This window comes from Stecheria intestinalis (assembly GCF_009696165.1).
Lineage (GTDB): Bacteria > Bacillota_I > Bacilli_A > Erysipelotrichales > Erysipelotrichaceae > Bulleidia > Bulleidia intestinalis.
In genome coordinates this window covers 1-54,025 of the sequence record NZ_VUMN01000020.1, presented here as the reverse complement: position 1 = coordinate 54,025, position 54,025 = coordinate 1, and the positions used below count along the sequence as shown (strand labels likewise).

Genomic DNA, 54,025 nt, shown 5'->3' with positions numbered 1-54,025 from the left:
TCATTACAGGAACTATCTTCGACAGTCACAAGATTTCTATTACCGAATGGATAGAATACTGGCGTAATCTGCTCCAATATCTCAGCTTAAGCGCGGACTCCTGGAACAACAAAAATGCTTTTACTACGGCAAAATACTGGTTTGCAAAGACGTGTCTTCTGCTGGAAGAAATTCAGGATTCTATCCTGCTTGAAGGCGATGTTTATTGCGATGAGACATTTATTCCAGTTCGCAGCGAAGATATCATTCGCAAAGAAAATTACCAGAAGCTGCGCGGCCATTCTATTAATCAGATGTGCATTGCGACAATCACAGATGGTAAAACCGTGTTTGTAAAGTACATTGGCTTGGGCGAGCCAGCCGGCAGACAAGTATATGAAGCTTTAAAGGATCATATCAAGCAAGGATCAAGATTGATCACTGATGAAGATCCATGCCATAACATGCTTGTCAGGAAGCTGGAACTGAAAAATATCCAGTATGATTCTAAGAAAATGAAAGGTTTGCCCGACAATAAGAATCCGATGAATCCCATCAACCAGGTTCATAATAGGCTGCAGAAGTTTTTAAGAGCACACAGCGGCTTTAGAAGAGATGAACTTCCTGGTTATCTGAACCTATTTGCATTCAGCTTCAATGCTCCGCACGATCTTTATGAGAAATTAGACCGGCTGCTGAATTTGAGTTTTGAAAACCCGAAAACACTTCGCTACAGAGAGCTGTATCGCAAGAGTAAGCCAGATTTGTAAGATCCTCAGCCCCCTTGTGCAAATACGGCTTTTAAAGAAAAACACCGATCCCTTTTCAGTACCGGTGTTCTTCGGATTCTGGCTGCAATAATCTCAGTGCTTTGCGCGGGTCAGGATTTCCACTTTCTCAGCGATGACGCTGAGATTGTAGAACGTCTTCTCATTGCGCTCGACGGCGTCGCCGCTGAGTCTTCCGCGTACAGCGACGAGATTGCCAGGCTTGCAGGCAGCTGATACTTCTTCTGCAATTCCTTTCCACAGCATGACGTTGAAGATGTCCTGGCTGACGGAGCCGTCATCATTATGGAAGTTGCGGTCGGCTTCGATCAGCAGCCAGCTGATCGGGTTTCCTTTGGCCGTGGTGGTAATGACGGGCTGTTCCTTGATTCTGCCTACGATCGTGATTGAATTCATTGTTCTTTTTCCTCGCTTTCTGAACCTCAGGCATCGGCATTATCCGGGATTCAGAAACGGATGGCAAATCACGGAATCAGAGATCTCATGGCCAGAAAAGGCAGATACGATATATCGTACCTGCCCTTGGGTTTCATGGAATGCTTATCTGTGCAGGGGCTTCAGAATCGTGAGAACGGATCTGGAGAGGTCGATCTTCTGCGTCAGACCCTGGCATCTCTCCGGGGTCATGGTTTCCACAAGTCTGAATTCTTCAAACAGAGAGACACGGTTCATCTCGCCATGCAGAACGCTGATTGCTAAGTCGAGCGGGCTGTCGAAGAGATGCAGGAAGGCGCCAAGCGTGCGTTTCTTCATCTCGGAGAGAGATTCTTCCGGAAGCTCTGCCTGAAGACAATCTTCAAGCTGCTTCGTGATGAAGTCTGAGAATGCATCGGGATCGAGGCCTTCATCGCTGAAGAGGATCATAGCCTGATCGCGGCTGATCTCGGAGTCATAGCTGAAATACGGAGTGATCTTCTTCTCATCGATCCAGGTCTGATAGGCAGCGTGCTGGGGAGAGAACCAGGCGTCCATCTTCATCTTGAGGGCCCATTCCGTTTCCAGCCTGAGGCGGTCATCTGCGATGTCCGGATTCAGGCGGAAGCCTTTCATGATACGGGAATCGCTGAGGTCCATCGCGGTTTCGCTGCGGGCGCGGAATACGGTTTCCGGTTCTTTCTGGAGAGCCCGTTTCAGGAAGACCGGCGCGCTGAAGGTCCTGGATGCCTGGTTCTTGCGGATCAGGTCCATGACTGCTTCGGGATCGCATGGCGTCACGAGGATCAGATTCATGCGGGAAGGATGGTAGTTCAGCCGATAGGCCTGTTCGAGATCAGCGAGGGTCATCGCCTGAATGGAGGCTTCCGTTCCGACGATATCTTCCCTCAGGGGATGATACTGGTACATCGAGCGCATCGTCTCGAGGAACAGCCTGGAATCGCCATCCTGCAGATACATGCTGCGCTCCTGCTGGATGATTCCCTTCTCTTTCTGGACGGATGCTTCGGTCACCGCAAAGTTCTGCACGAAGTCGAGCAGCAGCGATAAAGGTTTTTCAATATCGGGATCCGGAGTAGTGAAGTAGTAAACTGTCTCTTCATAGGACGTATAGGCGTTCACGTTGGCGCCGAGCCTGGAAAAGTCTGCCATGACATCGCCATGATCGCTTTCAAACAGCTTATGTTCCAGAAAGTGAGCAGTGCCTGACGGGAAGTTCAGAATAGTGCCGTCTTCGGTTTCTTCCCGGCAGTCCAGACTTCCGTATGGGGCTGCCAGCAGGCAGGAAGTAGTCGTGAACAGGGGTTTATGGAACAGGATCACATGCAGACCGTCTGCCATGGTCTCCTCATACCAGACTTCCTGGAATTTCGTTTCTTCATGACGGATCATCTGCGTCTTCCTCCAGAATCAGAACTTCGGCCAGTTTCAGGCCGGCATAGGCGTTCATGATATCTTCTCTGGTCACGGTCTCAAAGCGATGGATCATGCGGGGAATGGAGTCTTCCGTATGAAGCAGCACGCTGCGGCAGTCATCCCAGATCAGGCTCGGGCCATGGTCCATGGAACCGCGCCAGGAATTGATATACATCGAGCGGGCAGTTTCCAGCTGATCATCAGAAAACTCCCCTTTCTGCATCCTGCTGATCTGCTGAGCAATCAGGGTTCCTGCTTCAAGAAGATCCCTGCGGTTCATGCCGGCGGTGATTCTCAGCATTCCGTCATAGATCAGATTCTCGGAACCGATGCTGTAGCAGAGGCTGCGGGCTTCCCGCACTTCCTGGAATAAGAGCGAAGTCGGAAGTGCTCCGAGAATGCCGTTGCCCAGCATGAAGGCAGGCATCAGCGGATCCTGATAGCGTAGTCCGTCTTCATAGAGCTGAACGAGGAATGACTGGCTGATCGGCTTCTTCAGGATCGTTTCCGAATATGGTCTTGTCTCAGGGTCTGCCTGAAGCGATACCATCGTATTCCGGTCAGAAAAGGAAAAAAGGGAGCGGGCTGCTTCCAGGCATTCATCGGCATCGACGTTGCCGAGCACGAAGAGATGGATCTCCGCCTGATCAATCAGTTCTTTCCAGGCAGCGGTGCATGCTTCATTTGTCACGCAGCAAAGTTCGCTTTCTGAGGGAAGGCATCGCTTCTTCATGGCACCGCCATATCGGAGAGAGGCTTCCTCGACAGCTGCAGCTGAAGGGTCATCGAGGGTCATGCGGACGGCAGTGATGGCTTTCTGAACGCATTCCTCAAAGAGATGCGATTCAAATAATCCGTTTTCAAGATACGGCCTGCAGGCATAATCCCTCAGCACTTCCATCTGCCTGTAAAGCAGGGAATCAGAAACATAATGGGAATCCGCAGTGCTGCAGGAGAATTCGAGCAAGTCAAGATTGCCGCGCGGATCTGAAGTCACGGATAAGGAAGCACCATAGAGATCATCAAGGCGCTTCTGCGTTTCCAGTTTCGTGCGGGAGGTATCGCATACTTCAGCAAGCAGGAACGAAAGCAGAAAATGTGCCGGACGCATCGTGCTTTCAAGCGGCAGGAAGAAATCAAGGTTCATGGTCACATCCTTGAATTTCTCTGTCGGGTGGATATGCAAGCTGCAGTTTTCTGAAAGTCTGAATGTCTGCATAAAAAAAGAGACCTCCACAGTCTCTTATTATAGCCATTCAGAGGGATTTGCGGAGTTCGTGCTGCTTCTCGCGCTCAATGTCCCGCTTTGCCTTCTGCAGGTCCTTGCTCCAGTGGCAGCTTCCGCCGCACGTGCCGCAGTCGCCGGCGCACTTGATGAAGCCTCCTTTTCTGCGGATATAGCGGATATCAGCGATCACCAGTGCGACCACGACAGCCAGCACCAGGAATGTACTCAGATTCATGGATTTCACCTCCATCTGCCCCTACTATGACCGAAGGAAGTCCGAAAGTCAATTAGATTGCACTAACTATTTTCAACAGAATCAACGATCTGTCTCTGCAGGGCGAAAAAAGGCCTGCCTGCCGGAAAGGCAGACAGACCAGGAACAGCCGCAGCTCAGATTGCACCGTATTTCTTCAGGAATTTCTCGATCTCCGTGCCATGGATCTTCTTCAGGAGCTTATCAACGACCATCTTCTCCTTGAAATCCATCGGACGGTCGGTCAGCTTCTTTCCGTCGCCGAGAATGACGGATGCCCTGACAAGGTCCCGGATGTCATATACGGATCCCCAGACTTCCGGAACGCCGCGATCGACGTGGCAGAGCGTGTAGACAGCTTCCATACCGGTGCGGATGGAGTACTCCGTCGTGAACACCGTATCACGCGGGGTCTCTGCAAACTGACCGAGGAAGGCCAGGTTCACGCTGCCCTCCGGCACGACCAGCGGACGGTCTCCGTATCTGCGCGGCTCAAAGAAGGAAGTGACATACGGCATCATGCATGGCGTCGTATTGCAGGAATTGGCTGCCAGATCCATGATGTCATGTTCCGGGATGCCGATGTGATACAGCCACTCTGCGCAGAGTTCCATGCCCGTGCACTTGTACATCGGCTTCTTGATGTAATCTCCTTCTTCCTTCCAGCAGTTCAGTCCATAAACCCAGATCAGGCAATGGTCTTTCGGCTGCTCGACGAACTGGCCCTGGCGGTTGATGGTCCAGCTGATCAGCCAGGAAGAGTCCTTGGCAGTGACGATGCCGCCGGTGACGACTTTGCCGGAGAGCGGATCGCGGTGGCAGATCTTCTCGATGGCTTCAAGGATGCGGGGATCAGCGGTATCGACGGTCCAGGATTCCCAGCTGGTCTCCTGGATGGACGGGAAGAACTTATCCGGGTTGCCGAACGCCTTGTCCTGAGCAGCGAGCTTCTTCCAGAGCTCGATCGAAGGCCCTTCGCCATTCCTGCAGGTGACGACCGGAGCGTGGTTCTGGTCTCCGTAGGCAGAGTTGTCGCCCTGGCAGCCGTTGGTCACGAAGACGAGATCATTCTCCGTGAGACTGATGGTCTTCTCTTCGCCGCCCTGCGTATAGACGATCTTCTGAGCAACCTTCTTCTCCGGGGTGCAGTTGACGCGGATGTCGGTGACAGTCGTGTCGTATTCGATCTTCACGCCGTGGTCAGTGAGGTATTTCACCATCGGCTTGATCATGGATTCATACTGGTTGTAGCGTGTGAATCTCAGCGCAGAGAGATCCGGCAGACCATCGATATGATGGATGTAGCGCTGCAGATACAGCTTCATCTCAAGAGCACTGTGCCATTTCTCGAAGGCAAACATCGTCTGCCAGTAGATCCAGAAATTCGTCTTGTAGAAGTCTTCATCGAAGACGTCATCAATCGTCTTGTCAGCCAGTTCTTCATCCGTCATCATGAACAGATGGAGCAGTTCTTTCTCTGCTTTCGGGTTCATGCCGTATTTCTTGTCGGTATGGGCATCCTGACCCTGCTTTTCGGTAACCCTGCAGAGCGAATAGTTCGGATCCTGCTTGTTGAGACGGTAGTATTCAGAGAAAATCGTTTCACCCGGATTGTCAATAGACGGAATGGAACGGAACAGATCCCACATGCATTCGAAGTGGTTGTCCATCTCTCTGCCGCCGCGCATGATGAAGCCGCGCTGCTTGTCATAGAAGCCATCGCAGGAGCCTCCGGCAATCGGGAGATGCTCGAAGAGCGTGATGTTCTCGCCTGGCATCTGCGCATCTCTGACCAGGAAGCAGGCCGCGGAAAGGCCGCCCAGACCGGTGCCGACGATGTAAGCGTGCTTCTGCTCGATTCCTTCCGGCTTATCCGGTACTGCAAATGCTTCATAGTTTCCGCTGGAATAATACATATTCTGTTTTTCCTCCTGAATTTGATCCGTACCCCTTTGCATCACTGGAGTACTTCGGATAGTTTCATCATAGATTTTTTCGACCACCGGTCAATTTACGCAAACCGTTTTCTGTCTGTTTTTCTGACAGACCGGCCGATCTGTCAGATCACCGGAAAAAGAAAAAGCGGCTGAAGTGCTTTCAGCCGCACGTGTTTCTCAGTCGTTATCGTGAGAGGTCTGATTGTCTTTCTTGATGAATACTTCTCTTGGCTTGGATCCCTGGGCAGGACCGATAATGCCCTTTGCCTCCAGGAGATCGATCATGCGGGCAGCCCGGTTGTAGCCAATGCCGAAGCGCCGCTGCAGAAGCGAGGTCGAAGCTTTCTGAACATCGATGACGTAATCTTTGACTTCTTCATAGAGCGGATCTGCATCTTCGCCTGGCTTGCCGGTGAAGCTCTCTCCTTCGCCATCAACCTGATCGAGCAGGACGAAGGCGTCGTCATACATCGGCACTGCTTCCGAAGAGACATATTCGGTGATGCGGCGGACTTCGTCATCGGTGACGAAGACCCCCTGAACACGCGTTGCATTGGCAGCGCCGATCGGCATGTACAGCATGTCGCCGTTGCCGAGCAGACGTTCTGCGCCGACATGGTCCAGAATCGTGCGCGAATCAATCCCCGAGGAGACCGCAAAGGCGATACGGCTCGGAATATTGGCCTTGATGATGCCGGTGATGACATCAGTAGACGGGCGCTGGGTCGCGATGATCAGATGGATGCCGGCAGCCCGGGCCAGCTGCGTGATACGCTGGATCGAGGTCTCGACTTCCTTGCCTGCCACCGCCATAAGGTCGGCCATCTCATCGATGATGACGACGATATACGGCATTTTCTTCGGTTTCGGAGATCCGTCTTCCGGAGCCGGGCTGTTTTCGACCATCGTATTGAAACCCTGGATGTTGCGTACGCCTGCTTTCGAGAACATGTCATAGCGTTCGTCCATGATCCGGACGATGACCTTGAGGGCGTTATTTGCCTTCATCGGATCATTGATGACCGGACCGATCAGGTGCGGTACTTTCTGGTATGGAGTGAATTCAACTTTCTTCGGGTCGACAAGCAGCAGCTTGACTTCATCCGGCTTCGTCCTTAACAGGAAGGACGTGATGATTGCATTCATGCATACAGATTTTCCGGAACCGGTAGCACCCGCAATCAGGAGATGCGGCATCTTGTCGAGGCGGCAGGTGACGCAGTTTCCGAGCAGGTCCTTGCCGAGAATGAAGACGAGCGGCTGGCTCTGTTCCTTTTCCGGAATCTTCTGAATCAGCTCTTTCATCTTGACCGGGGTCGCGGTGACGTTCGGAATCTCGACGCCGACGGCATTATGGCCAGGGATCGGTGCTTCGATGCGGATATCGCGGACGGCCAGCTGCATCTTCAGGTCTTCCGTCAGATTCAGAATCCGGGATACTTTGACATTGGCTTCCGGACGGACTTCGAATTTCGTGACGGCAGGTCCGATATGGGTATCCATGAGCCTTGCTTCAATATCGAAGTTGCGCAGCACCTGGATCAGAAGCTCGCCTTTCTCGCGGGCTGCTTCGACATTCGGATCATCTTTGGGTCTCGGCGGAATCGGATCGAGAAGACTCAGCTTCGGCAGCCGGTACGGCTTCTTCGGCTTCGAACCTTCCGGGGTCTCCGGCACCTGCACGTCCGGATCTTCCGGATGGCGGACGGCCGGGGAGGCTTCCGGAATTTCTGCAGGAACCGGTTCCGGCTCAGGGTCGGGTTCAGGTTCAGGTTCTGGCACAGGCTCCGGCTCAGTGACCGGTTCTTCTGGTTTTTCTTCTTCCGGCTGTTCCTGATGATCGACGAGCTCATCGACGGTCATGAAGATGGAACGAGGTGTTTCTTCTTCCTGCGGTTCCGGATGATCTTCCGGTTCGCCTTCATCGGCACGGATACCGAACGCGGAAGGCTCCGGCTGCTGGTTTCTCAGATTCTGGAATGGCAGCGTATAGGGATCCGGTTCCGGCTCGGGTTCTTTTTCCTGAATCGGGCGGACCGGTTCCCGGACTGGCTCTTCCGGTTCTTCGGCAGGATCTGCTGACAGCATCTTCACGGATGGCTGAGAAGAGCTTAGCGAAGCAGGACGGGGTTCGGAAGGAGCTTCGATGGGTTCTCTCTCCTCTTCTTCGTCTTCCGGTTCTTCTTCATTGTTTCCGTCATCCTGAGGAGTCCTGAAATAGTCGGCAATCGTTGCGAATGCCTGCTTGTATACTTCCAGATTCACAAGCAGCAGCGCTGCGATGATAAACAGCACGACGATGATCAGAACGGTTCCGGACCGATCGACAAGCAGTGTCGTGATGCTTAGCAGCAGTGCACCGAAGATGCCGCCTCCGGCTTCAATCGCCGGATCGCTCGAAAAGAACGACTGCACGTTCAGGGCATACTGCTTCAGAATCTCAAAACCGCGCAGGTCTGCTTCTGTGTCCGCATATGAACACCATAAAAGCAGTGCGCATACGATCAGCAGCACCGCAGCCGGATTGCGGCTGGAGGTATTGCCGCTGCGGCGGTTGATCATCGTGATCAGAATCTGCACGACGACCACCCCCATCATGATGAAATAGAACCGGCCGAACAGAAAACGGCAAAGCCTGCTCAGAAAGACGCCGACCACGCCCATCTGCATGTAGGCAATGATGGCAATCGCTCCGAGCAGGACGATTTCAATCCATTCTTTGAGTTCCTGATCTTTCGCTTCTTCGGCTTTTGTCTTGCGTCTGCTGGCTGATTTAACTGTCTTCTTTCCGGATTTCTTCTTATTTGATGACACGTTAATCCCCCTTGATCAGATGACTGTCAGTCCTTGGTGTTGATCTCCACGATCGCCGGCAGGATCATCGGCTTCTTGCCGGTTTCCTTCATGACATAGCGGGCGATCTTCTCGCGGGCTGCAGCACGGCACTCCAGATTGTCATAAGTTCCGTCCTTGGCTGCCTGATTGATCACGCTTTCCATGATATTCCCGATCTCCTTGATGATGTAATCAGCATCTTTCAGGTAGATGACGCCGCGGCTCTGCACATCCGGACCGCCGATGATTTCCTTCGTGGTGTGATTGACGACGACGCCGACGATGATCGCACCGTCGGTGCTGAGCGTCTCGCGATCTTTCAGCACCATGCCGCTGGCATCGAGATTCTCGGTGCCATCGACGAGCACGTCAGCGCTTTCGACTTCATCGAAGCGCTTGCTGAGCTGACCGTTCTCGATCGTTGCCGCCTGGCCGTTGCCGAGCACGATGATGTTGTTGGCCGGGTAGCCCATATCCAGCGCGATATTCGCATTGGAGATGAGCTGGCGGTATTCGCCTTTGACCGGAATGTAATACTGCGGGTTGAGCAGATAGATCATCATCTTCAGATCTTCGATGGACGCATGCATGGAATACGTGCGCTTGGAATCAATCGCATGCACATTGGCAGTCTCCTTGTAGAGATCGTCTTCCATCGAGGATTCCTCGCGCTCCGTGCCTGGAACGGCAGGAGAAGCGATGATGACGGTATCGGTCGGGCGCAGCTGGACAAGTTCGTCTTCACGGCTGGCGATCTTATGAACCTTGCGGAAGATCGTGCTGCCGGTGCCGCCGCAGATGATCACGACATTGTCCATGTCGTTGGAGAAGTTCTGCGGAGCGATATCGAGGCCGGCCGGAATGCGGTAGTAGTCCAGAGCCGCCATATCCTTCATCAGATTGCGCAGTTCATCATCATAGATCATGATCTTGCGGTTGAACTTGTAGGCCATCTCGATGACTTCGATGACCCGGTACAGGTTCTGGCTGTAGGTCGTGACGATGATTCTGCCCTTGGCATCTTCGAAATACGGCTCGATCAGATTCGTGATCCGATGATGCGGGCTGCTGTGGCCTTCTCTGGTGGAGCCGACGGATTCTGCCATCAGGGCAAGAATACCCTTCTGGCCCAGTTCCGTGACATCCATCATGTCGAACTTGAAGGCATCGTTCTTCACATCGTAGTCCACGATGAATTCAGAGGTATAGACGACATAGCCGTCTTCCGTGCGGATCGCCACGCCGAATCCGTCAGCGATGGACTGCGTGGTTCCGAAGGTGCGGATTTCGGTGCTGCCGATCTTGAATGTCGAATTGCGGCGGACCCGGTGGACCTGAACATCCTTGATGCCTTCTCTGCGGGCCATGCGCTCGAACATGCGGGCAGTCAGCGGTGCCATGTAGATCGGGGCCTTTACCTGCTTGCACAGATCCGGCAGAGCACCCATCACATCATCATGGCCATGGGTGATGAAGATGCCCTTGATCCGCTTCTGATTCTTCACGAGATAATTGAAATCCGGGATGATCATCTCGACTCCCAGATTCTCATCATTCGGGTATCTCAGCCCGCATTCAATCACGAAAATATCGTCGTTGTTTTCAACGACATACATGTTCTTGCCGTCTTCGTCAAGACCTCCGAGGGCAAAAATACGTACTTTACTCATAATTAATGATCCTCCTGACTATGATTCTCTCTGCTTTATTATACGCGGAAATTCCCGGCTGGCTCAATGCGTGATTTCAGAGTGCCTCGCCATACAGGCTGAAGCTGCGTGCTTCCGTGATCTTCACGTCGCAGATCTCGCCTGCCTGGATTCCGTTTCCGGTGAAGTTGACCAGACGGTTTTCTTCGCTGTAGCCGCAGAGCACGTTCTCATTTTTCTTCGAAGGGCCGTCGCACAGCACCTTCAGAGTCTTCCCGACAGCTGCTTCGTTATTCTCTCTGGCGTATTTTCCGATCCGCTCATTCAGAATCTGCAGGCGTTCCTTCTTCACGGAAAGCGGGACATTGTCTTCCATGGCGGCTGCCGGAGTGCCTTCTCTTGGACTGTAGACGAACGTGAACGCACTGTCGAAATGACAATAGTCGACAAGGTCCAGCGTCTCCTGGAACTGTTCATCGGTTTCGCCCGGGAAGCCGACGATCAGGTCCGTCGTGAACGTGAGATCCGGAATCCGTGCTTTCATGTCATCGAAGAGTTTCCGGAAATGCTCTGCCGTGTAGCCGCGGTTCATGCGCTTCAGAATCTCGTCACAACCGCTCTGCACCGGCAGATGAAGAGCCGGCATGATATTCGGGCAGTCGCGCATCGCATCGATCGTCGTCACCGAATAGTCGCGCGGGTGGCTCGAATAGAAGCGGATCCGGTCGATGCCGGTCTCGCTGACCTTACGCAATAGATGCGTGAAGCCATCTTCCATGCCGAGATCTTTTCCGTAGGCATTGACATTCTGGCCGAGCAGCGTGACTTCTTTCCCGCCGCGTTCCTTCAGCTGCCTGGTTTCCTCGATGATGTACGACTCGAGGCGGCTGCGCTCCCGGCCGCGGGTATAAGGGACGATGCAGTACGTGCAGAACTTGTTGCAGCCGTACATGATGTTGACAAAGCCCTTCCATGGATGCGAGCGGTGCACTGGCAGATTCTCGATGACGGAGCCTTCATTGCTCGTAACCTCAATGGTCCTCTTCCCGTTCATCGCCTCTTCGAGAAGATCCGGGAATCTTGCGATGTTATGCGTTCCGAAGACGAGATCCACCTGCGGATATTTCCGGATCAGGTCTTTCACGATGCCTTCTTCCTGGGCCATGCAGCCGCAGAGGGCGAAGATCTTGTCCGGGTGTGCTTCCTTGAACGGACGGAGACTGCCGATCTCGCCGAGCACATGTTCTTCGGCGGCGTGGCGGACGGCACACGTATTGAAAATCGTGAGGTCTGCGTCTTCATAGCCTTCGGCCGGCTGAAAGCCCATCTCCTCAAGCATGCCGCTCAGGGTTTCCCCGTCTCTGACATTTGCCTGGCATCCGTAGGTACGGATGAAATAAGTCTTCCCGTTTCCGAGATTCTTCTGTTCGGATTTCAGTTCAAAAACCGATCTTCCGGCCGGATTGCTGCGTCTTCCTTCTGCCTTGTGATCAGGCAGGATATATTCCTGTTTATTCATTGCCGATTCATTATAACTTGAACACGCCATTAGAAAAAGCAGAAAGTACGTTCCTTCCTGCTTCCTCTTAGAAAAAGCCGGCGGACCGGCTTTTCTGTTTCTGATGCTTACTTCTCAGAGATTGCACCTACCGGGCAGGTCCCGATGCAGGTATGGCAGTCGATGCAGGTAGCCTCATCGCACTGAGACTTGCCATTCTCATCAAGAGAAAGAGCGGTTACCGGGCAGACACCTGTGCAGGCGCCGCAGCCGATGCATACATCCTTATCTACTGTAACTGGCATGTTCTGATTAACCTCCTGTAGAAGCATTATATCATCGGATTGTTAGCTTAGGAACCAATTACGAAAACATTTCGGGAAAACCAAGCCCCGCAGAATGGAAAGAAGTTTCATCGGTCTTCGGAAACAGAAGATATGAATTAGTTGTTTCTAACTCATGAACTATTGTAATTGATCCCCTTCCGGGAAGCAACCCTCTTTTCCAAACAGAAAACGCCCTTAAGGGCGTTCCTVGATTCTTCTGATTGCAATTGCACGATTGGTGCTTTCATCGATCGTGATGAGTACGCCGCAGATCATGGCCGGCTCTTCGGAAGGCGTGTAGCGCGTGGCTTCCTGATGTACCGAGCGAGCTATGACTTCATTGACATCGCGGCCGAGGATGCTGTGATAGGATCCGCACATGCCGGCATCGCTCAGATAAGCGCAGCCGTCCAGAATCTGCTCATCCGCAGTCTGCACATGCGTGTGCGTGCCGATGACGGCAGTCAGGCGATCATGGAACACATAGAAGAACAGTTCTTTCTCGCTGGTAGCTTCCGCATGCAGGTCGACGAAGATGATGTCTGCAGACAGATTCTTCAGAATGCGGTCCATGACTGTGATCGGGCTTTCGGTCGCACAGTCCATGAACACGCTGCCAAGCAGGTTCACGACGGCAAGGCGTTTGCCCTTCACGGTTCTCACCGTGACAGCAGAACCCCGATCGAGCGGTTCCAGATTGGCCGGACGGATCAGGTCCGGGCATTCCTCCATATGAAGCAGAATCTCGTTTTTCGAAAATGCGTGATTGCCGAGCGTGATGACATCTGCGCCTGCAGCAGTCAGAGAATGGCAGATCCGGCTGGTGATTCCTTTGCCATGGGCACTGTTTTCGCCGTTGACAACCGTGAAGTCAGCCTGGACTTCCTGCTTCAGAGACGGCAGCCGTTTCAGCACTGCTTCTCTTCCGCTTCTGCCTGTCACATCTCCGAGAAACAGAATATTCATAACTGCTTACTGTGCAATTTCCTGAGCACGGACTTCACGGATTACCGTGACTTTGATCTGACCCGGATAAGTCAGCTCATTCTCAATCCGGTCTTTGATATCATGAGCGATCTTGACCATGCGCTCATCATTGACTTTCGCCGGTTCTACCATGACGCGCAGCTCACGCCCTGCCTGAATCGCAAAAGCCGTCTTGACGCCATCATAGCTGGAAGCGATCTTCTCCAGCTGTTCAAGACGCTGGATGTAGTTCTCCATCGATTCATAGCGGGCCCCAGGTCTGGCGGCACTGAGCGTATCCGCAGCAGCGACGAGGACGGCAATGATATCATCGGCAGGCTTATCGCCATGATGAGATTCGATGGCATTGACGACAATGGCATTCTCACCGTACTTCCTGGCAGCCTTGGCACCCAGTTCAACATGGGAGCCTTCCTGCTCGAAGTCGATGGCTTTGCCGATGTCATGGAGCAGTCCAGCCCGCTTTGCCAGCTGCTGGTTCAGACCGAGCTCAGCAGCCATGATGCCGGCAAATGTTGCGACTTCCATGGAATGCTCGAGCACGTTCTGGCCGTAGCTGTAGCGGTAGCGGAGCTTGCCGACGAGTTTCGTCAGTTCGCGGTTGAGGCGGTTGATGCCGAGCTTGAAGACGGCTTCATCGCCAATCTTCATGATCGTCTCATCAAGTTCCTTCGTCACCTTGGCAACGACTTCCTCGATGCGGCCCGGCTGAATGCGGCCGTCCTTCATCAGGATCTCGAGGGACTGGCGGGCAATCTCGCGGCGGATCGGGTCGAAGCAGGATACCGTGATGGCATCCGGCGTGTCGTCGATGATCAGATCGACGCCAGTTGCCTGCTCGATCGCCTTGATGTTGCGGCCTTCTCTGCCGATAATGCGGCCTTTCATGTCTTCATTCGGAAGGGTCACGACGGATACGGTCCGGTCGATGACTTCTTCTTGCGAATAGCGCTGAATTGCAGTAGCGATGATGTTGCGGGCATTGTCTGCTGCTTTTTCCTGAGCAAGTTCATCCTGCTCATGCAGATATGCAGCAACGTCTTTCTCGCTCTTCTTGGCAACTGCGTCCATCAGTTCTTTCTTGGCGTCTTCGACGCTCAGGTTTGCAGCTCTTTCCAGAACTGAGATCTGCTGGTCAATCTTGGCCTGCAGGTCTTCTTCCATCTTGCTGAGGTTTGCTAGTTTGTCATCTGCCTGTCTGTTTTTCTCATCCAGTTTCTTTTCCTTGGCATTCAGATTCTCTTCACGGAAGTTCAGATTGTCTTCGCGGCGGAGCAGTTTGTTTTCGGTCTGCTGAACCTTGTCTTTCTGGCTCTTCAGTTCCTTTTCTGCCTGCTGTTTCATCTCAAAGATCTGCTGCTTGCCTTCGATCTCTGCCTGACGGACAGTGGTCTCTGCTTTTGCATTAGCTTCTTCGAGAATGGACTTGGACTTGGCAACAGCCTGATCGAGGCCTGCCTTGTTCGAAATCTTCATGATGACGATTCCGATCACAACACCAGCAACTACGGCAATTATGGAGATTAAAAATGTATTCATGCTTTCCTCCATTTTCACTGTAATCTGAGAATTTCTCTCAACGCTGATTATATACTGAATGGCAGGGCTTTCACAAGGCTGAAGTATCCGTCCGTTCTGGCAAGTACCCCATTAAGAAAACAGTATCTCCTGTCTCAGAAATACTGTTTCACCTGGATTATTCTGCTTTTTCTGCGGGTGCTTCTTCCGCAGCCTGCTCCGGTTTCGGAAATAGTTTTTCCTTCACGGCGGCCGTGATTTCCGCATCGACTTCCGGATGAGCTTTCAGATAGTCCCGCACCGCTGCGAAGCCCTGGCCGATCTTCTCGCCCTTATAGGAGAACCAGGCACCGGACTTCTCGATGATGTCCTGCTCCACCGCAAGGTTGATGACTTCATCAACATGGGAGATGCCCTCGCCGAAGATCATGTTGACGACCGCAGTCTTGAATGGCGGTGCCACCTTGTTCTTGACGACTTTGATCTTGACGACGTTGCCGATCGCTTCGCCGCCGTTCTTGAGCGTTTCGGATCTGCGGACATCGAGGCGGACCGAAGCATAGAACTTCAGAGCTCTGCCGCCCGGAGTGGTCTCCGGATTGCCGAACATGATGCCGACTTTCTCACGCAGCTGGTTGATGAAGATGGCTGTGCAGTTGGAACGGTTCATGACGCCGGCCAGCTTGCGCATGGCTTTGGACATCAGGCGGGCCTGCAGACCGACGGAGCTGTCGCTCATCTCGCCGTCGAGTTCGGCCTGCGGAACCAGGGCTGCGACCGAGTCGATGACGACCAGGTCGATCGCACCGGACTTGATCAGAACTTCGGTGATTTCCAATGCCTGTTCGCCGGAATCCGGCTGGGATAGAATCAGCTCATCGATATCGACGCCGAGTTTCTTCGCATAGAGCGGATCGATGGCATTTTCAGCATCGATGAAGGCACAGCGTCCGCCTTCTTTCTGGCATTCGGCAATGGCATGCAGCGCCAGGGTGGTCTTGCCAGAAGATTCCGGACCGTAGATTTCGATGATGCGTCCTTTCGGATAGCCGCCGATGCCGAGGGCGGCATCCAGAGCGAGGCTGCCGGAAGGAATGGCATCGACGGATACATCGGCGCGATCGCCTAAGCGCATGATCGAGCCTTTTCCGTATTCTTTTTCAATTGCCTTGAGGGCATCCTGCAGCAGCTGATCCTTCTTGGAATCTGCTGCGGGCTTTTCTTTGCTTGCAGTCATGTATTTTTCTCCTTGTGCTTATTTCATAGCAGGAAAACTTCCGATTCCCCGCAATGGATCAGATGGACTCCATGATATCGCCCTTGAGCTGGCTGAAATAGCTGACCCCGCTGGCAAAGCTCACAAATGCGCTGAACCAGATCATGATATCGGTGACCGGAAGGCCCCAGATCTCAAACGGCAGGTTGTTGAGCAGAACAAGAGCGATGGAAACCATCTGCAGGACCGTCTTCAGCTTGCCGAGCATCTGGGCAGCGACAACCTTGCCGTTGGAAGCGGCGATCATGCGGCAGCCATCGACGACGATATCACGGCAGACCATGATGATGACCGGGACAACCGGAATCAGCCCTCTGGACGAGAACATCAGAAACATGGTCGTCGTCAGCATCTTGTCGGCGATCGGGTCGGCGAATTTGCCGAACGTCGTCTGCATGTTGCGTTTTCTTGCAATCTGGCCGTCAAAGTAATCGGTGATGGCCGCAACAAGGTAGATGATTAGGCAGATGAGGTTGATGATGGAAAGATCAACTCCGCCGATGGTCAGCACGCCTGGTTCAATGCCGAACTGGGCATATGGAAACAGATAGACCAGAACCACGATCGGAATGAGAATGATGCGGAATATTGTCAGTCTATTGGGAAGATTCATGCAATTTCTCCTTTTTCACTACCTAATGAGTATAGCACAAGCAGATAGTTTTTCAGATCGGAATGATTTATGCACGGATTTTTTACGGTTTCACGTCATATGGTGCATTCTATGAAGCATTCTGCGCAGAATGGGAATGATACAGGAATCAGGATTCTGGGAAGCCTCTGCAGATCATCCTTCTTTATGGAAGCTTCCGAATCTTTCCTGGAACCTCTGGAGCACGGCTGTTTCATAACTTCGGCTGTTTCAGAAATCAGTTTTGATGCCATGTCATATCATATCCGGATAGAAAAAGAGGAGATTGCTCTCCTCTCTGGAATTTCACACTCTGTAAGCCATGTTCTGTCTCCGGTCGCCCGGATGGCAGCCATTTATCTGAGCCTTGCGGCTCCTCCCTTCTGGCTTCGTTTTGCTTCGGGGAGTTCTCCTACCAAATTTGGATTTCTCGCTTGCGGGGCTTATCGCGTTCCACCCGGTCGGTTTCCCGCCGGCTTCGTCACTGTGACGCTTTATGGAACCTCACCATGGGACGAGCCTTTAGGATCGGTTCCGCCGTCAGCCATAGGCTGCCTGGCCTTATTGATTGGACCAGCACAATCACTACCGCCATCACAGGCGGTGCGAGCATGGACTTTCCTCTGGCTTGTGCCAGCGGCTGCCCGGATGTGAAATTCACTGCTGCTTGCTCTGATTCTGTTTGAAGACCTGCTCTTCGAGTCTTGACAGACGTTTCAGGATATCGACGTTGGCAGCGCCCTGGCTGGCCGGGGTCGGATTGGCCTCGAGCGCCTTGGTCCTGCCTTCCTCTTCAATCAGCTTTGCACGGAGTGATGCGTTGGTGCGTTCCAGTTCAGCAATCTTGGCGTTCAGTTCTTCTTCCTGCTGCTGGAAAGACTGATAGTCCTCGATGACCATATCCAGGAATGAATCCACTTCAGCGGCACTATAGCCCTTGAAGTCAATATCAAACTGCTTGTCAAGAATTGTCTGAATATCCAGATTCAACTTTTCCGACATTTTCCTACGCTCCCTGCGGTCTTATTATGGCAGAGTCATTTCCCGGAATCAAGCACGCTTCCTTATTGATTGACGGAAAGGTATAATACTTTTTATGTCGTGTGAGGTCGCTGATGGTTAACTATCCCGATGGAAGAAAAGCTGCTGCTTCGGTGCAGGCAAGAGAGTCTGCTGCGCATCGGGGCATGGAGCTGGAAGCAGAGATCAACCAGACCAATCAGTACTATCTGCAGCAGGACCTTGCCGTCATCCATAAGAAGCCGACACCGGTGACGATCGTGCATGTGGACTATCCGCAGCGCAGTGCCGCGAAGATCACAGAAGCCTACTTCAAGATTCCAAGCACCACCGATTATAACGGCATCTACAAGGCAAAGTATCTGGACTTCGAAGCGAAAGACTGCCAGTCGAAGACGTCGTTCCCGATCAAGTCGATTCATGCTCATCAGGTGAAGCATCTGGATGCAGTGACAAGACATGGGGGAATTGCCTTCGTGATTGTGCGCTTCACGGCGTATGGAGAAACGTATTATGTCATTGCGCAGAAGATGTCGGACTATATCCGCACCTGTGGCAGAAGTTCGATTCCGTATGCCTGGTTCCAGCAGAACGGATACCTGATTCCGTATAACTATGTCAAGCCGGTAGACTATCTGAAGATCGTCGACCGGCTGTACTTCAAGGAGAGTGTATGAGCAGATCCCGCAGCAGTTCTTCAAAGCATCGCAGAAAGCTGAATGCGCTGAATATCTGGACGATGATCCTGCTGATCCTCGTGATTGCAGAGATCATCACGGCAATATTCGGTCTGCATCTGGTCAATTCGATGCTGGCAGATAAGCCGCAGCTTTCAGTAGATGACTTCTTTTCCCAGGAGTCGAGCCACATCTATGACAAAGATGGAAATCTCATCGCGGACGTCGGCACGCAGCTGCGTGAGAACGTGACGTATAACGAGATTTCAGAATCTCTGATCGATGCGTTCGTATCCGTGGAAGATTCCCGGTATTTCGTGCATGACGGGTTCGACCTGCCGCGGTTCACGAAGGCAGCGATCGAGAACGTCCGCAGCAAGCTCACGGGTTCCGGGGGCTTGCAGGGAGGTTCCACCTTCACGATGCAGCTGGTCAAGCTGACCTACTTCACGAATGATGAGACCGGGCAGACGAATGATCAGTCGATATCCTATAAGATCCAGCAGATTGCCTTAGCCAAGGAGCTGGAGCAGCAGGCCGACAAGAAGCAGATCTTCGAGATGTATCTGAACAAGATGAACTTCGGCGGAACCGGCAATATCCGCGGCATCGAGAAGGCTTCTCAGTATTATTACGGCAAGCATGCAGGCGAGCTGAATCTGGCCGAAGCAGCGATGCTGGCTGGCGTCATCAACAGTCCCTACTACTATGATCCGCATAACTTTCTTGATTATGCAACAAGCCGAAGAAATACCGTACTCTACCTGATGAAGCGTCATGGCTACATCACCGAGCAGGAATACAAGCTTGCCTGCATGGTCAAAGTCGAGGATACCCTCATAGATCCGAGCACAACCAGTACTGGCAGCACGTATGCATACCAGGCATACATCGATACGGTCATCAAGGAAGCAGAGCAGCTGACGGGTCAGGATCCTCTGAATAGCGCCATGGAGATCTACACGTGCATGGATCCGACCGTGCAGACGGTCATGGATGATATCCAGGCCGGCAATCGCGAGGAAGTGCAGTTCCCGGATGATCTGATGGAGATGGGCGCAATCTGCGAGAACAACCAGACTGGCGAAGTGATTGCGATTGCCGGTGGCAGAAACTACGGCAGAGGCGGATCGATGCTGCTGAACCATGCAACCGATCAGTACAAGCAGCCTGGTTCTTCGGTCAAGCCATTTCTGGATTATGCCCTGGCCTTTGAGTATCTAGGCTGGGCAACGAGCCATGTCGTGACAGATAAGCCGATTTCCTATACCGGCACGAATCTCGTGATCCGCAATGCCAACGGGGTCTACCATGGTCAGGTCACGCTGGACTATGCAATTGCGGCTTCGCTGAATACGCCTGCGATCCAGGCACTTCAGGAGGTCATTGATAAAGTCGGCTATGATACAGTAACCAATTACATCACTTCGCTCGGATTCTCCCAGGTGAGTGCAGATAACTTCGATCTCGGATTTGCGATCGGCGGTTCCAACTTCACCTGTTCGCCAGAAGAACTGGCAGCGGCACATGCGATCCTGATGAATGGCGGCAACTACATCAAGCCGCATACGATCACGAAGATTGAGTACCGCTCCGGAAATACAGATCCGGCAGTGCCGGAGTATACCGCGACGAATGTGCTTTCTCCGCAGGCTTCTTATCTTGCGGCTCAGCTGATGTATACGGCGATTCATGGCGGGGTCTACAACTATCTGCAGATTCTCGAGCGCAGCTATGCAACGTATGGCAAGACCGGAACGACAGACTGGGGCTCTGAAGGTCTTCAGTACAACATTCCGGAAGGCGCAATGAAAGATAAGTGGATGGTATGCGATACCACCCAGTACACGATCGTGACCTGGATCGGCTATGAGAAAGGTGTCAAGGATGCGGGGACGTATATTGATACGGCAAAGTCTCAGCTGAACATTCCGGGCAATATCTGCTCTCTGATCCTTGATGCAGCAACCGGCGATTCACAGCCAGCAGAACTTGCTCAGCCAGATGGCATCTCCACGATCACGCATATTCTCGGAACCTTCCCATATGCCTCCCCGGTCGACGGCATGGACCCTGCTCTGATCACGACCGGCAAGATCAAGAGCGAATATGCGACGCTTGCAGATCCGCAAGCTGCAGACAGCGTGGATAATCTGGATTCCTTCCAGGCAGAGCTTCAGGATGATGGCAGCGTGCATCTGACCTGGGCCGCTTATCCGGATCCGGACAAGCTGCAGGTCGCAGATTCCACGATGGATATCAGCCTGTATGATGCAGATGGCAATGTCCTGGTCGCCGCAGCCGGAACAAGACTGTTCGACTGGAGCTGGGTTTATGGACCGATCCGCTATAAAGCAAGGATCAGCCAGAATGGTGCTGTGGTCGGTGAGATCACAAGCGAAACCGAGGATACCACTGCTTCAGATCTGAGTCTGGCACCGGATACGGATACCGAAGCCTGCGGCTATTATGGCTATGAGTCTTCAGATGGTTCTTCCAATGAAGTATGTGTTACCTTCCATACTCCGAAAGAAGAACCAGAACCTGACGCAACACCAGCCGCTGCCCCTGCCCAGGATTCCGGCAATCAGAACAACAGCAGTTCCGACAGTGAAAACCAGGAAGATAATCAGAATTCTTCGGGCAGCAATCAGAACAGCAATGAGAATACCAGCAACGGTGCCGGCGGAGACTTCTGGCCTTATGATTTCTTCTCCTATTACTGGCAGGAAAAACAGCACAACTGAGCACTAGCGTCTGGACCAACAGAATCAAGAAATACCTGAAAGAGCTCCGCCATTGCATGCACACGCAATGGCGGAGCTTTCTTCTGGCGCTTGGATAGAGCTTTGTGAGTATTTGCAGGAGATGCAGAAAGCCGTCCGGTTTCCCGGGCGGCTGACTGGTTCTCAGAAGTCTCTTCGGATCATTTCCTGCACTTCTGTGCAGATTTTCTGAAGTCCGCATGAAGAGCAGTCAGTCGGCATCGTGCCGGTCAGATGATCCAGAGCTCTGGTAATGCCATCTGCCTGGGCAGCAGTCTTCTGCAGCGAAGCATAGCAAAACGACGGATCGGTGATGAAGATCATGCGGACAGATGCGACGCATGGAACCTGATGATAAGCGTTCAGAAACATCTTTCCGATCGGTGCAAACGAAAGTCCTTCGCGCAGTGCATGAGTGCTGATGCGTACCTGTTCCCGCTGCTTTCTGGCCGAAATCTGCATCATGAATCCTTCCGGATTGATGCGGTAGCGGCTGTAATCAATCTTCCTCAGATTCTGATACAGGGTCTGCCCCTCTCCGCATTGTTCTTCTTTCAGCCCGATCATCGCGATCCGGGCATAGGAACAATCAGAATGAAGTTCATTGAGATCCTTGCCGGCCAGAAACACCTGGTCATCCGGGATGTCAGAAGCGTCCGCATAGACGATCAGGCCGACGGAGGGATGATTTCCTCCGCCCAGCTCATAGGCAGTGTCTTCCTGAAAGATGATCTGGTTCCGGCCAGCTTCCTTCCAGGAAACATCAGGAACCTCAAGTTCCTTCAATCGGACGCTTTTCAGAAGCGCATCAATCTGATCAATGCATGACTGGTATAATTCCATCACAGCTTCCTGGTGCGCGGACGGCTGTCATAGTGCTTCTGCAGCAGCGGCATGACCTTGCTGGCAGCCTTCATATCCAGGTTTTCAAAGTAGACGATAAACGTCACGAGGAAGAACACACCCGTCACGATTGCGAGAATGCGCAGCACTTTTCCGATCGTCTTCATGCTCTTGCACCAGCTCTTCCTTTCTGGCGTGCAAATTCAGCTGCTCCAAGGGCTCCCATCAGCTGAGGATCGATCGGCAGATCGATGACCTTGATGCGCAGCACTTTCTCAATTGCCTGCTTAAGGCCTTCATTCTTGGCACATCCCCCAGTCAGGGTAATGCGATCTGAGGCACCTGCTTTCTTGGCCATGACAAAGCATCTCTTGGCAACAGAATTCTCAATGCCTGCAGCGATTTCATCCATCGGTTTTCCTTCTCCGACCAGGGAGATGACTTCTGATTCCGCAAAAACCGTGCACTGAGCCGTAATCGGAATGACATTCTTTGCATTCAGAGACAACTTCGAGAATTCGCTGAGATCCATTTCAAACGCTCTGGCCATCGCTTCGAAGAATCTGCCGGTTCCAGCTGCGCATTTGTCATTCATCGCAAAGTTCAGTACCGTTCCATCCCGGTCTACCGCAATGCCCTTGACGTCCTGTCCGCCGATATCGATGATGGCCCGCACGCTCGGATCTGCCACATGCACTCCCATGGCATGGCAGGAAATCTCAGAGATATTCTCGTCGGCAAACGGAACTTTATTGCGTCCGTAGCCAGTTCCGACCAGATATGCAAGATCCTTGGCACTGTGAAGCTCTGGTACTCTGGCAATTGCCTGATCCAGGGCATCCTGCGCACTCAGCACGGAATTGATCCGGCTGCGCAGGGTCACATCAGAAACCATCTTTCCGTTTTCATCCAGGATGACGCACTTCGTATAAGTGCTGCCGGAATCACATCCGCCATAATATTTCACAATTGCTTCCCCCTTCTTACCATGACTTTCCGTCATCAATGATTTCCAGAGACGGGTCCACCGGTTCTTCCCGCATCACTGTGCGCATATACCGGTTGACATCATCTCTCAGACTCTGGCGAGGCACTACCCGCGGATCCATGAGGTCATGGTTGACCCAGACCAGCCGGACTCCATTTTCTCTTGCCCGCTCTTCAAACATGCCATGCATGCCATCCAGCGCCTTGCAGGAGATGTGCTCCCAGAGAATCACCATATCTGCATTGAAATACCTGCAGTATCTCCAGAGATCATCCAGAAGCACTTCATAGCCGCCATGGGTATGGTTGCGCATGACCATCTCTTCATAAAGACGAGCCAGGTCATACGGCATCTGTTCCTTGTCATTTTCAGAAAGCTGATCCAGATAGACCAAAGAAAGCATATCCACAAGCGGAAGAATGCCCCAGCAGTTCTGCAGCCATGGCAGGAAGTCTGTATAATACTGTGCCTGCACGCCCCAGACAATTGCCCGATGACGGTATTCCTTGCAGACTTTCTCTTTCTTCCGGAATGCCTTCTCGGCAAGCTTCGTGATCTTGCGATCTGCATCCACAAAGGCCTGGACTCTTCCGGAAACAGCCATATAAGTCGTCTCTGCATACAGCGCAAGATTTGCACCGATTACCTGCGGATAGTCTGTCCGGCTCATTTCCATCCAGCCGACCCGGTGCCTGGTTTCTTCATTGAAGCGTCTGATATTAGTCCAGTAGGCATCCCAGTCCCATTTTTCACCGGTATTGTCTTCAATGAACTTGATCGCATTGCGGATCTCCTGGGCCGCATACTCCTGTACGCCGTCTTCCGTGTGGCGCAGCGGGGCAGCAATCTGGAAAACCGGAATCCCGTTTTCTGCAAACCTTCTTGCCTGAATGCCATTTCCCATCAGAGACCCATCGCAGGTCGTATTGCACTGAACCGCACAGGCACCATAAACCGGCATGTCATCATCGATGACCACGCCGGACTCGGCGGCCGGCATCGGGCACACATCACCTGGCATTCCCATCTCCTGAATCACGTCCAGATAATGGGTAACTCCCTCGCCTCTGAGCAATCCGCCGATATAGACACTGGCAAGCTCCCAGCTGGCAATCTTCAGATTCGGAAAACCAGCCATGATCGTCTGCATCGCATTTTCATCCAGAATGACAATCTTCTTGGAAAGCTCCTGATCATTGCCGCAGTTCTTGTCCGCCCGAAACAGCGTCGTCAGGAACGAAGCCGCATCCATTGCGATCAGGTCATATTCCGTATGCGCAATTTTCAGATGCGTTCCGCGCAGCCCGGCGGTATGGCGGTCGATCATCATCGGAACCGCCAGATAGTTGCTCATCCACCGATAGCGCAGAAACCCCTTGATATTATCGGGATGCGTCATGAACTTCGTCAGAACGCCCATCGTCTTCAGCCAGCAGGAATAGTCATACAGGGTATCCTTTACCCCTCTCCATTCCCTTCTCTTTCTGACCTCGCCGCCAGAATAGAGACTGCCCAGTTTTTCGCTGCCAAGCTTTGCGCCCATTATCTGCGCCCTCCCTGGATCTTCTTGATCTCCATGCTTTCAACAAATGCCTGCACTCTCGTGCGGATCTGTCCTGAATTGCCCACCGCATAAGGACGATCGATCGTCAGAACCGGGTATCCGTATTCTTCTCTCAGAATATAGGAACCTGTCATGCGTTCATAAGCCCACGGATCGCAGAACTTCATCTGCTCGAAGATGATTCCATCGGCATGGTAGTCATCCGCAATTTCCTTGACATATGCCTTGCGGCGATTGATCTTTTCCAGATTCATCTGCCGCGGACATACGCTGTCATGCATGTAGTGCGCGCAGATCTGCGTCAAGACATCTTCTCCTTCTTTCAGATCAATCCGATGTCTCCCCGGCAGCGAGCCATAGCAGAACCGATCTGCTACCACGAGCGCTCCGCTGTCTTCGATCAGCTTGATCATGTCCACATCATCAATTTCAGATCCGACTACTTCAACCCTTGCCCGGAAATGGTTCTTCTCATCCGGAACCCGGTTTCTGATTTCTTCCAGGGTCTCTTCCAGATATCCCAGAATCAGATCCTTCGGGCACACATAAGTAGCCATGCAGATAATATGGAACTCATAGCCCGTGATTCTCGGATTCTCTTCCTTGCGGAATTCTCCGATGGCATTGATCACATCGCAGACCCGATTATAATCTGCGACTGCCTTCCGCAGAGCATCATCGCTCGTATCAATCCCGAAGTGATCCCGGAATGCATCAAGCATCTTGGTGCGGCACTGTCCGGTGTACATCGTCAGGGCATTGTCATCGTCTTTCATCGGAACCTCAAGATACTTGTAGAAGAAGTCCTCTTTCTCATTGATCTTAAGAAGCTCCATGTTCTCGACACAGCGATTGATCATCGTGCAGCCATCCGGTGCAATCAGGCAGTCCAGAAACTGATAGCCTCCCTCGATTGCCCGCTCCAGCAGCGCTCGGGAATACTCGCACAGGAAACTGGTCAGATAATACGTTCCCATCTCCAGAGAACCCGTGCGCGGTGCCCTGAGACGAACCGGGAATAAACCAGGAAGCTCCATCAGCACCTCAGGCGTCTGATAGCACACCGTTCCGATGCACTTTCTGCCCTCCTCTTCGGCTTTCTTCACCAGTTCATTCTCTGCGTTGTCCAGGAGATTCTCAAAATAATACAGATATTTCAGATCTTTCATGGATTCCGTTCCCCCTCCTTCCTGAGAATCCCGATTTGATATAGTGCTTCTTCAGCTCCCTGATAGATCGGGGCGGTATCCGGCAGCTCGAATACCGTATTGCCGCGCATGTCATTTGCCGACATCTGATGATCATCCGGAATCATTGCCAGAACCCTCAGATCCCCCGCATCAATTTCCTCACGCAGGGAAAGGTCCGGAATCCGGTTGATGATCAGGCCATCGGATTCATACATCACAAGTTTCTGTGCAACCTCATGGATCGTCTTTACAACCTTCAGTCCTTTTTTCGACGCATCCGATACCAGAATCAGATGAGTCACTTTTTCCATGACTCTCCGGTTGACCTGCTCAATGCCAGCCTCTCCGTCAATCACCACATAATCGAAATGATCCGCGATCATACTGATGATTTCCTTGAGATACGCATTCACCTTGCAATAGCACCCTGCCGATTCCGGCCTGCCAATTGCCAGAAAAGAAAGATCCTTCCGTTCCACCAGCGCCTGCATCATCTCAAACTTCGCATCCCCGAGCATTTCCAGAGCAGTCTCCTCTGCTCCTTCTTCTACCGACTCGATAAAAGCCGTACGGATATCATCCACCGTGGAAGAAACCTCTACTCCAAGGGCACTGGCTAGACCAACCGCCGGATCTGCATCAATCGCCAGAATCTTCGCATCCGGTTTCTTTTCGCACAGAATCCGCACAATCAATGCCGACAGGGACGTTTTCCCGACCCCGCCCTTGCCGCATAATGCGATGATGATCGGTTTTTTCTCAGCCATTCTTCTTTTCCCCCTCAGCATCCTCTGCTTTGGTACGGATCAGAATCCAGCTGTCTGATAAGTCACAGGAATCCAGCACTCCATCCACCGCCAGCTTCCGATCCATGAGATCCGTAAAAATCAGTTTCCCGCCCCGCACTTCCATGCGCATCACATTCTTCATGACAATGTTTTCGGGAAGACGCGCATTCCGATATACCGTGGAAAGGCACATAGAATTACGCTTTCAGCAAGGCAAGCGCCTTTTCCAGCGAGAGGCAGGCTGCTTCTGACTGCCGGCATGCCTCCTGAATCAGTGCATAAAGATCCGGATGCTCTGCTTTTACGGAATCTGCCAGCTCAGCGAGCTCTTCATTGTGATGTCTGGTGTGGTGAACCATGTAATCCAGAAGATGATTCAGTTCCTCCTCCCTGGTAGTACTCTTCAATTCTTCGTCCATCATCTGCCTCCTTATTAGATTGTGTGTTACATTGTGAAATCATTAACTTCATTAAAGAATGAAAGCGCTTTACATGTCAACAATTTTAAGATTATTTTTTCATAATTAATTAATCATCCTGTAATTAGAACACTTTTCAGGAACCCCTATCCTGCATTCTGAACGATATTCTCACTTAAAAAAGCCAGGAACACTGTCCTGACTTTCATTTATCTTGATGTTATAGACCCGGATGCATGATGCACTTCTGGCGGTCTGCATTCACGAAGATTAGAAGGAAGCTTACTACTTCACCAGATAATCAAAAATATCCTCTCGGACCGCATGCTCAAGCTTCATCTGAACATTTACAATTGGACATTCTCTGCCGTGATCATCCATCTGAACAGTCTCTTCATAATGGATTGGTTTTACTTTTCCAAGGTAATAATGATCATTCCCTTCTCCATCGGATTTTTTAACGAACAGGAAGATCTCCATTCCATTCTTCTCTGATTCCTGCAATCGAATGATATCAGGATGTTTCATTGTCACATGATTCCGGGTCATCCAGCTGAATACCCCGGGATTAACAAACTCGTCAGCATACTGAATTGATTTGCTGATTCCCTCAAGCTTTTCATAGGTCACAAAAATAGGACACTGGTGGTGTTTAAACGTATATCCATAAATCGTGCTGCTCTCATCTTTATCCCAATCCAAAAGACGGCACACATCTCTGCGGGAATATTTCTCATATAAAACAAGATGATTGCTATCATGCTTGGCATATTTGTCCTTGTAAAGGTGCAATCCATAAGCGATCAAAGTACATAACTCAACTCGGAAATTTCCATCTAATAATGAAATAGAGAATCCAGTTGAACTGTAGTACCCAGTGTCTCCGCCCTTGAGAATCGACATTGCAGCAAAAAGCTTTTTATCTTCCGGACGATTTGCAAACTGATTGAGCAGCATTCTCACCGAAGAACGATAGTCTTCCATCGAAAACCTGGAGTTTGGATCAAAGGCTTTCAGTCTCTCTGCAAATGCCTTTGGCGTAATGGTCTCCCCATCTACCAGCATCTGCATCATCAATAACTCATGCGGACGCATCCCATTCAGGAAAAACCGTGTAATGTACTCTAATACCAGCTGCTGATCAGCAGTGAATGTCACGTGATAATTTCGATCTACTTTCCGAACATATTCGTCATAGCTTCTGATTTTTCCATCAATGAAAAGAGTCGGATCAATCTCCCCATATTGGTAAAAATCCAATATGGTCGGGATTCTGCCCAGCTTTGCCTTTAAAAGTTCATACTTTTCTTTCTTTAGAGCTGATGGAGTCGTGGACTGATTAATCGACTGATAGATCCGTTCTTTTGATATCTCATCAAAATGAATAGTTGATGATCCAGGAATAATACGATTACCTTCTCTCACATATTTGCGGATATTGTCCTTGTTGTAGGAGCGATCCCCAGATAATGCAATCGGAATCATGTAGTTATTGGTGTAATTGCCGATGAAGTCGAGAATGACAACAAACTCTTTTCCCTCATGTTTGCGCAGACCGCGGCCCAGCTGCTGAATAAATACAACCGGTGACTGAGTTGGCCGCAGCAGAATTACCTGATTCACTTCCGGAATATCGACGCCTTCATTGAAAATGTCCANAGTAATGATGTAGTCCACGAGATCGTGTCCTTCATCTGCGGTAAGGCGCTCAATCTGCTGTTCGCGGTATTCCTCTGCCGTTAAGCCTTCCTTTCCGTGATCATCGCCGGCAATAAAGACTGTCCGATAGCCGCGCTCATTCAGCTTTTCAGAAAGACCTTCGCCCTCTTCACGTCTGCTGCAGAAAATCAAACCTTTTACACGATTACCTGAATAGCCGAAGTATTCTGCATTCTGAACAATATGATCGATTCGTTCATCGGAAAGCAGCGCAGAAAGACTGCGATCTGTTTTGGGAGACAATGGTTCCTGGTCATCGATCGTCTGGTCAGTAATTCCGAAGTAATGGAACGGACAAAGCAAGTCATCTTCCAAGGCTTGCTGCAATCGGATCTCACAAGCAATATTATGATCAAACAGATCATAGATATCATAGCCATCGGCCCGATCAGGAGATCCTGTCATTCCTAGCCAGAACTTCGGCGTAAAGTAATTCAGAAGTTTCTGATAAGTTGATGCTGCAGCGTGATGAACTTCATCCACAATAATCAGATCAAAAGCATTCTTTGCAAATTGATGCAGGGTTTCATCTTTTGAAATCGTCTGAATGGTCGAGAAAATATAATCTGCATTCGTCTCTTTGCTAGTTCCTGAGAGAAGGCCGTAGGTTCTGCCATTATTGATGACTTTCCTGTAGCTTTCCATCGCCTTCTTCGCTACCTGCTCGCGATGAACGAGAAAGAGCATTCTTCTTGGATTGAATTGACGAGCAGCAAATGCGGATGCATACGTCTTGCCGGTTCCTGTTGCTGAGATCAGCAATGCTCTGCTTTGATGTCGATCCTGCAGTTCGTTCAGGTTCTTCAAGAACGCTCTCTGCATGGAATTCGGCTGTATCTCATGAACGGAATATCCTACTCCTCCTTGCGTCCTGCTAGCATCTTTTACTGCCTGAAGCACGCTATTCAGATTGCGATATCTTTGCTCGTAATCCGCGAAAAACGCATCGAAAGACAAGCTGTTTTCATCATTCCAGAGAGCTTCAAACTCAGCTAACAGCTGGTCCGCATATTCCCCATTCGCCGTGGACAGGATTTTGGTATTCCATTCTTTGTTTTCAGTGAGGGCTTTTGCAGTCAGATTCGAGCTTCCGACAATGATCTTGTAAAGCTCAGATTTTCTGAATATGTAGCCTTTCGTATGGAAGCCATTTCCGCCCTGGACCCGGAACATCCGCACCTCAATATTTGATAATGTATGAAGCTTCTTTAAAGCATTCGGTTCCGAAAAGTTCAGATAGTCTGTCGTGAGAATCTGGCCTTTCACGCCTCTTTTCTCCAGCACCTTCAATATCTGCAGCAGAGGTTCAATTCCGGAAAGCGTAATAAATGCAACACTAATGAAAAACTGGTCACAGGAAAGCAGCTCACCCTCGATCGAAGAAAGCACCTTTTTCCCTTCGCGGTAATCATTTGAAATGAACTGAGGCTGAAACGATTCGCTGGATTCTGCATTCTTATCAATAAATGCAGTAGTAATCCCACGCTGTATTTCTGCCAAAATATCATTGTTCATAGACATGTTCCTGCTGTTATTTTAGCAGCTCAATCACATACGGAAAACCCCGGCAGCTTTCATGGTATCGTGTGTCTCCTGCAGATTTTCTGTATGAAACATGATCGAAGAAGTGATGCAGCTGATCTCTGGTGAATACTGGCGGACCCGCTCCTGAACTAGAAGGATAATGGAGACATTCATTCCGTGCTGGCTGACCGCAAACACATGACTTCCGCCTGGTCCACCCCGATCCTCAATCTCTGTCATACCAATCTGGCCCGTCAGAATTTCATCGACTGTTCCATATCCTTCACATACAGCATGATTTCCGTTTTCTGAATCTTCATCCTATTCTTCTCCCATGAAGATTCAATCTAACAGATCAGAAGAAGGTTCGTATGAAAACGTGAAGCTGATTGCAATCAGCCTCACGTGATTTCTGATTCTTATTTCATCAGGCAATTCTTCAGCGGAATCTCCGGATCTTCCTGAACCGACTGATCGTATGCCAGAATCCCTGATTCAGCAATGCTCCATGGACTGCAGTTCTGCCAGCGTCTCTTCTCCCATTGCTTTGATCTCATCGTCCAGTACAGCAAAGATGATATCGATCTGATAATCCGGATGAGCAGAGATGAAGTCCATGCATGCCTGCAGCGCTTTTCTCCATGCCTGCTTCTTCGGATAGCCGAAGATTCCGGCAGAGATCAGCGGAAAGCCGATAGAATGACAGTGATATTCCTTGGCCAGATGGAGAGAGTTCTGATAGGCAGAATACAGCAGCTGTGGCTCTCTGTGATTGCCATCCTGGTAGACTGGTCCGACCGCATGAATAATGTACTTAGCCGGAAGATGGAAGCCAGGCGTGATCACGGCATCGCCGGTTCGGCAGCCTCCGATCTTTTCGCAGGCTTCTGAGAGTTCCCGGTATCCTGCTTCCGAGAAGATCGCACCGCACACCCCTCCGCCTGCCGCCAGAGAACTGTTTGCGGCATTCACGATCGCATCCGTCTGAAGATACGTGATTCCGATTTTCTGAATTCTGATTGTGCGCATGAGGTTTCCTCACTGATCCTGTTTCCAGTATAGGCGGATGCGAGTTCCCTGTCATATTCCGGGGCATAAATTCCACAGAATACACATGATAAGGAATCGAGCGGAATCTTTACCTGCGTCTTCCTTCTTCATCAAAGTTCTTCTTCAGAGCGGATTCCGTCAGGAAGATCGTGCAGATCATGACGGCAAGCTGAAGATAGATGATCACCATTCCGGCAGTTCCGATCGCATCTTCGCTCTTCCCGAGGAACAGAACCATGCAGAGAGCACCGACCGGCAGCAGAATCCGGCCATAGCTTCTCCAGTATCTGCCGCACGTTCTCTGCGCAAAGTCCCAGGTTTCCTGATTCCGCATCGACCTATTTGTCCGGTATCCGATGACATGACTGATCTCCTTTGGTCCGCCGTTATTCAGATAGATTCCGAATCCGATCATGCTGAAAGGAATGAGCAGTACCATCACCAGCATGTAGATCCAGAATCCTGTCATGTTCTCTCTCCTTCTTTGCTTTTCCTATCATAGCATGGGGTTACGAGGGTGAAGAAATGCTCATGGCGTTCTGCCATGAGCATCTTCTTAATCAGCTTGGCGTTTTCTGCGCTGCCATCTCTGCACATATGCATAGATGTGTCTGCGGGCTGCAGCACTTTCTTCCAGAAATTCAGGGGATGCTCCCCAGACGCCATCGGAATGGCGGTAGAATGCACCATCTTTCACGGTACCTTCGGCATCCCGCCAGCTGAAGAACACGGCTCTGCCCTGAGGATTGACACGGATCACATATGCTGTTCTGTTTTTCATAAAAGCACTCCTTCCGGCAGGTACAACAAAACCTGCATCTGAAGGAGTGCTATTGCCTCTCTATCGCACCTGATATTCTCTTGCTGTCAATGCCGGATCTTCGGAAGCAGATAGTGATCATTGGTGACAAGACAGGGCCGTTTCAAGAAATCAGAAACCATGATTTCAGAAAAATAACAATTTCGTTGTCTTGCCAACATAAATAGTCCTGATTTCCCGTTATTCTAGGATCAGATCAAGAGAGGAGATCTGATATGTCCAGAAAGATTGACTTGAATAAAACTGTTTTTGAACTTACGGAGGAATATCCTGAGCTCATTGATATCATGGCTAAGCTTGGTTTCACGGAAATCACAAAGAAGCCGGTGCTGAATTCGGTAGGCAAGATCATGACGATTCCGAAGGGAGCGAAGATGAAGAACATCTCTATGATGGAGGTTGTTTCTGCGCTGATGGCAAATGGGTTTGAACTGGAAGGAAAGATGCCGGAGATCCAGATGCCGGAAGCTGTTCCTGCCCCTGCACCGGTTTCTTCTGATCATCGCACGGAACAGCTGAAAGCATATCTGCGCCGCCTGGGAAATGGCGAAGATCTTGAAAGTGTCCGGGCTGACTTCGTACGGGAGTTCGGCGAGGTAGATGCTTCTGAGATCATGAAGGCAGAACAGGAACTGATGAAGGAAGGAACACCGCTTTCAGAGGTTCAGCGACTCTGCGATATCCATTCTGCATTATTCCATGGTGCTACCCGTGACGAACAGATTGCCAATGCAGAAAAGGCCGTAGAAGAATCTCTGAAACGGCAGAAGATTCAGGCAGAGCTTGCAAAGCGGAATTCCTTTGAGAAAAAGGATTATGGTGACAAGAATGCAAAAGCAGCTGCTCTGGAGGCTGTTTCCGGTCATCCGCTGCAGACGCTCACGGCTGAGAATCAGGCGCTCTCTGCATTGCTGAAGGAATATCGGGAGACAAAGAATACTTCGCTGATTGCGAAGATCCGTGAAGTATCGATTCATTACGCAAAGAAAGGCGATCTGCTCTATCCCTTGCTCAAGGTGAGATATGGAGTTTCAGGTCCGTCTGATGTCATGTGGACCGTGGATGATGAGATTCGCGATGAACTCGGTGCCCTTGTCAGGGAAGCGGAGCATGATGATGCCTGGAATACACGCATGGATGCCGTTCTGAAGCGGGCAGAAGAAATGATCTACAAAGAGCAGAATATTCTGTTCCCGATCTGTGCCGTGAATTTCTCGGAAGAGGAGTGGCATGGCATTTACAAAGATTCTTCAGATTATGCCGAATGCTTCGGGGTAAGCAGGAAGACCTGGGAAGAAGCAGAGCAATCTGCACAGGCACCGGTGAAAGCTGTTTCCGGAGAGGTCGTGATGCCAGGCGGCCACCTCACCCTGGATCAGCTGACTGCTCTGCTGAATACGATTCCTATGGAAATCACCTTCGTAGATGCAGAGAATATCAACCGCTTCTTCAATGAGGGCCCGAAGGTCTTCAAGCGCCCGGGCATGGCCATTGACCGTGAGGTATTCTCCTGCCATCCTCCGAAGATTGAACCGATGGTGCGTCAGATCATTGATGACTTCCGCAACGGCAGACGGGACAGTGTTGAAGTCTGGATGGAGAAAGGCGGAAAGACGATGCTGGTGAGATATCTTGCAGTCCGCGATTCTTCCGGAACGTATCTTGGAACGGCAGAGTGTGTTCAGGATATGGAATTTGCAAAGCAGCACTTCGCTGCGGGAAACGAACCGCAGAGCCATCAGAACTGGTAAGACAAAAAAAGATGCAGCAGCAGATCATGAGCATAACATGATCCGGCTGCTGCATTTTCTGTCATAAGGAGAATCATTGCTGCCTGCATCAGCGGGGTGCAGAATGAAAGTTTCATTCCAGCAGACCGTATTGCCGGTATTTCTCCAGCATCATCCGGTACAGAAGACGATTTCCGAAGTACTGCCGATAGGTGGCAGTCTTTTCCTTGCCCTCGGCTCTGAGACGGTCCATTTCCTTCTGCTGTGCATCTGCCTGCACTCTGATCTCTTCCAGCATGTTCTCAAATGCGCGCAGTCTGTCCCTGTCGTTCTTTTCCATATCCTGACTCCAGCCATTCTTTCAGAACGGCTGCGTTGTTCATAGCAGTGTCTTTCGCTGCATAGAGCAGCGTCACATTGCTCGTCTGCAGCTTCTCGTTCACCATCGCAGACAGGGTCTGTGCCTGCTGATTTCCGGAAAGCTCCTTGAGATAGCGGGCGCGGAATTCCTGGAAGCGTTCCGGGTCATGTCCGAACCACTTTCTGAGTTCCGGCGACGGAGCAATTTCCTTTGCCCAGAGATCGATTCCGGCATTTTCTTTCCGGATTCCTCTTGGCCAGAGGCGGTCTGCCAGGATCCGGAATCCATCGTTCTCTGCTTTCGGTTCATAGATACGCTTGCATAAGAGTTCACTCATATTCTCACCTTCTCATTCAATGTGAATTCATTCTTCCGATAGGTAATCAGTCCGTCTTTCTGCATCTTGGAAAGTTCATTGGAAAGTGCGCTGCGGTCCACACCGAGATAGTCAGCCAGCTGCTGACGGTCGAACGGAATCAGAAAATGAGAGCTCCCGTTCTTCAGGGCCTGTTCGGAAAGATAGGAAAGCAGACGATCCCTGATCCCCTTCGGAGCGATGTGCATCATGCGGCTGGAGAGTCCGAGGTTCTTCTTTGCGGAGATCGAGAGCAGATTCTGAATCAGGCGGTTATGGAAGGAACATGCTTTCGAGCAGGTCGAGGAAAGCTGTCTCATGTTCAGAAACAGGATCTCGCACTCTTCGGCTGCGACCACATCGCAAAGCAACTCCTGACCAGGAATTGATGCATAATTCTCGGCAAAGATCTGACCTTTTTCCACATGTCCGAAGATGTTGCTGCTGCCCCAGTAGAAATTCACGACGATATTGACGCTTCCTGATTCCACCAGGCCGATCTCCGCGGTCGGACTGCCTGCCCGCAGGATGACTTCGTCTTTCTGATAATGCTTTTCCCGGGCGCCGAGACAGGACATCATCGCCTGAATCTCTTCTTCCCGGATGCCATGGAAGAGAGGTGTATTCTGCAGAAAGAAATTATTCATGATTTTCCTCCTTTTGTTGTTACACCAACATCTTTGTATTCCAGATTATAGGATACTGAATCTGCAAATACAAGGAGGACTTCATTGATGGAGAACGCGATCGTAACAGAAAAGACGCTGGTCGGAGAATTAGTAGAAAATTACCCGGAAACAGCAAAAGTGCTTTATGGAATCGGCATGTACTGCCTTGGCTGCCCTGCTTCCCAGGGTGATTCCGTAAAGGATGCCTGCGAGATTCACGGGGTAGACCCTAGCATTGTCGTTCATGCGCTGAACGAGAAGATTGCAGAGTTCAGAGGGTAATCAGGATGAGTGCAGTATTAGGGCCGATTCACTACTGGCTGTATGGCAAGATCGGAAACCAGGAAGAGCTGACGGCAGAGATTGCGGATCTTGCAGAACAGAATGGCTGGATCGAGGATGCAGCGCACTATCAGAAGAGTTTGCCTGCTCTTGAGACCGTCATTGATGAAGGCAATATTCATGGCTGGCTGCAGGCACAGATCAATGATGCCGAAACCCGCTATGCGGATCTTGTTACGAAGATTCTTGCAGGAGATGAAGCAAGGATGGACGCATTGCTCAAAGCTGCAGAACAGTTCGGAGAGCAGCATGCCGTAGCGGCGGGTTCTCCTGAAGAAGCATACAAGGCGTTAGATGACTTCTTCGTGAACGGGATGCCCTGCGATCGGGTCAATGTGAAAACCGGATCGGACGAAGATCATGTTTCCTGGGAGATGACGCAGGATATTCACGGGCAGTACTGGCATGGCACAAGCGCGCCATACTATGCTCTCAGAAGAAGTGTCATGGAAGGAATGCTGAAGAATTCCGGTTATGTGCTGAATGCCGGAGATGATTTCCATTATTCCATCATCACAGAATAAGGAGGAGTGAAAAATGGATAGCAAGATGTTTTGTTTTCAGTGCGAACAGACTGCTGGCGGCACAGGCTGCCGGGGCTGTGCAGGCGTCTGCGGAAAGAGCTATGAAGTAGCAGATCTGCAGGATGATCTGACCGGTGCGCTCATCGGCCTTGCCAGAACTGCTGAGAAAAGCGGGAACGCTGCCAGCAGCACGTATCATCTTCTGATCAAGGGGCTCTTCACCACGATCACCAACGTGAACTTCAATGAAGAAACCCTGAAGGTTCTGATCGATGAGGTCCATGCCGAGAAGAACCGCATTGCTGAAGGCCCGGCCGCAGCTGAGGATTACCGGATGGAAAACGTCTGGAATGCAGATGAGGATATCCGTTCCCTGAAGTCTCTGATTCTCTTCGGTATCCGCGGCATGGCAGCATATGCATATCATGCTGGTGTTCTCGGCTATACGGATGAAACGGTCAATCAGTTCTTTGTCAAAGCGCTCTGTGCAATCGGCGAAGATCTGGGCATGAATGAGCTGCTGCCGATTGTCATGGAAGTCGGGCAGGTCAATTACAAGTGCATGGAGATGCTGGATCGGGCAAATACCGAGACCTTCGGAAATCCTGTTCCTGTCACGGTTCNGCTGAAAGTAGAAAAAGGACCGTTCATTGTGGTCTCCGGTCATGATCTGTATGATCTGAAGCAGCTTCTGGAGCAGACAAAGGACAAGGGAATCAATATCTATACCCATGGTGAGATGCTGCCGGCGCATGGCTATCCGAAGCTGAAGGAATACCCGCATCTCAAGGGCAACTTCGGTACTGCCTGGCAGCATCAGCAGAAGGAGTTTGCTGATATTCCTGCTCCGGTAGTCTTCACGACCAACTGCCTGATGCCTCCGCGCGAGAGCTACAAGGACAGAGTGTTCACAACCGAGGTTGTTTCCTATCCGGGATTGGTTCATATCGGCGAAGACAAGGACTTCACGCCGGTCATTGAGAAAGCACTCGAACTTGGCGGATATGCAGAAGATACGCAGTTTACCGGCATCAATGGCGGCACGAGCGTCATGACCGGCTTTGCGCATGGCACGGTACTTGGAATTGCCGACAAGATCGTTGAGGCTGTGAAGAAGGGCGAAATCAAGCATTTCCTGCTGGTCGGCGGATGCGATGGTGCAAGACCTGGCAGAAATTATTACACCGAGCTCGTCAAGGACTCCCCGGATGATACTGTGATCCTGACACTTGCCTGCGGCAAGTACCGGTTCAATGATCTGGATCTTGGCACTGTGGCTGGATTGCCGCGTATTCTCGATATGGGTCAGTGCAATGATGCCTTCAGTGCTATCAAGGTTGCCCTGGCGCTGGCCGATGCCTTCGGCTGCGGGGTCAATGAGCTGCCGCTGTCCATCGTGCTTTCCTGGTACGAGCAGAAGGCTGTATGTGTACTGCTGACGCTGCTTTCGCTCGGCATCCGGAATATCAAGCTCGGACCTACCCTGCCTGCATTCATTTCTCCGAATGTTCTGAATTATCTGGTCGAGCAGTACAATATCGGTCCGACCGGAACTGCCGAGGGTGATCTGAAAGCGATTCTCGCATAAGCCATGAACGAGCAGGTCGGAAAGGTATTCTCGATTGCGGCGGATAATTCTCCGGTTCCCGGATGCACGATCTCGAAGGAGGTCCAGGGCGGAGAGAATTCCATCACTTACTTCTCCCTGGCGGCAGGAACGGATATCAGTGCAGAGATTCATCCATACCATAAGCTGCTGATCGTCGCCGATGGAGATCTTGAGGTTTATGGAACCGGGAATGAGGCCAGAGAGCTCAGGACGGGTGACAGCATTGTCACCGCCGCGGATCAGGCTGTCGGAATGAGAACGGTCAGAAGCGCAGTATATACAGAAATTGCAGTGAAGAGAGGCGATATCATGAATGAAGCAGTGAAAGCAGGAGAAGTATTCCAGCTCAAGGATCTGGTTCCTTATGCAGAGGGACGGATTGTCAACATGGATGTGGTTCACAATGAGAAGATGAAGTTCGTCGTCATGGCGTTTGATGAAGGAACCAGTCTTTCCGAGCATGCTGCTCCGGGAGAGGCAATCATCTTCGCTCTGGATGGCGAGGGAGTGATCCGCTATGAAGGAGAGGACCACCTGATTCATGCAGGTGAGAACTTCCATTTTGCCAAGGGCGGTCTGCATGCAGTGAAAGCAGTGAAGCAGTTCAAGATGGCACTGCTGCTTACTTTGGAGTAATTTCGTGAGGGAGGAACAATATGAAATATCATGTCAATGAAACATGCATCGGATGCGGACTCTGCGCAGGTGTCTGCCCCGAAGTATTTACCATCAATCAGAATGGCGTATCCGAGGCAATTGAAACGGATGTTCCGGAAGAAGCCCTGGAAAGAGCAGAAGAAGCGATGAAGAGCTGCCCCGTCGGAGCGATTGAGCAGAAAGACTGAAAACCAAGCATTGCAATAAGACCTCTGAGCAGACTGTTCAGAGGTCTTTCTTTCGAGGGGGTCATCCGCGATTTCCTCCGGGGTGATTGCGTGCCGCTCGTGATACTGAACAGAGCTGTGCCCTCTTCTGTCTCTGAGAAGATCTGGAAGACTCCCTGTCCTGGGCGAGCTGTTCCTGCATGAACCAGTCTCCTGGATGGAAGAAAGGATCAGGATGAGAAGCCCCTTCAGAAAAGCGTGACTTCAAGTCACGCTCAGTCCTTTTCTGAATTTCCCGAGAAATGCTTGTTCGGTTCCCGGCACCCTTTTACAAACGGGCATCTGCTGCATTCCGGGTTGCGGGCATGGCAGATTCTCCGGCCGAAGAAGATCATCTGATGATGAGTCCGGATCCAGCGGGCTTTCGGAATCTTCCGGCGCAGATGTTTCTCAACAGTCAGAAGATCATCCTCCGGATCCGCAAAGCCGAGTCTTCTCGAGATGCGGCTGACATGGGTATCGACAGCGATAGATGGAACGCCATAGCATTCTGCAAGAATGACATTCGCACACTTTCTGCCAACTCCTGGCAGAGTCATCAGGTCTTTCATATTGTCAGGAACCTTGCCGTCAAAGCGTTCAGTGATTCCCTCTGCCAGACCATGGATCGAGACTGCTTTATTATGATACAGACCTAAGGAACGGATATAAGGCTCGATCTCAGAGACCTTCGCAGCTGCCATTGAAGCAGCGTCCGGGAAGCGTTCAAAGAGAGCCGGACTCACCCGGTTGACGGAAGCATCCGTGGTCTGAGCAGACAGCACAACCGCAACGGCAAGCTCATAGGCATTGCGGTGATTGAGTTCGCAATGAGCATCCGGGAACATCTGATCAAGCTGTTCTAGAATTTCGGAAGTCTTCATGTCCTTTTCCCTCTTCAATCTGTTCGGCAGTATAGCCCTGGGCTTTCCAGCGATTCAGAATGCGTTCCACATATGGGAGACTTGCCTTCTGATACATGCTGGCTTCGCGCAGTGCCAGAAGCAGCAGCTTGCGGTCTGTGGTGCGGGAAAGCTCGCTGATCTTCTCCATCTCGGCATGAGAGAGCTGGCGGCGGAATTCGGTTTCAAAGGTATCGAAGAGCGGACTGTCCAGGATCTGCTCTTCTTTTGCAGTATCTGCGGAAAACAAGCCATCCAGCCGGAATACCACCCGGCTGCTGGAAGCGCGGATTTCAAGATATTTCTTGGCACAGAGAACGGAGACGGCAGCATCTACCTTTTCTTTCTCCATGCCTGTGGCAGCTGAAAGAGAGTCGATGGAAATCTCCATGTCATGTTCACTCATGAAATCGATCATCAGGGCAAGGACTGCTTCTTCGGGGCTTAAGCCAAGCAGGCCGAGATGATCCAGTATCCAGTCACGGCGGTTCACAAACCGCTGTTCATACCATTTCTGCATGTAACGTTCTCCTGAAGCGTATTACCAATTATCGCAGAACCTTCCTGCAAACTCAAGACAGCGAAATTGCATGCAGAGTATGCGGATGGTAGAATAATGCAAGTAACGAACTATGCTGAAAAGAATTCTGTTTACGCTGCTGACATTGCTCGTCATCTACAGCGGAGTAGTGCTGGTCTACCGCCTGAATGAACCCGATGTGGTCGAATCGCCTGGATCTGCCTATATGACTGAAAATGCTCTGGATTATGCGACGCTGAGAGACTACACCTTGAGTTCAGGAGAATCCACGCTCCACTATTACTTTTTCTGCAGCTACGAGAACAATGACTGTCTCTACATGGAGAATACGGTTCTGAAGGATGCGGAATCTGAAACCGGACTGGATCTTCGGAACATGATCGAGTATGTCGATATCACGGACCTGGAAGCAAACCTTTCGACGAATCGTCTGAAACAGGAATGGGATGTCGCAAGCTATCCTGCCTTCGTTGCCTGCCGGGTGCGCAATGGCATGATCGAGATCAGCAACACCTTGCAATGGAATCCTTCCAGTCCGATCAGCACGTCTGATCTCATCCGGTGGCTGGAACTGAATAATCTGTACGACGGGAATTCCTGAGAGCAGTCTGCGGACTGCTTTTCTTCTGCAATCTGCTGCTGATCAGGCAGTCCATTCTTTTTTCATTCCGAATGAAAGCTGTCAGCAAGATCCTGCAGAGGGACTGAGAACGGTTTTGTCCTTATCGGACATTGCTCATCACCAGTTCACCCTGCCCTTTTTCTGAGAAGAAAGGCAGGCTCTGATCAGAACCTGCCTGTGTTCATTCCTTTGTCTCCGGCTGAGAATCGCCTTCGAAAGATACAAAGGGCTGGTCTCCCCAGAGTTTCTCGAGTTTATACTGCTCGCGGGCTTCGGCCGTGAAGATATGAACCACGACTTCATACAGATCCACTAGGATCCAGGTGCTGCCGTGTCCTCCTTCCTGCACGCGGACCGGATAACCGTGCTTTGAAGCTTCTTCCTGCACTTCATATGCAAGACTTTCCGCATGTCTCGGGTTGCGGGCAGTGACGATGACAAAGTAATCCGTATACGGATTGACATTGCGCATGTCGATTGCAACGATGTGTTCTCCGAGTTTCTCTGAGAGTTTCTTTTCCGTGAGTTCGAGTAATTCTGCCATTCATTTCCTCCGCATTCAGGCAAGCATTTTCAGGCCCATCACAATCATAGCAACATACGCGAGTGTTTTGGGCATCATGAGCATTCCGATCATCGGGTGCTTCTTTGCTTCGAGCGTGACCGGAATATAGCAGGCAAAGCTGATCAGGATCGCAATCGGCATGCCATGCAGGGAATCGTCATAGTTGTTTCCTGACATCACGAACAGGATGATCACTCAGATGCCGGTGACCAGGAACGGAAGGTTGCGGTACAGCGACCATTTCCGGTTTCCTTCATAAGAGTACCAGTTATTCTCTGGAAACAGGCACAGGATGATCCGCAGGACCGCTGAAGCAAAAAGCAGGAATACGAGAACTCCGGATGGCTGAAGATCCGGATACTGCAGACGCCAGATAGCGTACAGGATCAGGTAGAAGACCGTCATCGTGATGGATGACACCTGCAATCCGAGGCCCAGGTTGTGCTCGGTATGTGCTTCTTCGCCATGCAGAGCACGGCGGATGCGAGGGACGAGGTGAAATGCATCCCCTGCCCCGAGTTCCAGGGCAAGGAGCCCGTACAGCATCAGTACCGGCGTATTTCCTTTCCCAAGCAGAATCATTCCTGCGATGAGATCAAAGAGCAGATAAGCCGTATCGAAGACTGCTTCGAAGCGGGATCCAGGAGAAGATTTCTGATTCATGCGAGATCAGATCCATGTCCTTTCAGGTATTCCAGGCTTTCGGCCTTGACGAGCTCAAAGCCGGCTTCGAGATCCCGGCAGGACAGTTCCATTTCCTTTGTGCTGTCATAGCCTCTGGTCGGTTCGATCTTATCAGCAATGTAGAGAATCATGTCCAGAGGTGCATTGCCATCGCCGAGGGTGTGATGATGGATGGCCGAAAGAATGGCATGGTCATGAAGCCCCATCTCCCCTTTCAGCCAGATCGGGGCCGTCCAGCTATGCCAGATCTTAGGAGAATAGCTGAGCTTTTCAGGATCATAGACAGAAAGCAGCTTCTGTGCTTCTGCGTCGGTCCATTTCTTCGTGATGTCATGCAGCATGCCTGCTTTCCAGGCTAGCTTTGCATCGAGATGATTGGCTTCGGCGATCTTCTCTGCCGTCTGGGCAACAGATCTGGAGTGAGATGCCCGATGAGCAGTGCAGCGGACCTCCAGCATCTGATCCAGGTAGGCATTGCTTTCAATCAATGCTCTCTGAATGCCAGGTGCTGCTTTGCGGAAGATGCCGGAGCGAACTTCGGCTTCCTCTGAAGCATCGAGTTCTGCAATCACGGTATCCCTGGACTGAAGCAGGTCCTTCAGGCTTTCAGGAGTTCCTGCCGCAAGCTTCCGGTAAGGAGAAAGGGCCAGGTTCAGAAGACGGATCCGTTCTGCTTCGGGAAGAACGGCGTCCCCTTCCGTCATCAGAAAGACAAAGCGGAAGGAGCCCTGTCTCTGAAACGAGAGGGCTGCCTTCAGTTCCGATTCCGTGATCGGATCAAAGGGAGCTTTCAGGATTGCGATTCTCATGGCAGGATGATTTTCGGATCGTCTGCCTTGCGGTAGAGGACGATCGTGCGGCCGATGATCTGCACGATTTCAGAGTGCGTATTCATGGCCAGATCGAACGCGAGTTCCTTTACTTCTTCCGGAGCGGTCTTCAGGACTTTGACCTTGATGAGTTCATGGGTATTGAAGCCGTTATCCACGGTGCGGATCAGATTGTCGGACAGAGCGTCCTTGCCGATCTGGAACATTGCCGGTTCCGAGGATGCGAGGCTTTTCAGATAACTTTTCTGCTTGGAATTGAGCATATTACAGCATTGCCTTTCTGAAGGTGATATTGACAGATTCCGGTGCCTTTGCAGTGATGGTCTTCACATTGCCGGATACACAAGCCCAGCCAAGACCGTCAAAGACGACGTCTGTCTTTTCTTCGTGTTTATGAATAGAGAGCGTATGGAACTGATTCTTCAGGGGAACCGGCTTCAGCAGTTCGCCATAGTGTTTCTGCCAGAGTTCATCGGCTGCTTCTGCTTTGCCGCGATGAAGATCGAGGCGGTCGCTGAGATACCAGGCAACCGTTGCGTGGTCGGCGCCATAGACATCCAGGCGGGCCAGTCCTCCGGCTGCGAAGCTCTGATTGCCGCGGACCTGGTAGATCTGAGGCTTGATGGTACGGGCAGGAATGATGGTCTTCAGATCTTCTTCCTTTACGTCCATGAGCATGCTGTGCTGGATCTCGATGCCCGGAGTATCGATGAACGGAATGCCGTCGATCTCGAGTTCATTGAAGTCGAGGGTCGTGCCGGGATATCGGGAGCTTGCCAGGATCTGGCTGCCGGCGAGTTCATTGAGCAGCGTGCTCTTGCCGGAGTTGGCTCTGCCCATGACAGCGACTTTTCTGCCATCGGCATACTTGTGCACGGCTTCCATGATCTCTTCTTTTCCTTCGTGGCGGATGCCGGAAGTGAGGATCAGTTCCCGGATGTGAATGCCTGCTTCCTTCAGTCTCGAAAAGACGAAGCGGGCAATCTTCTCATGGTTGAGAGTATCGGGAAGCAGATCCCGTTTCGTGCAGATCAGGATGAGATCCTTGCCGGCAAGTTTCCGGCTGAGCCCGGGAATCATGCCTGCTTCAAAGTCGAAGAGATCGACGGTCCAGAGAATCAGGACATCCATGTCTGCTAACCGGTTCATGACCATGTCCGGATCGATGCCGGTGCGCATGGAGATCGTGAGATCGTCATAATGCATCAGGCGGAAGCATCGCTGGCAGTAAGAACTGCCCTCTTTCGGGGTATAGCCAGGTGCTTTCGGATCAGTCGTCTGCAGCACTGCGCCGCAGCCTCGGCATACTGCCATAATCAATTCTCCTCGCTGTCAAAGAGAGACAGCTGTTCTTCATCGTCATGGACCTTTTCTTCCAGTCCTGCCGGACGGTCGATGATGCGGCATTCTTCGATGCCGCTCTGGAAATACCAGTTCTGCTTCAGTTCCACTGGCTGGCCGAAGGTTGCGGTGACGGGCTTGAGCGGAATGTCAGCGGCTCTGACTTCCTTGCGGTCCGGATCATAGAAGCATAAGGTCTGTCCGGAAGCAGCGGGTCTGACCAGAGCGAGTTCATGCGGGTTCGTCTTGACGCGCTTCGCGATGAGGTTGCCTCTGGACGGGCGGTTGTTGACGGGGATCTCCTCGAGCTTCACGCGCTTCATCAGGCCGTCTTTCGTGACTGCCAGCACGGCATTGTCATGCTGGGTAATCGTGCAGGCACTGACAAGCACATCGCCTTTTGCGAAGTTCTGGGCCCGGACGCCGCGTGTACGGACGCCCTGCACCGGTACCTGTTCCAGGTCGTAGCGGGTCGAGAAGCCGTCCTTCGAGACTAAGAGCAGGGCATCTTTCGGATAGGCAAGGAATGCTCTGAGGAGCTCCTGCCCTTTGGTCATCGTGATGGCCGTCACGACTTTGCTGTTGCGCTGGATCTGATAGTCGCGTACCGGGGTTCTCTTGATCTGGCCGCCGGAGGTGATGGTCACGATCCAGGCATAGGTATCGAAGCTCTTGACGAGAATCGCGCTACGGATCTTGTCGTCACCGTCGATGCGTGCGATCTTGTTCAGATGCGAGCCGATGTCTTTCCATTTGCCGTCGTCGATCTGCCAGACCGGCACATAGGCATAGTTGCCGTGAGACGTGAACAGCAGCAGCGTATCAGTCGTATCGCATTCGATGGAACCGAGGTATTCATCGCCGTCCTTGAGTCCGGTTTCCTGACCTTCAGAGGCTTGGACGGAGCGGAGGCTGACTTTCTTCAGGTAGCCGTCGCGGCTTACCGTGATCATGACGTGTTCGCTGGCAATCATCGCGGTCTTGTCGATGACGATGTCGCTGACCTGCTTTTCAATGCGGGTGCGGCGGGGATCATCATACTCCTTTTTCACGGCTTTCAGTTCCTTCACGATCACGGAGCGGAGCACGTTCTTGTTTTCGATGATGTCAGTGACTTCTTCGATGCGGTTCGTGAGATCGGCAAACTCATTGCGCAGTTCCGTGATATCGGTATTCGATAACCGGTACAGGCGCAAAGTCACGATGGCTTCTGCCTGCGGTTCATCGAAGCCGAAGCGGGCCATCAGATTCTTCTTGGCGTCGGCTTTGTCTTTGGACTTGCGGATGATCGCAATGACTTCATCGAGGATCGAGACTGCTTTCATGAGTCCTTCGATGACGTGGCAGCGGGCTTCCATCTTCTCTTTCTGGAACTGGGAGCGGCGGAGCACGACTTCCTTGCGGAAGTTGATGAAGGCATCCAGCAGACCAATCAGGCCGATCTGGACCGGGGTCTGATCGACGATGGCGACATTGTTGTAGTTATAGTAGATCTGCAGATCCGTATTCTTGTAGAAGTAGTTCAGGATCATCTGGGCATCGACGTCCTTGCGGATATCGGCGACGATCTTCAGTCCCTGCCGGTCGGATTCATCGCGGACATCGAGGATGCCGTCGATTTCTCTGGACAGACGGATGTCGTCCATCTTCTTCACGAGATCGGATTTGATGACTTCGTACGGGATTTCCGTGATCACGATCTGATTGCAGGTCTTGCCTTCTATGATGTCGGCTTTGCCGCGGACAACGATTCTGCCGTGTCCGGTCCGGAAGGCTTCTTCGATGCCTTCGGCACCCTGGACGATGCCGCCGGTCGGAAAGTCCGGTCCGGGAATAATGTCCATGAGTTCGGACAGCGAGCATTCCGGGTTGTTCAGACGGTAGATCGTGGCATCGATGACTTCGCCGAGGTTGTGCGGCGGCATATTTGTCGCATAGCCGGCAGCGATGCCGGTAGCGCCGTTGACGAGCATGACCGGGAACGGAACCGGCAGCACGGTCGGTTCCATTTCGGTATCATCGAAGTTCGGAGTCATCTCGACGGTGTTCTTATCGAGGTCGTCTTCCATGACTTCGGTAACTTTTGCAAGTCTGGCCTCGGTATAACGCATGGCGGCAGCCGGGTCGTCATCGATCGAGCCGTTGTTGCCATGGATGTCGATCAGCGGCAGACGCACTTTCCAGTCCTGCGACATGCGGACCATCGCATCATAGACAGAGGTATCGCCATGCGGGTGGTAGTTGCCGATGACCAGACCTACGGTCTTGGCGCTTTTGCGGTATGGGTGATCCCAGGTATTGCCGTCATGGTACATCGCGTAGAGAATTCTGCGCTGGACCGGTTTCAGGCCGTCGCGGGCATCCGGGAGCGCACGCTCCTGGATGATGTATTTCGCATACCGGCTGAAGCGGTCGCTCATGATGTCTTCGAGCAGCGATGGGATATATCTGGTATGATCCTGCAGTTCTTTCTTTCTTGCCATTACTCTTCCACCTTGAAATCATCTTCGAGTGTGAATGAGATATTATCTTCAATCCACTTCTTGCGCGGGGCAACTTTCTCGCCCATCAGCACGGAGACGCGCTTTTCTGCCAGAACTCCGTCATTGATATTCACCTTGATCAGAGAGCGGGTCTCTGGATCCATAGTCGTCTCCCAGAGCTGGGAAGCATTCATCTCACCAAGTCCCTTGTAGCGCTGCACTTCGATCTTGCCGAGCTTCTGCCGGCAGGCATCGAGTTCGTCATCGGTATAGCAGTATTCCAGAGTCTTGCCTTTCGTCACGCGATACAGCGGCGGCAGAGCAATATATACCATGCCATGCTCGATCAGCGGCCGCATGTAGCGGTAGAAGAAGGTCAGCAATAAGATCTGGATATGGGAACCGTCATCATCGGCATCGGTCATGATGATGATCTTATTGTAGTTGGATTCCTGCCAGTCGAAATCCGGCCCGATGCCGGCTCCGATGGCATGGGTCAGCGTGTTGAGCTCGAGGTTCTTCTCGATGTCGCTCATCGTGCATTTCTCCGTATTGAGCACCTTGCCGCGCAGCGGGAGAATTGCCTGGAAATGAGAATCTCTGCCCTGCTTGGCAGAGCCGCCTGCAGAGTCGCCCTCGACGAGGAACAGCTCCTTGATCGAGGCGTCTTTCGAATTGGCCGGAGCGAGCTTGCCGGAGAGCAGTTTCTCACCTTTGTTTGCTTTCTTTCCCTTGCGGGCTTCGTCTCTTGCCTTGCGGGCTGCTTCTCTTGCCAGGCTTGCTTTCATCATCTTGCGGACGAGCGAATCGGAAAGGTCGCGGTTCTCTTCGAGCCAGAATGCAAGCTTCTCGGAAACGACAGCATCCACCGCATTCTTTGCCTGCGGGGTGCCGAGTTTGCCTTTGGTCTGGCCTTCGAACTGAAGGATTTCTTCCGGTACGGTCACTGAAATGATGGAGGTCAGGCCTTCGCGGACATCAGAGCCTTCGAGGTTCTTGTCTTTTTCTTTCAACAGCCCGTACTTCCTTGCATAGTCATTGACTGCCTTCGTGAACGCACTCTTATAGCCGATTTCATGCGTGCCGCCGTCGCTCGTACGGACAAGGTTGGTGAAACTGTACGTATTCTCCTGATAGTCATCCGTATACTGGAAGGCGATATCTGCCTTGATGGCCGTCTTCGCATCGACCTGATAGGTGCCGCTGAATTTGACGGGCGGCATCAGAACCGTGCGGTCTTCGTGGAGATAGTCCAGGAAGGCGATCAGCCCGTCTTCATAGCAGAAGGTTTCCGTAACCGGCTTCTTCCCGCGCAGGTCTCTGCAGATGATCGAGATTCCGGAAAGCAGGAACGCTTCTTCCCTGGCCCGTTCCAGGACAGTATCAAACTTGAATTCCGTCGTCGTGAAGCAGGCCGGATCAGGCTTGAAGGTCACCCTGGAGCCATGCCTGGAGGTAGGGCCGAGATCTTCGAGCTTGCCGATCTTCTTATCACCATGTTCAAAGCGCATGCGGACAAGCTTGCCGTCATGGGCTACTTCTGCGACCAGCCATTCGCTGAGGGCATTGACCACCGAAGCACCGACGCCATGCAGACCGCCAGCCGTCTTATAGCCGCCTTCGCTGGTGAACTTGCCGCCGGCATGAAGCACCGTGAAAATGACCTGCAGGGTATTCACGCCGCTCTTGTGCATGCCGATCGGCATGCCGCGGCCTTCGTCTTCGACCGTGCAGGATCCATCCGCATTCAGCGTGATGGTGATTTTCTTTCCATATCCGTTAAGGGCTTCATCAATGGAGTTATCCACGATTTCCCAGATCAGATGATGCAGGCCATGAGAGTCGGTCGAGCCGATATACATGCCCGGACGTTTGCGGACCGGATCCAGACCGTGCAGGATCTGAATATCATCATCTTCATATCGTTTTGTCTGTGTCATAAAACTCCTTCACAATCCCGTCTATTATAGCAGAATTCTGCTTGCTGGCTGTTTCGTCCCCTGGTCTTCTGCTATTCTTCCTGAATAGGGCAGGATGCTGCGTTCAGGCGGCAGGCAGGTACCAGAATCACTGCAAAAAGAACCGGCATCCATAAGAGACCGGCCAAAAAGATCTTCTCTTTCCAGCTCAGTCTGCAGAAAGCCGGCCATAACCAGAACAGACAGAGGTACCGATGCGATGCAGATCTAGCTGCTATTCTCCGCTGAGCGTTACTTTTCCGATCCGGATCGGGCAGGTGCCGATGCCATAGTTTCTCAGATATTCCATCGGCCTGATCACTGCCTCAGAGCCGACTTCGCTGATCTCTCTCAGCATGGTGCGGAAATTGCCGCTCATGGTCAGTCCCCGTACCATGCCGCACTCCTTTCCATCTCTGATCCTGACCGCATGCACCGGAACGCTGAAATCCCCCGAAGCAATGTTCAGGGAATGGAACAGATCAAAGTATTCCGTGATCAGAAAGCCATCTCCCATATGTGCTTCCATCTCTTCCAGAGACGAAGTCCCCGGAAGAATGCAGAAATTCTTCGGCGTCTCCTTGATATCGGTCGGAATCATTCCGGAAAGCAGCGGACGTCTTCCTGCATTTCCAGTCGGCGGCACCTGCAGAAGCTCTGCGCTCTTCAGACTGCAGATCGGCTGCACGAAAACTCCGTTCTTCACGACGGAAACCGTCTGTCCTTTCGTCCCTTCCGAATCCAGGAAGGCCGGAAAACCGCCGTCTGGATCCGGGGTATCTATGATGGTCAGAACGTCTGAAGATACCTTCTGACCAATCTGTCCAGAAAGACAGCTGTCCCCGCAGGAAAGCTTTCCCCCGGAGAAGATCTGCCAGGCAGTCATGAACATCTGACCGGCAGCCTGGGAAGAAAGAATCACCTCATACGAACCTGCCTGCGGCAATACGGCCGGAATCATGCCTGCCTGAAGACGGCGGACAAGTGCTTCCGCGATGCCGGAAAGATCAAATTCCTCCGGGTCGGATGACATGCGTTCTTCCTTCACTGCCAGATCCTCCCCGGCCAGAGTAACGGAAAGCAGATAGACCGGTGATGTAAAGCCTCTGTCCATTCCCATTCGATTCACGGTATGCTGACCATATGTTTCTGCGGTCAGCTCCAGCATGCATTCCGTCTGATCTTTCCAGGTACCGATCTTCGCGGCAATGGATGCGTCCATATTCATCGCAAGCTGCTTCAGCTCTTCGATCGTCTCGGGTACTTCCTGATCCCTGGACCATGTCTCTTCCGAGGCAGAAAATGGCTCAGGATCTTCGGTGGAATACAGGCTGTTTTCATAGGCCTGCTTCAGAAGTCCGGCGGCATCTTCCTCAGGATCCTCCGTATAGGCATAGCCAGTATGTTCACGCTTCACCCGCACGAAGATCTGCACTGAGGAAGTTTCCTTCACCCCGCTGATCTTTCCCTGTTCGATCTGCACTGAAATCCTCCGATGGGTTTCTGCATTGACTTCTGCATCCTTCACCCCTTCCGGAAGATTCCTGAAACTCTTCTGATACGCATCCAGACTGATCATTCCGTACCTCCGACATTCATTTCGCTGATCCGGAACCGCGGTTCAGAATTTGTTGTCATCACCAGCCCGGAAGAAGCACCGCAATAGCCGCCGCCCTCTTCAAAGACGAGTTTCCTGCCGACGCGGTCAACCCGCTGAATCAGCTCAGAAGCATCTCCGCTCAGCGTGATTCCGGAAATCGGCTCGGCAAGTCTCCCGCCGCGGATCCGGTAGCCGTAATTCACCGCCACGGAAAAATTCCTGCCGCTTGACCCTCCTCCGACTTCCGTTACATAAATCCCATCAGAAAGAGAAGAAATCATCTCGTCATCATCATCCTCTCCTGGCGCAAGATACGTATTATGCATTCTCGCACATGGCGCATACGTATAGCTCTGCCTGCGTCCGGATCCGGTAGAGCCGGTACCGGTCAGTCTGCCCCCGAGAATGTCTGCCATCTGCAGGACCATCTTCCCGTGATCAATCAGGATATTCTTCTGAGTCGGATGCCCTTCATCGTCCATGCGCTCAGATCCGCACAGCCCCGGGACTGATCCATCGTCAATCAGCGTGACCTTTCTGCTGGCGATCATCTTTCCTCTGCTGTTCCAGAACGGTCCCGACTTCCCCGCCTCCGTTTCCAGATTATGTCCGCAGGCTTCATGCCAGAAAACGCCCGGACTGCCTTCGCCGAAAACAACCGGCAGCACGCAGGACTTCATCCCGGGGGCCTGAAGTCTCTTTTCAAGTCCCTTCACGAAACCCGATGCGAATGGAATATGCTCGCCTTTCTCAAACGCCTCATACCCTGCCGGCCGGATGAAATCCCCGAAGGAATAGACCTGCCGGCCATTCCAGCCCACGGTTCCGGCAAGCCGCACTCTGGTGAATACTCTCGTATCAGAGACATTGAGTCCATCGCTGTTCAGGATTCTGACCTGCTGCGTCTGGTCAAAGTAGGTCAGCTCCATGGACTGAACCTGTACCCCTGAGGTACGGACCGCCTGGTCCATTTCCTGTAGGCGGAGCACCTTCTGATCTGTACCGACCTCTTCCGGAATGATGCGCACAGGGCAGACCGCTTTACCGGATACCGGAAATGCATTCCTGTTTCCTGACCAGCCGGCTGTTTCCGCATCTCTGATCAGCATCGACCCTGTTTCCGCAAGCGACAGCAGTCCCTGTCTGCTCAGATCATTTCCATACAGATAAACTGAAGAAGTGCCTTTCAGAAGATGCAGACCGACCCCGCAGATATGCAGGCTTGTCACGCCCCCGATGACGCCTTTCGAACATCTGATCTTATTGTCATGCCGATCTTCAAAAAACAGTTCAGCGAAATCCGCCCCGGTCGCTGATGCTTTCTCAAGTACCTCGCGTGGTTCCCATATTTCCATATATGTTCTCCTTTCGAAGATCGTTATCACCAGTTTATCGAGCCGGCGGAAGAAAGCAACCTGTTTCACAAAAAAAACGTGCTTCCGGAATGTTCCGGAAACACGCAGAATCCTGCTTATTTCGCTGTTTTTCTCGTAGCGAGATAGCCAGCCGCAGAAAGTGCAGCGACATTGCCCTGCCCAGCCGCCTTGATGTACTGATATGGGAGGCCTGCAATATCTCCTGCAGCATAGAGACCCGGAATCGAAGTGCTCATATCAAGCTTGACCTTCACATGCGGACCATCGGTCTCAAGACCAGGCACCAGCTGGCCTGGGGCTACGGCATCACGCAGCACGAAGATGCCATCCACCTGGTATTCGTTTCCGGCAGTCTTCAGAGCAGTGACCTTCTGATCGCCGAGAATGGATACCGGGCGTTCCCGGATGACGGTTACCTTGTCATTGGTATGCACCTCTCCCTGATACAGCGGGAAGTAAAGAACTTCCTCAGCATATTCCGTCAGGAAGTCTGCTTCTTCTTCCTCTTTCTCGCTGCCGCCGATCACTGCGGTCTTCTTTCCTTTATAGAAGGCACCGTCGCAGGTAGCGCAATAGCTCACGCCTCGGCCGAGGAATTCTTCTTCGCCAGGATAGGGCTTGCCGGCAACGACACCGGTCGCAAGAATCACGGTATCTGCTTCATAGGAATCCTTCGCTCCCTGAAGCGCAAAGTAGTCTCCCATCGAATAGATGCCCGTGATCTGATCTTCGGTGAACTTCACGCCCATCGAGACCGCATGGCTGATGAATGCTTTCTGCATCTGTTCGCCTGAGATCTCCGGAAGTCCGAGGTAGTTATTGATCTGATGTGCTTTCTGAACTTTCAGACTGCTCTTTTCAGAGCCGAAGACAATGATATTCTTCTTCCGCACCAATGCGGTAATTGCGGCTTCCAGCCCAGCCGGGCCAGTACCGATAATCGCGATTTCATAACGCATATCTGTTTCCTCCATTCGGTATGTTTACTCTAACCGAAAAATGGTGATCCGTCCTGCAATCTGCCCGGACTATTTTCCGACCACCCGGAAATTCTTCCATTTTCCGCTTCTCCATCTGGCACAGAAGAAACAGATCCGCACGATCCAGTCGCAGTACATCGCAATCCAGATCCCCTGGGTTTTCAGGCCAAGCACCGTTCCGAAGAGATACGCCCCGACAATCCGGACACAGAACATGGAGCCGACCCCGACTGCCATCGTGAACCTGGCATCGCCAGCTGCCCGGATGGCATTGGGCAATACGAAAGCAGGCGCATGCAGCAAGGCGGTTGCCGCAAAGCACAGAATCATGATCCTCTGTACTATGGCGGCGGTTTCCGGGGTCATCTCATACATCTGCATCAGNAGCGGCAGAGAGATCCAGCAGAGGACGCACTCCAGAATTTCAGCAACCCAGGCAATCTTCACGAGCTTTCTTCCGTAGAATTCTGCTTCCTCATAGCGGCCGGCGCCGACGCATTGGCCGACCGCGGTCATGATCGCCAGCCCCAGGGCATTATCAGCGATATAGCAGAGATTGCCGAGTCCGTTTGCGACCGCATTTGCGGCAATTTCTGAAGTTCCGTAGGTACTCACGAAGATCGTGACGATGATCCGTCCCATCTGGAAGAGGCCGGATTCCACGGCATTCGGAACCGCCATGGACATGATTCTGCGGAGCGTCGGACGATCTGCCATGAAGATCTGTTTCCAGCGGATGCATAGCTCGTTTTCCGGATCGAAGCAGAGACGGAACATGATCATGGCAGCGACTGCCCGTGAGACCAGGGTCGGCCAGGCAACACCCGCCACGCCAAGGTGAAGCACATAGACGCCGAAATAATTTCCTGCCACATTGATGACATTCATCAGGATCGAAGTATTCATGATGGACTTTGTCCTGCTCATGGAGCGATACAGCGCGCAGCAGCTGTTATACATGCCGAGAAACGGAAATGATAAAGCAGTGATGCGGAAGTAGGTCACACCGGCATCCATGACTTCCGGACTGATGCGGGCATAGAGCAGCGTCAGGATGTTCCGGGCAGAGAAGAAGCAGACTGCCCCGAGGATTAGCGGAATCAGAATCGAGATCATGATCAGCTGGGATGCCGAAAGATCTGTCTCCTCTCTTCTGCCATACCCAAGATACTGAGAGGTGACGACCGAGCCGCCGGCCGCCAGGGCATCCATGACTGCAATCACGAGCCAGTTGACTTCGTTGACGATCGAAACGCCGGAGATGGCTGCTTCGCCAGCTGAAGAGACCATGACGGTATCCAGCATGCCGACCAGCATCACCAGCACCTGTTCCACCATCAGAGGAAAGATCAGTTTTCGTAGCTGAGTGTCTGTGAACATGATTCTAATTCTACGACGATGCGGCGTTTGGAAACCAGAGAAATCAGGAGTTGCTGAGGGCGACTTCACTTGTAAAAGTTAACGCAACCCCAGTATTGCATTAAGTATGTCTGAACAAGAAGTTATAAAGGGCTTGCATTAAGTAGATCTGAAACGGTTCTTCCTTTAACATTTAGATATCAGCCAGA

At 51.8% G+C, this 54,025-nt stretch carries 54 protein-coding genes and 1 other RNA gene; 10 read left to right on the top strand and 45 right to left on the bottom strand.

Features of this window, described 5'->3' with window-relative positions:
- Nucleotides 1–749: transposase (locus tag FYJ51_RS08805; protein ID WP_154505038.1), on the top strand; the 749-nt coding region annotated here is incomplete at its 5' end.
- Between the two features lie 93 nt (nt 750–842).
- Here FYJ51_RS08805 and FYJ51_RS08800 read toward each other — a convergent pair.
- The 15 genes from FYJ51_RS08800 to FYJ51_RS08730 form a co-directional block, all read right to left on the bottom strand.
- Complete coding sequence (locus FYJ51_RS08800; protein WP_105304151.1) at nt 843–1,163, bottom strand: single-stranded DNA-binding protein; 321 nt, start codon at nt 1,161–1,163, stop codon at nt 843–845.
- 144 nt (nt 1,164–1,307) lie between these two features.
- Entirely contained in the window at nt 1,308–2,594 is a 1,287-nt protein-coding gene (gene yfmH, locus FYJ51_RS08795) for an EF-P 5-aminopentanol modification-associated protein YfmH (RefSeq protein WP_154505036.1), read from the bottom strand.
- Nucleotides 2,581–3,765 (bottom strand): M16 family metallopeptidase, encoded by a 1,185-nt coding sequence (locus FYJ51_RS08790; protein WP_205946265.1) that lies wholly within the window; start codon nt 3,763–3,765, stop codon nt 2,581–2,583. Before FYJ51_RS08790 ends, yfmH begins: the two co-directional genes overlap by 14 nt.
- Nucleotides 3,766–3,874: 109 nt before the next feature.
- A complete protein-coding gene (locus tag FYJ51_RS08785) occupies nt 3,875–4,081 on the bottom strand; it encodes a FeoB-associated Cys-rich membrane protein (RefSeq protein ID WP_204378602.1) in 207 nt (68 codons plus the stop codon).
- Nucleotides 4,082–4,236: 155 nt separating this feature from the next.
- Entirely contained in the window at nt 4,237–6,015 is a 1,779-nt protein-coding gene (locus tag FYJ51_RS08780) for an oleate hydratase (protein ID WP_154505032.1), read from the bottom strand.
- Between the two features lie 198 nt (nt 6,016–6,213).
- The gene (locus FYJ51_RS08775; protein WP_277085377.1) at nt 6,214–8,850 is read right to left on the bottom strand and encodes a DNA translocase FtsK; all 2,637 of its coding nucleotides are present in this window, start codon (nt 8,848–8,850) and stop codon (nt 6,214–6,216) included.
- Nucleotides 8,851–8,876: 26 nt separating this feature from the next.
- Entirely contained in the window at nt 8,877–10,541 is a 1,665-nt protein-coding gene (locus FYJ51_RS08770) for a ribonuclease J (RefSeq protein WP_105304156.1), read from the bottom strand.
- Between the two features lie 76 nt (nt 10,542–10,617).
- Nucleotides 10,618–12,039 carry a tRNA (N6-isopentenyl adenosine(37)-C2)-methylthiotransferase MiaB gene (gene miaB / locus FYJ51_RS08765; RefSeq protein ID WP_105304924.1) on the bottom strand — a complete coding sequence of 474 codons (1,422 nt, stop codon included), beginning with the start codon at nt 12,037–12,039 and terminating at the stop codon, nt 10,618–10,620.
- A 107-nt stretch (nt 12,040–12,146) separates the two neighbouring features.
- Nucleotides 12,147–12,323: a 4Fe-4S binding protein gene (locus FYJ51_RS08760; protein ID WP_105304157.1), complete on the bottom strand. Its 177-nt coding sequence runs from the start codon at nt 12,321–12,323 to the stop codon at nt 12,147–12,149.
- Between the two features lie 216 nt (nt 12,324–12,539).
- Entirely contained in the window at nt 12,540–13,310 is a 771-nt protein-coding gene (locus FYJ51_RS08755) for a TIGR00282 family metallophosphoesterase (protein WP_154505030.1), read from the bottom strand.
- A 6-nt stretch (nt 13,311–13,316) separates the two neighbouring features.
- On the bottom strand, nt 13,317–14,870 hold the full coding sequence (gene rny / locus FYJ51_RS08750; protein ID WP_105304159.1) for a ribonuclease Y: 1,554 nt from the start codon (nt 14,868–14,870) through the stop codon (nt 13,317–13,319).
- A 157-nt stretch (nt 14,871–15,027) separates the two neighbouring features.
- Nucleotides 15,028–16,086 (bottom strand): recombinase RecA, encoded by a 1,059-nt coding sequence (gene recA, locus FYJ51_RS08745; protein WP_105304160.1) that lies wholly within the window; start codon nt 16,084–16,086, stop codon nt 15,028–15,030.
- Between the two features lie 58 nt (nt 16,087–16,144).
- Nucleotides 16,145–16,738, bottom strand: a complete 594-nt coding sequence (gene pgsA / locus FYJ51_RS08740) for a CDP-diacylglycerol--glycerol-3-phosphate 3-phosphatidyltransferase (RefSeq protein ID WP_105304161.1) — start codon at nt 16,736–16,738, stop codon at nt 16,145–16,147.
- 329 nt (nt 16,739–17,067) lie between these two features.
- Nucleotides 17,068–17,408: RNase P RNA component class B (rnpB, locus tag FYJ51_RS08735), an RNA gene on the bottom strand.
- 5 nt (nt 17,409–17,413) lie between these two features.
- Nucleotides 17,414–17,758: a DivIVA domain-containing protein gene (locus tag FYJ51_RS08730; RefSeq protein WP_154505028.1), complete on the bottom strand. Its 345-nt coding sequence runs from the start codon at nt 17,756–17,758 to the stop codon at nt 17,414–17,416.
- 113 nt (nt 17,759–17,871) lie between these two features.
- Here FYJ51_RS08730 and recU point away from each other — a divergent pair, with 113 nt between their 5' ends.
- Together recU and FYJ51_RS08720 are read left to right on the top strand one after the other, a co-directional pair.
- A complete protein-coding gene (recU, locus tag FYJ51_RS08725) occupies nt 17,872–18,453 on the top strand; it encodes a Holliday junction resolvase RecU (RefSeq protein WP_154505026.1) in 582 nt (193 codons plus the stop codon).
- A complete protein-coding gene (locus tag FYJ51_RS08720; protein WP_154505024.1) occupies nt 18,450–21,200 on the top strand; it encodes a transglycosylase domain-containing protein in 2,751 nt (916 codons plus the stop codon). The genes recU and FYJ51_RS08720 overlap by 4 nt, the downstream gene beginning before the upstream one ends.
- Before the next feature lie 162 nt (nt 21,201–21,362).
- Here the strand turns inward: FYJ51_RS08720 and FYJ51_RS08715 are convergent, their stop codons facing one another.
- The 13 genes from FYJ51_RS08715 to FYJ51_RS08660 form a co-directional block, all read right to left on the bottom strand.
- The gene (locus FYJ51_RS08715; RefSeq protein ID WP_154505022.1) at nt 21,363–22,061 is read right to left on the bottom strand and encodes a carbon monoxide dehydrogenase; all 699 of its coding nucleotides are present in this window, start codon (nt 22,059–22,061) and stop codon (nt 21,363–21,365) included.
- Nucleotides 22,061–22,228, bottom strand: coding sequence for a hypothetical protein (locus FYJ51_RS13570; protein WP_135358208.1), 168 nt, complete (start codon nt 22,226–22,228; stop codon nt 22,061–22,063). Before FYJ51_RS13570 ends, FYJ51_RS08715 begins: the two co-directional genes overlap by 1 nt.
- Nucleotides 22,225–23,028, bottom strand: coding sequence for an acyl-CoA dehydratase activase (locus tag FYJ51_RS08710; protein WP_205946264.1), 804 nt, complete (start codon nt 23,026–23,028; stop codon nt 22,225–22,227). The genes FYJ51_RS13570 and FYJ51_RS08710 overlap by 4 nt, the downstream gene beginning before the upstream one ends.
- 16 nt (nt 23,029–23,044) lie before the next feature.
- Nucleotides 23,045–24,592, bottom strand: coding sequence for a 2-hydroxyacyl-CoA dehydratase family protein (locus tag FYJ51_RS08705; protein WP_154505019.1), 1,548 nt, complete (start codon nt 24,590–24,592; stop codon nt 23,045–23,047).
- On the bottom strand, nt 24,592–25,782 hold the full coding sequence (locus FYJ51_RS08700; RefSeq protein WP_154505017.1) for a 2-hydroxyacyl-CoA dehydratase family protein: 1,191 nt from the start codon (nt 25,780–25,782) through the stop codon (nt 24,592–24,594). Before FYJ51_RS08700 ends, FYJ51_RS08705 begins: the two co-directional genes overlap by 1 nt.
- Nucleotides 25,779–26,570: an ATP-binding protein gene (locus FYJ51_RS08695; protein ID WP_154505015.1), complete on the bottom strand. Its 792-nt coding sequence runs from the start codon at nt 26,568–26,570 to the stop codon at nt 25,779–25,781. The genes FYJ51_RS08700 and FYJ51_RS08695 overlap by 4 nt, the downstream gene beginning before the upstream one ends.
- On the bottom strand, nt 26,563–26,784 hold the full coding sequence (locus tag FYJ51_RS08690; protein WP_154505013.1) for a CooT family nickel-binding protein: 222 nt from the start codon (nt 26,782–26,784) through the stop codon (nt 26,563–26,565). The genes FYJ51_RS08695 and FYJ51_RS08690 overlap by 8 nt, the downstream gene beginning before the upstream one ends.
- A gap of 4 nt (nt 26,785–26,788) precedes the next feature.
- Nucleotides 26,789–27,013: a hypothetical protein gene (locus tag FYJ51_RS08685; protein ID WP_154505011.1), complete on the bottom strand. Its 225-nt coding sequence runs from the start codon at nt 27,011–27,013 to the stop codon at nt 26,789–26,791.
- A 282-nt stretch (nt 27,014–27,295) separates the two neighbouring features.
- Nucleotides 27,296–30,244, bottom strand: a complete 2,949-nt coding sequence (locus tag FYJ51_RS08680) for a DUF3427 domain-containing protein (protein WP_154505009.1) — start codon at nt 30,242–30,244, stop codon at nt 27,296–27,298.
- Between the two features lie 33 nt (nt 30,245–30,277).
- Nucleotides 30,278–30,493, bottom strand: a complete 216-nt coding sequence (locus FYJ51_RS08675; protein ID WP_105304168.1) for a VOC family protein — start codon at nt 30,491–30,493, stop codon at nt 30,278–30,280.
- A 255-nt stretch (nt 30,494–30,748) separates the two neighbouring features.
- The gene (locus tag FYJ51_RS08670; RefSeq protein WP_154505007.1) at nt 30,749–31,282 is read right to left on the bottom strand and encodes a macro domain-containing protein; all 534 of its coding nucleotides are present in this window, start codon (nt 31,280–31,282) and stop codon (nt 30,749–30,751) included.
- A gap of 109 nt (nt 31,283–31,391) precedes the next feature.
- The gene (locus FYJ51_RS08665) at nt 31,392–31,772 is read right to left on the bottom strand and encodes an SdpI family protein (RefSeq protein ID WP_154505005.1); all 381 of its coding nucleotides are present in this window, start codon (nt 31,770–31,772) and stop codon (nt 31,392–31,394) included.
- An 87-nt stretch (nt 31,773–31,859) separates the two neighbouring features.
- Nucleotides 31,860–32,084, bottom strand: a complete 225-nt coding sequence (locus tag FYJ51_RS08660; RefSeq protein ID WP_154505003.1) for a hypothetical protein — start codon at nt 32,082–32,084, stop codon at nt 31,860–31,862.
- Between the two features lie 254 nt (nt 32,085–32,338).
- Between FYJ51_RS08660 and FYJ51_RS08655 the strand changes: the two genes are divergently transcribed.
- Nucleotides 32,339–33,874 carry a DUF438 domain-containing protein gene (locus FYJ51_RS08655; RefSeq protein WP_154505001.1) on the top strand — a complete coding sequence of 512 codons (1,536 nt, stop codon included), beginning with the start codon at nt 32,339–32,341 and terminating at the stop codon, nt 33,872–33,874.
- Between the two features lie 112 nt (nt 33,875–33,986).
- Here FYJ51_RS08655 and FYJ51_RS08650 read toward each other — a convergent pair whose 3' ends face one another.
- The 3 genes from FYJ51_RS08650 to FYJ51_RS08640 are packed head-to-tail and all read right to left on the bottom strand — an operon-like array spanning nt 33,987 to nt 35,216.
- Entirely contained in the window at nt 33,987–34,193 is a 207-nt protein-coding gene (locus tag FYJ51_RS08650; protein ID WP_105304173.1) for a hypothetical protein, read from the bottom strand.
- Complete coding sequence (locus tag FYJ51_RS08645; protein WP_154504999.1) at nt 34,156–34,551, bottom strand: DUF488 domain-containing protein; 396 nt, start codon at nt 34,549–34,551, stop codon at nt 34,156–34,158. Before FYJ51_RS08645 ends, FYJ51_RS08650 begins: the two co-directional genes overlap by 38 nt.
- On the bottom strand, nt 34,548–35,216 hold the full coding sequence (locus FYJ51_RS08640) for a Crp/Fnr family transcriptional regulator (protein ID WP_154504997.1): 669 nt from the start codon (nt 35,214–35,216) through the stop codon (nt 34,548–34,550). The genes FYJ51_RS08645 and FYJ51_RS08640 overlap by 4 nt, the downstream gene beginning before the upstream one ends.
- An 87-nt stretch (nt 35,217–35,303) precedes the next feature.
- Here FYJ51_RS08640 and FYJ51_RS08635 point away from each other — a divergent pair, with 87 nt between their 5' ends.
- From FYJ51_RS08635 to FYJ51_RS08615, 5 genes are all read left to right on the top strand, one after another.
- Nucleotides 35,304–35,519 carry a DUF1858 domain-containing protein gene (locus FYJ51_RS08635; RefSeq protein ID WP_154504995.1) on the top strand — a complete coding sequence of 72 codons (216 nt, stop codon included), beginning with the start codon at nt 35,304–35,306 and terminating at the stop codon, nt 35,517–35,519.
- A 5-nt stretch (nt 35,520–35,524) separates the two neighbouring features.
- Nucleotides 35,525–36,103, top strand: a complete 579-nt coding sequence (locus FYJ51_RS08630) for a hypothetical protein (protein ID WP_154504993.1) — start codon at nt 35,525–35,527, stop codon at nt 36,101–36,103.
- A 13-nt stretch (nt 36,104–36,116) separates the two neighbouring features.
- Nucleotides 36,117–37,691, top strand: coding sequence for a hydroxylamine reductase (gene hcp, locus FYJ51_RS08625; protein WP_235897262.1), 1,575 nt, complete (start codon nt 36,117–36,119; stop codon nt 37,689–37,691).
- 3 nt (nt 37,692–37,694) lie between these two features.
- Nucleotides 37,695–38,348, top strand: a complete 654-nt coding sequence (locus FYJ51_RS08620) for a cupin domain-containing protein (protein ID WP_105304178.1) — start codon at nt 37,695–37,697, stop codon at nt 38,346–38,348.
- A gap of 20 nt (nt 38,349–38,368) precedes the next feature.
- Complete coding sequence (locus FYJ51_RS08615; RefSeq protein ID WP_105304179.1) at nt 38,369–38,557, top strand: ferredoxin; 189 nt, start codon at nt 38,369–38,371, stop codon at nt 38,555–38,557.
- Between the two features lie 254 nt (nt 38,558–38,811).
- Here FYJ51_RS08615 and nth read toward each other — a convergent pair whose 3' ends face one another.
- Both nth and FYJ51_RS08605 read right to left on the bottom strand, forming a co-directional pair.
- Nucleotides 38,812–39,459: an endonuclease III gene (gene nth, locus FYJ51_RS08610; RefSeq protein WP_154504991.1), complete on the bottom strand. Its 648-nt coding sequence runs from the start codon at nt 39,457–39,459 to the stop codon at nt 38,812–38,814.
- Complete coding sequence (locus FYJ51_RS08605; RefSeq protein WP_154504989.1) at nt 39,428–39,997, bottom strand: DnaD domain-containing protein; 570 nt, start codon at nt 39,995–39,997, stop codon at nt 39,428–39,430. Before FYJ51_RS08605 ends, nth begins: the two co-directional genes overlap by 32 nt.
- Before the next feature lie 112 nt (nt 39,998–40,109).
- Here FYJ51_RS08605 and FYJ51_RS08600 point away from each other — a divergent pair, with 112 nt between their 5' ends.
- Nucleotides 40,110–40,619, top strand: coding sequence for a hypothetical protein (locus FYJ51_RS08600; RefSeq protein WP_105304182.1), 510 nt, complete (start codon nt 40,110–40,112; stop codon nt 40,617–40,619).
- Nucleotides 40,620–40,821: 202 nt separating this feature from the next.
- On the opposite strand, the gene rsfS is transcribed toward FYJ51_RS08600, so the two are convergent.
- From rsfS to FYJ51_RS08545, 12 genes are all read right to left on the bottom strand, one after another.
- Nucleotides 40,822–41,184: a ribosome silencing factor gene (rsfS, locus tag FYJ51_RS08595; RefSeq protein WP_105304183.1), complete on the bottom strand. Its 363-nt coding sequence runs from the start codon at nt 41,182–41,184 to the stop codon at nt 40,822–40,824.
- A gap of 15 nt (nt 41,185–41,199) precedes the next feature.
- Entirely contained in the window at nt 41,200–41,382 is a 183-nt protein-coding gene (locus FYJ51_RS13735; protein WP_235897261.1) for a hypothetical protein, read from the bottom strand.
- Between the two features lie 18 nt (nt 41,383–41,400).
- Nucleotides 41,401–41,868, bottom strand: coding sequence for a hypothetical protein (locus FYJ51_RS08590; RefSeq protein ID WP_235897260.1), 468 nt, complete (start codon nt 41,866–41,868; stop codon nt 41,401–41,403).
- The gene (gene yqeK / locus FYJ51_RS08585; protein ID WP_154504987.1) at nt 41,865–42,698 is read right to left on the bottom strand and encodes a bis(5'-nucleosyl)-tetraphosphatase (symmetrical) YqeK; all 834 of its coding nucleotides are present in this window, start codon (nt 42,696–42,698) and stop codon (nt 41,865–41,867) included. The genes FYJ51_RS08590 and yqeK overlap by 4 nt, the downstream gene beginning before the upstream one ends.
- Nucleotides 42,695–42,982: a ribosome assembly RNA-binding protein YhbY gene (yhbY, locus tag FYJ51_RS08580; protein ID WP_105304185.1), complete on the bottom strand. Its 288-nt coding sequence runs from the start codon at nt 42,980–42,982 to the stop codon at nt 42,695–42,697. Before yhbY ends, yqeK begins: the two co-directional genes overlap by 4 nt.
- A 1-nt stretch (nt 42,983) precedes the next feature.
- Nucleotides 42,984–44,033, bottom strand: coding sequence for a ribosome biogenesis GTPase YqeH (gene yqeH / locus FYJ51_RS08575; RefSeq protein WP_154504985.1), 1,050 nt, complete (start codon nt 44,031–44,033; stop codon nt 42,984–42,986).
- Between the two features lie 2 nt (nt 44,034–44,035).
- A complete protein-coding gene (gene parC / locus FYJ51_RS08570; protein WP_154504983.1) occupies nt 44,036–46,543 on the bottom strand; it encodes a DNA topoisomerase IV subunit A in 2,508 nt (835 codons plus the stop codon).
- Nucleotides 46,543–48,483 (bottom strand): DNA topoisomerase IV subunit B, encoded by a 1,941-nt coding sequence (gene parE / locus FYJ51_RS08565; protein WP_154504981.1) that lies wholly within the window; start codon nt 48,481–48,483, stop codon nt 46,543–46,545. Before parE ends, parC begins: the two co-directional genes overlap by 1 nt.
- Nucleotides 48,484–48,736: 253 nt before the next feature.
- Nucleotides 48,737–50,080, bottom strand: a complete 1,344-nt coding sequence (locus tag FYJ51_RS08560; RefSeq protein WP_154504979.1) for a TldD/PmbA family protein — start codon at nt 50,078–50,080, stop codon at nt 48,737–48,739.
- Nucleotides 50,077–51,456, bottom strand: a complete 1,380-nt coding sequence (locus FYJ51_RS08555; RefSeq protein ID WP_154504975.1) for a TldD/PmbA family protein — start codon at nt 51,454–51,456, stop codon at nt 50,077–50,079. Before FYJ51_RS08555 ends, FYJ51_RS08560 begins: the two co-directional genes overlap by 4 nt.
- A 116-nt stretch (nt 51,457–51,572) precedes the next feature.
- A complete protein-coding gene (locus tag FYJ51_RS08550) occupies nt 51,573–52,436 on the bottom strand; it encodes an NAD(P)/FAD-dependent oxidoreductase (protein WP_204378604.1) in 864 nt (287 codons plus the stop codon).
- A 69-nt stretch (nt 52,437–52,505) separates the two neighbouring features.
- Nucleotides 52,506–53,795: an MATE family efflux transporter gene (locus tag FYJ51_RS08545; protein ID WP_456243040.1), complete on the bottom strand. Its 1,290-nt coding sequence runs from the start codon at nt 53,793–53,795 to the stop codon at nt 52,506–52,508.
- Between the last annotated feature and the right edge of the window lie 230 nt (nt 53,796–54,025).

Coding starts and splice junctions, on each gene's coding strand:
- FYJ51_RS08730 (WP_154505028.1), bottom strand. CDS start 17,758: ATGTCGGAAAAGTTGAATCTGGATATTCAGACAATTCTTGACAAGCAG.
- FYJ51_RS08695 (WP_154505015.1), bottom strand. CDS start 26,570: ATGGCTGAGAAAAAACCGATCATCATCGCATTATGCGGCAAGGGCGGG.
- FYJ51_RS08555 (WP_154504975.1), bottom strand. CDS start 51,456: ATGGAAATATGGGAACCACGCGAGGTACTTGAGAAAGCATCAGCGACC.
- FYJ51_RS08590 (WP_235897260.1), bottom strand. CDS start 41,868: ATGAATCAGAAATCTTCTCCTGGATCCCGCTTCGAAGCAGTCTTCGAT.
- FYJ51_RS08770 (WP_105304156.1), bottom strand. CDS start 10,541: ATGAGTAAAGTACGTATTTTTGCCCTCGGAGGTCTTGACGAAGACGGC.
- FYJ51_RS08780 (WP_154505032.1), bottom strand. CDS start 6,015: ATGTATTATTCCAGCGGAAACTATGAAGCATTTGCAGTACCGGATAAG.
- FYJ51_RS08785 (WP_204378602.1), bottom strand. CDS start 4,081: ATGAATCTGAGTACATTCCTGGTGCTGGCTGTCGTGGTCGCACTGGTG.
- FYJ51_RS08655 (WP_154505001.1), top strand. CDS start 32,339: ATGTCCAGAAAGATTGACTTGAATAAAACTGTTTTTGAACTTACGGAG.
- FYJ51_RS08600 (WP_105304182.1), top strand. CDS start 40,110: ATGCTGAAAAGAATTCTGTTTACGCTGCTGACATTGCTCGTCATCTAC.
- FYJ51_RS08560 (WP_154504979.1), bottom strand. CDS start 50,080: ATGATCAGTCTGGATGCGTATCAGAAGAGTTTCAGGAATCTTCCGGAA.
- rny (WP_105304159.1), bottom strand. CDS start 14,870: ATGAATACATTTTTAATCTCCATAATTGCCGTAGTTGCTGGTGTTGTG.
- FYJ51_RS08660 (WP_154505003.1), bottom strand. CDS start 32,084: ATGAAAAACAGAACAGCATATGTGATCCGTGTCAATCCTCAGGGCAGA.
- parE (WP_154504981.1), bottom strand. CDS start 48,483: ATGACACAGACAAAACGATATGAAGATGATGATATTCAGATCCTGCAC.
- parC (WP_154504983.1), bottom strand. CDS start 46,543: ATGGCAAGAAAGAAAGAACTGCAGGATCATACCAGATATATCCCATCG.
- FYJ51_RS08685 (WP_154505011.1), bottom strand. CDS start 27,013: ATGATGGACGAAGAATTGAAGAGTACTACCAGGGAGGAGGAACTGAAT.
- FYJ51_RS08705 (WP_154505019.1), bottom strand. CDS start 24,592: ATGGGCGCAAAGCTTGGCAGCGAAAAACTGGGCAGTCTCTATTCTGGC.
- yqeK (WP_154504987.1), bottom strand. CDS start 42,698: ATGAGAATCGCAATCCTGAAAGCTCCCTTTGATCCGATCACGGAATCG.
- yfmH (WP_154505036.1), bottom strand. CDS start 2,594: ATGATCCGTCATGAAGAAACGAAATTCCAGGAAGTCTGGTATGAGGAG.
- FYJ51_RS08720 (WP_154505024.1), top strand. CDS start 18,450: ATGAGCAGATCCCGCAGCAGTTCTTCAAAGCATCGCAGAAAGCTGAAT.
- FYJ51_RS08800 (WP_105304151.1), bottom strand. CDS start 1,163: ATGAATTCAATCACGATCGTAGGCAGAATCAAGGAACAGCCCGTCATT.
- FYJ51_RS08670 (WP_154505007.1), bottom strand. CDS start 31,282: ATGCGCACAATCAGAATTCAGAAAATCGGAATCACGTATCTTCAGACG.
- nth (WP_154504991.1), bottom strand. CDS start 39,459: ATGAAGACTTCCGAAATTCTAGAACAGCTTGATCAGATGTTCCCGGAT.
- FYJ51_RS08645 (WP_154504999.1), bottom strand. CDS start 34,551: ATGAGTGAACTCTTATGCAAGCGTATCTATGAACCGAAAGCAGAGAAC.
- FYJ51_RS08605 (WP_154504989.1), bottom strand. CDS start 39,997: ATGCAGAAATGGTATGAACAGCGGTTTGTGAACCGCCGTGACTGGATA.
- recU (WP_154505026.1), top strand. CDS start 17,872: ATGGTTAACTATCCCGATGGAAGAAAAGCTGCTGCTTCGGTGCAGGCA.
- FYJ51_RS08715 (WP_154505022.1), bottom strand. CDS start 22,061: ATGGAATTATACCAGTCATGCATTGATCAGATTGATGCGCTTCTGAAA.
- FYJ51_RS08620 (WP_105304178.1), top strand. CDS start 37,695: ATGAACGAGCAGGTCGGAAAGGTATTCTCGATTGCGGCGGATAATTCT.
- FYJ51_RS08550 (WP_204378604.1), bottom strand. CDS start 52,436: ATGCGTTATGAAATCGCGATTATCGGTACTGGCCCGGCTGGGCTGGAA.
- FYJ51_RS13570 (WP_135358208.1), bottom strand. CDS start 22,228: ATGAAGACGATCGGAAAAGTGCTGCGCATTCTCGCAATCGTGACGGGT.
- FYJ51_RS08690 (WP_154505013.1), bottom strand. CDS start 26,784: ATGTGCCTTTCCACGGTATATCGGAATGCGCGTCTTCCCGAAAACATT.
- yqeH (WP_154504985.1), bottom strand. CDS start 44,033: ATGGCAGTATGCCGAGGCTGCGGCGCAGTGCTGCAGACGACTGATCCG.
- FYJ51_RS08675 (WP_105304168.1), bottom strand. CDS start 30,493: ATGACAGAGATTGAGGATCGGGGTGGACCAGGCGGAAGTCATGTGTTT.
- FYJ51_RS08790 (WP_205946265.1), bottom strand. CDS start 3,765: ATGAACCTTGATTTCTTCCTGCCGCTTGAAAGCACGATGCGTCCGGCA.
- FYJ51_RS08615 (WP_105304179.1), top strand. CDS start 38,369: ATGAAATATCATGTCAATGAAACATGCATCGGATGCGGACTCTGCGCA.
- FYJ51_RS08635 (WP_154504995.1), top strand. CDS start 35,304: ATGGAGAACGCGATCGTAACAGAAAAGACGCTGGTCGGAGAATTAGTA.
- recA (WP_105304160.1), bottom strand. CDS start 16,086: ATGACTGCAAGCAAAGAAAAGCCCGCAGCAGATTCCAAGAAGGATCAG.
- FYJ51_RS08700 (WP_154505017.1), bottom strand. CDS start 25,782: ATGAAAGATCTGAAATATCTGTATTATTTTGAGAATCTCCTGGACAAC.
- FYJ51_RS08640 (WP_154504997.1), bottom strand. CDS start 35,216: ATGAATAATTTCTTTCTGCAGAATACACCTCTCTTCCATGGCATCCGG.
- FYJ51_RS08630 (WP_154504993.1), top strand. CDS start 35,525: ATGAGTGCAGTATTAGGGCCGATTCACTACTGGCTGTATGGCAAGATC.
- FYJ51_RS08760 (WP_105304157.1), bottom strand. CDS start 12,323: ATGCCAGTTACAGTAGATAAGGATGTATGCATCGGCTGCGGCGCCTGC.
- FYJ51_RS08650 (WP_105304173.1), bottom strand. CDS start 34,193: ATGGAAAAGAACGACAGGGACAGACTGCGCGCATTTGAGAACATGCTG.
- FYJ51_RS08665 (WP_154505005.1), bottom strand. CDS start 31,772: ATGACAGGATTCTGGATCTACATGCTGGTGATGGTACTGCTCATTCCT.
- miaB (WP_105304924.1), bottom strand. CDS start 12,039: ATGAATAAACAGGAATATATCCTGCCTGATCACAAGGCAGAAGGAAGA.
- rsfS (WP_105304183.1), bottom strand. CDS start 41,184: ATGGCAGAATTACTCGAACTCACGGAAAAGAAACTCTCAGAGAAACTC.
- yhbY (WP_105304185.1), bottom strand. CDS start 42,982: ATGCTCAATTCCAAGCAGAAAAGTTATCTGAAAAGCCTCGCATCCTCG.
- FYJ51_RS13735 (WP_235897261.1), bottom strand. CDS start 41,382: ATGTCAGGAAACAACTATGACGATTCCCTGCATGGCATGCCGATTGCG.
- pgsA (WP_105304161.1), bottom strand. CDS start 16,738: ATGAATCTTCCCAATAGACTGACAATATTCCGCATCATTCTCATTCCG.